We start from the raw sequence: 57671 nt of genomic DNA, 5'->3' as shown, positions 1-57671 counted from the left end.
GCCAGCTCGACCGCGCCGTGCAGGGTGGTGGCGGTCGGCTTCTCGGTGTAGATGTGCTTGCCCGCCGCGACGGCGAGTCCGATCGCCTTCTCCCGTTCGCTGGTGACCTGCGCGTCGAAGTAGATCGAGACGTCCGGTCGCGCCAGCGCGGCGTCCAGGTCGGTCGTCCAGTCGGTCAGCCCGTGCCGGTCCGCGACGTCGCGCAGCTTGGCCTCGTTCCGCCCGACCAGGACGGGTTCCGGCCAGAGCCGGCTCCCGTCGCGCAGTGGTAGGCCGCCCTGCTCGCGGATGGCCAGCAGCGACCGGACCAGGTGCTGCCGGTAGCCCATCCGCCCGGTCACGCCGTTCATCACGATGCCGATCGGGACACGTGCCGTCATCGTCCCACTCTCCCTAGGGGTCATCTCGGGCACCCGGGTCGCCCCGGGTGCCGCACACTGCCGGTCCCCGGCGGGGACGACGGTCCTGCCGTCGTCCCCGCCGGACCGGTTCAGGCCGGGGTTCCGGTCACCGTCAGGTGACGCAGCCGGCCGATGTTGTCGAACGAGCCGAAGCCGACCCGTCCGGAGCCGAACGTGGTGTCCTTCGCGGTCATCAGCGGGTCCTTCTTCCCGTCCACGTAGACCGCGATCTCGCCGGTGGCCGGCAGGTGCACGACGCGCACCTTGTGCCAGTCGGCGTCGACGATCGCCGGGTTCGCGCCCCGCGACCGGCCGTTCCACTGGTAGTCGATGCGCTGCCGGTCGGCGTTGTCGACCTTGAAGATGCCGTTGTGCGGCAGGATCGTGTTGTCGGTCGACAGGTGGGCGTAGTAGAACTCGGTGTCCGAGCGCCAGCCGAAGACGACGATCACGTCCCGGTTGCTCACCTCGACCGGCGTGTCGAGCCGGACGTCGGCCTCGATCTCCACGGACGACCACTGCGGCCCGTCGGTCACCACCGCGTACTCGAACGGACGGCGCGGGCCGGGCCGGCTGACGCCCGCCTCGGCGAGGATCACCTCGTCCCGGTCGAACTGCCACTTCGACGGGGTGACCGGCGTCCAGCTGTCCGGGCCCGAGGGCTTGTGCAGCTTGGTGCCGCCGACGTCGCCGTCCGCGAACTCCCGGGTGCCGGTCACCTTCCAGACCTTCCCGTTGGCCTTGGCGAGGAGGTAGAGCCCGCCGGCGGCGTCGGTGCCGAACCGCAGGTCGACCCGCTCCGGGTTGCCCGGGGCGCCGGGGCCGGAAAGGTCCTGCATGCGCACCGGCTGCCCGGCGGCGTTGAAGAGCGCGAGGCGGTGGATCGTGGCCAGGTCGTGGCCGCGCCGCATCTCGTTGGCCTCGGTGTAGAGGACCTGCCCGTCGACCAGGTCACCGAAGACGTACTTGCCCTTCAGCGCGGGCAGCTCGTTGCCGCGGTAGACGAACCCGCCGGCCACCGCGACACCGACGTCGCCGGTGCAGTTCCAGCCGGGCGGCGGGTTGTGGTCGTACGCCGCGACCGGGTACGTGTAGCCGTACCGGGCGTCGTCCGCCGGCAGCGGCAGGAGCTTGTCGCAGGCGCTCCCCGCCTTGTCGAAGACGAACGCGCCCTCCCGCTCGCTCCAGCCGAAGTTGTCACCGGCGCGCACCTCGTAGATCGCCTCGATGGCGTGCTCGCCGATGTGGCCGAGGAACATCCGGCCGGTGGCCGGGTCCCAGCTGAACCGGTGCGGGTCGCGGAACCCGAGCGCGTACACCTCGCCCAGGGCGCCGGCCTGGCCGACGAACGGGTTGTCCGCCGGGATGCCGTACTGCCCGTTGGCCGAGTCGGTGCCCTGCGGGTCGATGCGCAGCAGCTTGCCGTGCACCATGCCCAGGTTCTGCGGCTCGGTGTTGCGGACGCCGGTGCCGCCGTCGCCGACGGCCAGGTAGAGCATTCCGTAGTCGCGCTGGCCGGGCCGCGCGGTGGGGTTGAAGTTGATCTCCTGGATGCCGTGGACCTGGCCGCCGAAGCCGATCCGCAGCACTTCGCGCCGGCTGCCGGAGAACGTGTCGGCGGCCGGGTCGGTCGCCGTCCACTCGGTGATCACGCCGTGGTAGATGCTGTTGGCCTGGGCGTAGTCCGGCGTCTTGACGGCCAGCGACGCCTGCTCGGTGTGGATGGTGTAGAAGCGGCCGTTGGTGCCGAACTCGGGGTGGAACGCGACGTAGCCGAAGCCCTGCCCGAGCCCACGGCCGGAGAAGAAGCGCGGCGCGAACGTGTCGGCGACGTCCAGGTAGACGTACGGCGCCCCGTCCCTGACCAGGTAGAGGTGGCCGTTGAGGTCCGGCACGGCGCGCCGGCCGGAGCCGTCGGGCAGCTCCATGATGGTGTTGATGCGGGCGGTACGCATGAGCCGCTGGTCGGTCGGCGCCGGGATGGGGGACGACTGTGGGAAGCTGGCGTACTCGGTCAGGACCAGTCCGAGCCGAGACTGGACGGGCATCTCGACGATCGGGTCGTGGACGGCGTCGGCGGCCCCGGCGGGGCCGGCGACCAGGGTGGACAGGACGAGGGTGGCGGCGGTCAGACCGGCTGTCAACGCGGAGAGACGGATCCTGTGGATGCTGCGCACTCGGGTCTCCTTCCCGGTGAGGCGGTGCGGAGGGTGGTCAGCGAGCCATGTAGCGGTACTGCTTCTCGACGTCGGACGCCGAGACGACGGTGTCGAGGAACATCAGGGCGTCCATGCGGCAGTCGCACGGGTTACGTTCGACGGTGTCCTGCGGGAAGCTCCCGCCGATCTTGATGCCTCGCGGGTCCGAGGCGCTGGTGACGTGCGGGCCGGGGCCGGACACGAGCCACGGGTCGTCGGTGCGGGTGTAGAAGCCGTCCACCGGCTGGCCGTTGCGGTAGAGCGCCAGCGCGCCGGTGTTGAAGTCGAAGGTGGCCGTGAGGTGGACCCACTCCCCCTTCGGCAGCAGCGTCCGCCAGTCCTCGCTCGCGGCGAAGGTCTGCGAGTTGCCCCCGTCGAGGCGCCGGCCGAGCGCGACCAGCCGCAGTTCGCCGTTGACGTCGATGAGTTCCAGCAGCGCCCGGACGCCGTGGCCGTCCGAGTCGCCGGTCAGCACACCGGCCAGCCCGATCGCGTTGAACCGGTCGGCCGGGTTGACGGTGGTGGAGTTGGGTGCCGGGGCGTCCATCTCCATCTTGAACCAGCCCATCACGGTGGTGCCCTGGGTGCCGGCGAAGGGGCGCAGGGTGCGTACGCCGCTGGCCGACCAGATGCCCGCCTTCCAGTCGTCGTTGCCGGCCTGGGCGGGGTTCACCTGCCGGGTCTGCAACGCGTTGCCGCTGCCCGGGTAGGCGTGCTCGGCCACGCGCATGTCCGCGCCGCCGTTGACGAGTTCGATCTCGGTGCCGGAGCGGCCCAGGTCCCGCTCGAGCGCCGCGTCGCCCTCGACCGGGTGGTCGAAGTCGTAGAAGGCGACCAGGCTCGATCGCAGGTGGGGATGGACGTCACGCGGGTTGCTCCGGTCCGCCAGGGCCGGTGGTGCCCCGGCGCCGGCCAGCACACCGGTCGCCAGTACGGTGGCCGTGGCGATGGCGAACCGTCTCGTTCTGATCATCGCGATACACCTCGTTTCAGCTCTGGGTGGGCACGTAACCGCTTTCGGAAGCGCTTACGTGCCCGCGTTCCACCTCTTCTGTGCCGCTGCCCCGTCGGAGTCTGTTACCGCTTCGACGGTGCCGTCGGCTCGGCGGGCCGTCCGCCGAGGTACAGCTCGCCGAGCTGCGGGTCGGCCAACAGCTGCGAAGCCGGCCCGGAGATGTGCACGTGCCCGAGGTCGAGCACGCAGCCGAGGTCGGCCGTCTCCAGCGCCCGCCGGGCGTTCTGCTCCACGAGCAGCACCGCCGTACCGGCGTCGCGCATCCGCACGACCTGATCGAACACGGTGGTCGTCGCCCTCGGGTCGAGACCCATGGACGGCTCGTCGAGGAGCACGACCTTGGGGTCGACCATGAGCGAGCGGGCGAACTCCACCTGCTTCTGCTGCCCGCCGGAAAGCAGTCCGGCCAGCGAGTTCCAGCGCTGCGCGACGACCGGGAAGACCTCCTTGACGAAGGCCGTGCGCTTGGCGATCAGCGCCTTGTCCTTCAGCGTGTAGCCGCCCAGCAGGACGTTCTCCGCCACGGTCATCTCGCGGAAGACGCTGTGCCCCTGGAGGACGTGCGCGACACCGGAGGCGAGCATCCGCTGCGGCCCCTGGCCGGTCACGTCCACGCCACCGACGAGGATCCTCCCGGAGCGGGGTTTGAGCAGCCCGCTGGCGACCTTCAGGACGGTGGACTTCCCGGCGCCGTTCGGCCCGACCAGGCAGACGATCTGGCCCGCGGGCACCGAGACGGTCAGGCCGCGCAGCACCGGCGCGGCGCGCCCGTAGCCGGCCTGGATGTCGACGAGTTCGATTTCAGACGCCAAGGTAGGCCCCCAGGACGCGTTCGTCGGAACGGATGAGCGACGGCGGGCCCTCGGCGATCGGGCGGCCCCGGTCGAACACCACGATGTGGTCGCTGACGCTCATCACGAGGTCCATGTTGTGCTCCACGACCACGAACGTCCGCCCCTCGGCGTTGAGTTCGCGGACCAGGGTGCCGATCCGGTCCAGCAGGGCCGGGTTGACGCCGCCGGCCGGCTCGTCGAGCAGGACGGTCTCCGGGTCGCTCATCAGCACCCCGGCGAGTTCCAGCAGCTTCTGCTGGCCCCAGGACATGTTGCGCGCCTCCACGTCGGCCAGGTGCTCGATGCCGAGCCGGGTGAGCCAGCTCCGGGCCCGGTCCACCTCCGCGCGGGCGCGGGCGCCGCGCAGCAGGCCGGTCAGGCCGGCCGGACGTACGGCCGCGAGGACGTTGTCCAACGCGGTCATCCGGGGGAAGACGCGGCACAGCTGGAACGTACGGCCGACGCCGGCGTGGACGATGCGGTGCGGGGCCGCGCCGGTGATGTCCCGTCCGCTGTAGGTGACCTGCCCGCCGTCCGGCCGGATCATCCCGGTGACGCAGTTGAAGAAGGTGGTCTTGCCCGACCCGTTGGGCCCGATCAGCGCGTTGACCTTGCCGTGCTGGAACTCGACGGTCGCGCCGTCGAGCGCCACCACGCCACCGAACGCCTTGGTGAGCCCGGCGGTGGCCAGACCCCGTACCTCGCTCATGTCCGCTCCTCTCGCGACTGGGACCGCGCACCGGCGGTGCCGCCGGCAGCGGCGTCCACCGGCTCCCGGGCGGCCGGCGCGCCGGCGGCTGCGGCGCGCTGCTCGCGCAACTCGGCAGCGGTGACCTCGCGGATCGAGTTCTGCGCCGGCCGCATCCGGCCGAGCAGGGAACCGACCGCCGGCAGCACGCCGTCGGGCATGAAGAGCACGACCAGCGCGAGCAGCAGGCCCGTCGCGACCAGGTGCAACTGCGTGTCGCCGAACTCCACCTTGAAGTACTCCAGCCCGATGCCGACCACCAGCGCGCCGATCAGCGGGCCGAACAGGTTCCGGACACCGCCGAGCAGCGCCATCAGCACCAAGTACGAGCCGGTGAGGATGGAGAACTGGAACACCGGGTCGAGGTCGCCGAACCAGAGCGCGTAGAGCCCGCCGCCCAGGGCGGTGAACGCCGCCGAGACCACGAACACCACCAGCTTGTACGCGAAGGTCGGGGTGCCCAGCGCCTCCGCCTTGTCCTCGTCCTCCCGGATGGCCTTCAGCCCGAGGCCGAACCGGGAGCGGTCGACGACCCACCAGGCCAGCAGGGCCAGCGCGAGCAGGCCGGTGAAGAGGTAGTAGAACACCCGGTGGTGCTCCGGGCGGAGCAGGTCCGGGAACGGGCGCGGCACGACCAGACCGCGTGACCCGCCGGTGAGCGACGCCCAGCTCTGGAAGACCAGCAGCAGGATCAGCACCAACGCGATCGAGACGATGACGAACGACGCGCCACGGACCCGCAGCGCGGCGAAGCCGATCGGTACGGCGAGGACGGCCACCAGCAGGGCCGCCACCGCGAGGGCCACGAAGCTCGGCAGGCCGGCCTTCGTGACCAGCAGGGCGGTCCCGTAGCCGCCGAGCCCGGCGAGGGCGCCGTGGCCGAGGGAGATGTACCCGGTGAACCCGCCGACGAAGTTCCACGACGTCGAGAGCACCGCGTAGTTGAGCACCACGACGCCGGCCGAGAGGACGTACGGGTTGGGCGCCAGGGACGGGAAGGCCAGCACCGCCACGGCGAGCAGCACGATCGCCGCCACCTGGAGGATCCGGCCGAGGCCGCGCCGCGTCGTCACCGCCCCGGCCGGCGGGACGGCCACCGTCGTCGGTTCAGAAGCGCTGGGCAAGTCGACCTCCGAAGAAACCTTGTGGCCGGAACGCCAGCGTCGCGAACAGGGCCAGGTAGAAGATGGTCTGCGCCCAGGTCGTGCCGAGCGGGATCTGCAACAGGCTCTGCAACATGCCGAGCACCATCGCCGCCATCGCAGCGCCGGGCACGCTGCCCAGTCCACCCACCACGATGATGGCCATCAGCGGGCCGATCCAGTGCCAGTGCAGCGACGGGTAGATGGTGGTGTCCAGGGCCAGGGCCGTGCCGCCGACGGCCGCGGTGGCGAGGCCGAGACCGAAGCCGTACCCGGCCACCCGCTCGGTCTCGATGCCCACCAGCCGCGCCGCGTCGCGGTGCTGGATGGTGGCCCGCAGGGCCCAGCCGAAGGTGGTCTTCTTCATCAGCAGGTAGAGCGTGAGCAGGGCGACGGCGGCGAGCCCGAACGCGATCAGCTTGACCACCGCGACCCGGGCGCCGAAGATCCCGAAGCTCGCCGAGCTGTAGTCGAGCTGGATCCGCCGCTGGGTGCCGGTGAACAGGTAGCCGAGCAGACCCTCGACCACGACCGCGATCGAGAACGTCAGCAGCACCGACATCATGGTCAGCGTGGCCGGACGCAGCCGGGCCAGGAGCAGCCGCTGCAACAGGACGCCGCAGGCGAAGAAGAGCGGCACGGTCGCGATCATCGACAGCAGCGGGTCGATGCCGAGCCGGGTATGGGACCACCAGGCGAGGTACGCGGCGAGGATGAGGAACGCCGAGTGGGCGATCATCACGACCCGCATGATGCCGAAGTAGAGGGTGAGTCCCGCTGCCAGGAGGGCGTAGAGCCCTCCCAGCAGCAGACCCAGGATGATGCTCTGGAAGAGCAGGGCACCGGAGGGCATGTCGTCTCCTACCAGGCCGGCTTCGGGTAGACGAGGTCGGTCTCCTTGGCGTCGGCCGGCAGCACGATCTGGATCTTGCCGCCCACCCACTGCTGGATCATGTGGGCGCCCTTGGGCTTGCCCGTCTCGTCCCAGGAGAGCGGACCGACCACCGTCTCCACGGTGTTGCCGCGAATCCAGTCGACCAGCTTCTTCTGGCAGTCGCCCTGCTCGGCGCAGCCCACCGCGGTGACCGCCGCCGCGACGACCTGTCCGGTCGTGTACGCGTTGGCCTCGTCCTCCTCCGGCGGCGAGCCGAACTGCGCGGTGTACTTCTCGACGAACTCCTTGTTGCTCGGGTACGGCGCGTCCTGCGTGTACCCGGTCGGCGAGATGATCCCCTCGGTCTTGTTGCCGATCGCCTTGGCGAACTCGGGGTTCGTCGGGGCGGTGGAGAAGGCCGCCAGCTTCGGCTGGTACCGCAGCTGCTGGAGGGCGACGATCAGGTTCACCCCGTCCTGGTACTGGGAGCCGCCCACCACCAGGTCGGCCCGGGACGACGCGATCTTCGCGGCGATGCTGCCGAAGTCGGTGGTGTTCGGCGGGTAGACCTCGTCGACGACGGTGCGGACGCCGCCCGCTTCGAGCTTCTCCTTCAGCCCGTACGCCGTGCCCTGCGCGAACGGGTCGTCCATGGCCGCGTACGCCGCGGTCTTCGGCCGCTGGTCGGGCGGCAGTGCCAGGATGTACTCGGCCAGGTGGTTGTAGTGGTCGTTCGCCACCGCCGGGGCGGCGTAGAACATGTTCTTGAAGCCCTGCTCGAAGACCTCCTTCGCCGCGCCCGCCGGCTCGACGAAGAGCATGCCGTACTCCTCGGCGACACGGGCCGCAGGCACCACGAGGCGGGTCGAGAACGGGCCCACCACGAGGTCCACGTTGTCCTTGCCGATGAGCTGCTCGTAGTCGGCGACCACGCGATCCGCGTTGGACTGGTCGTCGAGGATCTTCAGCTCGATCTTGCGGCCCAGAAGACCGCCCTTGTCATTGGTGATCTTGGCCCAGGCCTCGTAGCCGCGCTGGACGCCCTTGCCCGGTTCGGAGAAGTCCCCGGTCAGGGGCAGGGAGATCCCCACCACGATCGGATCGTCGGCACCGGAACCCCCGCCGCCGCCGTCACCGCAGGCCGTGAGCGCGAGGGTGAGACTCGCGCCGAGTGCTGTCATCCACTGGATTCGCTTCAATCGGGTTGTCATCCCGAGACGCTCCTTTGCCGGGACGGAAGCGCTTACGAAAGCGCTTCCGTAGACTAGGCTGTGGTCTACGCCACTGGCAATAGTCAGATGACATTGATGTTTCCGGGGAGTTGCCGATGCCCAGACCAGGTCCGAGACTGCGTCTGATCGACGTGGCGGAGCGCGCGGGCGTCTCCCTGGCGACCGCGTCCCGCGCCCTCGCCGGCCGGGAGGGGGTCAGCGAGGAGGTCGCGGGGCGCGTCCGGCAGGTCGCCCGGGATCTGGGGTACGTCGCCAACCCGTACGCCCGCACCCTCGCCGGCGGCGCGAGCTCGACCGTCGGGCTGGTCGTGCACCAGGTCGACGACCCCTACTTCTCGGAGATCGCCGGCGGGGTCATCCAGGTGGCCGCCGAGGAGGGGCTGCTGGTGCAGATCTGCCACTCCGGCCGGGACCCGGACGCGGAGCTACGGCAGCTGCGCCACCTCATCGCCCAGCGGGTCGGGACCATCCTGATCGCCGGATCAGGCTACGACGACGCCCAGGTCGAGGCCGAGGCCCGCGCCGAACTCGCCGAGTTCCAGCGCCAGGGCGGCCGGGTCGCCGTCATCGGCCGGCACGCCCTCGGCGTCGACGCGGTCCTGCCCGAGAACGAGGCCGGCGGTCGCGCCCTCACGGATCACCTGCTGAACCTCGGGCACCGCCACATCGCCGTCGCCGCCGGCACCGCCGGGCTCACCACCGTCGCCGACCGGCTCGCCGGCGTGGCGACCGCACTGCGCCAGCGTGGGCTCTCCCTCGACGACCTTCCGGTCGTGCACTCCGACTTCACCCGCGACGGCGGCCGGGTCGCCGCCGAACGGATCCTGCGCGAGCGCCCCCAGACCACCGCGATCATCGCGCTCAACGACGCGATGGCCATCGGCGTGCTGTCGACGCTGCGGGCACACCGCATCCCCGTGCCCGAGCGGATGTCGGTCGTCGGGTTCGACGACGTCCCCGTCGCCGCCGACCTCGCTCCCAGCCTCACCACCATCCGGCTGCCGATGACCGACATGGGGCGGATGGTGCTGTCGCTCGCGCTCAAGCCCCGGGCGACCCGCCCCCGCCGCCGGACGATCGGCCACCTCCTGGTGGTCCGCGACTCGACCGGACCCGTCCCCACGGTGCTGCCGGCGAGCCGCGCCGAGGCCGGCGAGCGGAGGGGAGTCGTCAGGCCCGTCAGCTGAGGCGCCGGCAGGCGCCGGTGACGGACCGTCCGGGCGCCGCGACGGCCCTGGACGGAGGACCGGCGCCCCGGTGACGCCCACCTGGGTACGACGACGGATCGCCGACGTGCCCGGTTCCTCGCGGTGTCCCGGGGTTCGGTCCGGTGCGGCGGTCAGCGCTCTCCGGCCGTGGTCAGCCGGTGCGGACGCGGCCCGGCCGCTCGGCGTCCGCAGCGGGGCTGTCGCCGCTCGTCGTGTCACTGCTGGCTTGGTGCTTCCCGGACCCGTCCAGCCCGTGCGAGGACGATCTCCACGTCGTCGCCGGCCGTGGCGTCGTCCCCGGTCACGTCCCGGCCGGACTGACCGCGGAACGACCGACTCAGCAGCGGAAGGACACTGAGCGCGCCCAGTCCGGCACCGACCGCGAGTGCGGCGCGGGCACCCAGGATCTCGGCCAGGAGGCCGACCGCCGCGATGGCGATCGGGTGAACCAGTCGCGTGGTGGCCGCCCAACTGCCGACGACCGAGCTGATCCGGTCCGCCGGGGTGACCGTCATCCGCGTGGACGCGAAGGTCGGGTTGAACAGCCCTGTGGTGAAGAGCAGGCCGAACTGCAACGCCAGGACCGCCGCAAGCGCCGCGGGCCCCGCCGGTACGACGGCGAGGGGAAGCAGCCAGACGACGCGGACCAGTCCGGTGCCGCGCAGGACCCGATCCCTTCCCCACCGCCGGATCCACCGGTACGACAGCGAGCCCGCGACCATCCCGCCGAGGCACGGGACGCCGAGGGTCAGCCCGTACTCCCACGCGGACAGCCCCAGGTCACGCACGATGAACAGCGCCAGGATCGGGTTCGTGGCCATGAGGGCGGACCCGAAGAGCACAGCGTTGACGTAGAGAGCACGAAGTGTCGGCACCCGCCAGATGGTGCGGAGACCTTCGCCGACCCGGAGGCCGGTCGACGCCCGTTCGGCAGCGGGACCCGGTTCGGACATCCCGGCCAGCAGGACGGCGGACACCAGGAACGACGCGCTGTTGCCGGCGAGGGTCAGGGACGGGCCGACGGCCGAGGTCACCACGCCGCCGACAGGCGGACCGATCAGCTGGGCCGCCCAGAACACCGACTCCTGCCGTCCGAGCGCCCAGTCCAGGCGATCGCGGCCGATGTGTTTGAGCATCGACGTGCTCGCGGCGGCAAAGAGGATCGCCACCGACATCTCGGTAGCGGCCACCGCCGCCAGGTGCCCCACCGTCACCGTCCCGGCCCAGGCGGCGAGGCTGAGGCTGAGCAGGGCGACGCCCGCCAGCAGGTCCAGCGAGATCATCACCGACCGCTTGTGCCAGGTGTCGATCCTCGGCGCGACCAGCAGGGCGGTGGCACCCGCCGCGAGGGTCGCCACGCCACTCAACAGCCCCAGTTCGCCGCCGCCGACACCGACCTCCGTGATGGCGATCCACAGGACGACGCCGCTGCCGAGCAGCGTGCCGACGGTGCTGACCGTGTAGGCGAGGAGCATCCGCCGCAGATCCGGTGAGGCGGCCGGCACCGCGCCCTGCTTCACGCAACACCCTCTCGTGCGGGTCGGAGAAGGCCCATGCGCCGACGTTACCGGTCCGGGACCGCCTGGACCGGAAGCCGGTGCCGGCATCAGGAGGTGGCTCCGCAGTCAGCGTCACGACGGTTTGGCGGAAAGCACCAACGGCACGGAGTCGACGTGCAGGTCATCGCGGACTGCAAGGAACGCCTCATCTGGGCCTCGCCCGCCCGGCCTAGCACCGTGCACGACCTGACCGCCGCACGCACCCACGGCCTATCGACGCTCTGGGCGGCGCGAACGTCGTGGCCTTCGCCGACAAGGCATACCAAGGCACCGGCGGCAGCATCCGAACGCCCGTCAAGCGCCGCCGTCACCGACCGCGACTGTCCCGCCGGTAGAAGACCGTCAACCGGCACCACGCCAAGATCCGCGCGGTCGGCGAACGTCCCGTCGGTCCCATGCTCTGATCGGAGGCGAGACGGCGGGCAGAGCCACATCGATATCATGATCCGATGACGGACTGGGAGCACCAGCCAGCTCCTGGGCCAACTCCATGGCTGATCGGAGGCGTGGCCGCATGTTTCAGCGCCGCACTCCTCTTCTTCATACCCGATTTGGCAGATCTCGCGATCCTGGCTACCAGCCTCGCCATCCTCGGCGCGGCCTTCCTCCTCACGGGCCTCGCCATCGCGCTGCAGAAATAGGGAACGCCAATCCCGAGCGAGTCATTCGAAACCGTGACATACACATCTATAAGTGCGAAGGTAGGCCAGTGAAGCCCCGCCACAGCCTCGGAACACCTCGGAAGTCACTGACGGTTGCGCGATGACGGACGACGCACCGATCAGTCACATCGTGCACCTGGTCAGATCCTTCGGAGACGACGCGACCGCACCGATGAAGATCCAGTTCGGAAGACGGCTGCGCCCTTCCGCTCTCGTCATTCTCTGGGCCCTGCTGGTCGCCGGCACGCTCAGCACAAGCCTTCTGCTCGTCTTCCTCTGGACAAGCGACTCGCCGGGGTGGTGGTTCAATCTGATCTTCACCATCCTGCCGGCCTTCTTTCTGACCGGGTGTGGAATCGCATTGACGGAATCACGCCGGCTCTCACGCCGTGAGGCCCAACTCGCCGAGCGCTGGCACGCGACACGGAACCACGCGCAACCATCGGCGGGACACGTCATCGACCGCACGGTGAGCCTTACGGAGCACGGAAGCGTGTCATCCTTCACCCTCACCGTCGCCATCAGAGAGGCATCGCGCATCCGCGCACGCTGGCACCGCACCAACCCGGAAAATGCAGACGCGACTCTTCTCCAGCCTCAGATACCCGCAATCGGCTCCAAAGTTCGCGTATGGTCCGTCGGAGCACCAAACGACGACGAACCCCTGATCGTGGAAGCACTCGATGCCAGCACGGTGATCCCATGAGCGTGCTCTATCGACTTCTTCCCACCAACCTCGCTGGGGAATTCTCCATCACCATGCGCGCTGAAGGCGAATCCGGGACCAGATACTTCGTCCACAGTGAGCGCTTCTCATCGTGAGTTTCGGCTGGTCTTGGACCTCATGCAGGGCGAGACCGGAAATCCTCTCCGGACCGCTATTCGACGGCCGCAAGTAGCCGGGACGAGTGCGTTGCCCATCGCTCTGTTCGCGTAAGGCAACCGACCACTTTCGACCGTCACCACCCGCCGTCCGGCCGGCTGCAATCCTGGCGAAAATGAAGTCCGTGCAGATCATGGCGATGCCGTCGACTCGACGTGTCGAGCGCTTGGAAATCGCCGCGCCCGGCCATGGCTGGACCGGCGGGCAAAGCGCAAAGCCGCGATCCATCAGCGCAGTCCAGGCCACTCCCCCGTCCGCAGCCCGGCAGTCGCCCGACGCGCACTCCGTGAGAGAAGCGACCGCGCACCTGACCGATCAGCGAAGCTACGACCGGTCGGGTGCTCGGCACTCCCCCGGCGACCGCGATGCACCTATTGACCTTCGCCGAACCGCCGGGCCAGCCTGTCTTAGCCGAACGGGTCGAGGTCGTGCAGATTCCCGAGTACGACGACGGCCACGACATCCAGGTGGCGGTCATCCACGACCGAGCAGTGCTGCTCGCCCTGCCGACAGTCGGGCAACTGTCCGATGACGACGCCGCCTGCTCGCCCTAGCTGGAAGCTTCGCCACCGGTCATGACAGAACGTACGACATCACTCCGACCGGGAGAGTCACCCCGAGGTCTGCCAAATCCTGCCAGTACGGCCCGTCGCCACCGGGCCTGCCCAACGACGGCGTCGATGACACCGTCCGTTACGTCAAGGCCGCCTGTCAGCGATTTTCGGATGCAAGCCATCGGCTAAGCGGCACCCATTATCAGCCTTTGTCGGATCGCCCTGCGTCGCGTCACTAATATCCGAGATGAGCTGTTTGATCACGTGGCCGGATTGCGCTGGCCCACCCGGCTTACCTTTCCCTTTTCGCACCTTGACACGCGGAGACGATCCGGCCACTCTCATGGGCATCCTGTTCGTGCAATTAGGAGTGAGAGGAGAACGTTCATGGCTACCTACAAGTTCATCGGCGGCGTCGAGGACGTCGTGTCCTACCGCGGCGGTGTCGAGGACATCGTCGCCGGCTGAAACAACACGGCCGGCCGCTGGTCGTCGGCGGAAAGCACGCCGAAGCCGACATCACCATGACCAGTTCGGATCCGATCGTACTCCCGGCAGTTCCGAGCGCCAGTCCATCTCGACGGGCTGGCGCTCGGCTCCCGGGAAGGGTTCTTCGGTAGAGCCACCCAGACGTACGCCTACTGCGGTCCGCTGCGTCGGTGACGTTGAGTGCCGCTGTCGGTATGGGCACCGCCACCCCGCCCTGCGGCAGCGCTGCGCCGACCATCACGATGGCCGCCGTCGGTGGTGTCGCGGCCAGCCGGCTCCTGGTGCTGCCGACGCCAGCGGCCCCCGGAGCTTCCTGCTCCAGGGGCCGCCAGTCGCCAGGGATCGTCAGTCGTTCGTGGTGTCCCAGCCGTAGTCGGGCAGCTCGAAGAAGTCGTCCCCCTCGACCTGGTCGACGGTGCCGTCGGCCAGGCCGTCGATCAGCGACTGAATGCCGGTCTGCACGCTCTGCACGAACATGCCCTGCTGCTTCTGGCCCAGGTCGTCCTGCTGGCCGCGCACCTCGAACAGCACCGTGCCGGTGCCGTTGAGGGCGAACGCCGAGCGGCCCTGGCCCGCGTACTCCCGCTCGTCCGGGTGGAGGTACCGGCCGATGGCCGCGAGCTTCGACTGGTTGCCGTACTTCTCGATCATGCCGTTGGCGACGGTGAGGGCGTAGCGGCGGGACTTGTCCTGGTCCAGCGCCGGCCACTTCGCCTTGTACGCGGCGCCGTCCTGCACACCCAGCGGCGGGTAGTCGAGCGAGACGGAGATCAGCTTGCCGTCCTGCTCACCGCCGGTGACCCGGCTGCACGGTCCCATGTGGTGCAGGTCGATGTACGCGTCGACGGCGCCCTTCTCGTCCCGCAGGTCGACGTAGACGTCCCGGACGGCCCGCGACTCGGGGGCGAGGAAGAAGCCGGCGTCGGTCTGGCGACCCGGCAGGTCGGCGGCGCTCGGCACGTAGTCGAGGTCCGGGTTGAAGTCCCGGTTCAGGTCGAAGCCGGGCAGGTTGATGCCGTCGCCGTTGGGCCGGTGGTACCAGGCGGTCGGGGCGTCGGCCAGCTGCGGGAACTCCGCGACCGTGTCGCCCCAGGACTGCACGTTGATCCGCCGGTTGAGCTCGCCGCCGTCGGGGTTGGTCATCGGCATGGCGACGAAGGTGACCTCGTTGAGGATCTGCCGCGTCTGCGCGTCACCGGCGCTGCCCAGGTGCTTGAGGATGTTGAGCAGCGCCTCGGTGCCGGTCCGCTCGTTACCGTGGATCGCGCTGGTGACCAGCAGCACCTTGTCACCGGTGCCGACCCGGGCGGCATACAGCTCCCGGCCCTCCGACGAGCGCCCGACCACCTCGACGTCCACCCGGCCGCCGCTGGTGCGCTCGATCTGCGCCAGCCGCTCGCCGACCTGCTCGTGGTTGCTCCAGCCCGACCAGGACGGGTCCTCGGCAACCTTGCAGCTGCCCTCCCCCGGACCCTCGGGAGCGGCGGCGGAGACGCCCGGAGCGGTCAGGATCGAGCCGGCGAGCGCAGCCGTGACGGCGGCGGCCATGGCCCTGCGGGAGCGGAGGATCGTTGACGTTGTGTGTGGCTGCACGTTACTCCTCTCGTGGATCCGCCGACCGCGAGCTGGGCGCAGAAGAGCGCCGGTGACGCCCGGGAAGCGGACCACCTTTTGCTTAAGGGGATCTTGACCTGCGCAAACGGAGGGAGGCAATAGAGAGCCGGAAATTTTTCGAGTCAGATGCAGGGTGGGTCGACGCGACAAACCTGTTACGCAGCGTGGCTGGAGCGGGTGCCCACCCCTCGGCCGGACGACTCTCGCCGGGTGTCCTGTTTGTCGCTCCGAATCGGACGGTGCTCGTCTCCGCGCCGTCACCCGGACCCGGAAAGTGATCACCCGTACGGTGGACGCCGGGCCCTGGGCGGGGCGACGGCGCCCACTCGGAGTGGGACGCGGCTCAGCTCAGCCAGTCGATCAGCTTTCCGCCATGCTGCCAGATGGTAAGGACGGAGAACACCCCGAACAGCGCCACCGCCCACACCAGGGCCGCCACCCGGTAGCCACGCGGGCGGATCTGCTCCGGCAGCACCTTACGGTTGACCACCAGCAGCAGGATGGCGTAGATGAACATCATCAGCCCGCCGACGCAGGCCGAGATGACCAGCAGCAGCAGCGGCTGGGCGAAGCCAGCGAGCAGGATCGCGCAGCCCAGCCCGACCAGGCCCCAGACCAGGAAGAAGTAGATCCGGCTCTCCGAGGCCCGGCGCAGGTACGAGGTGGCGAGCACGTCGGCGGCGAGCCGGCTGGTGTAGTCCACGATGCCCATCGCGGCGGCGAACAGCGAGAACGCCCCGATCAGCCAGAACAGGATGCCGAACCAGCCGCCAACCAGTTCCTGGAGCCGTTGCCCCTCCACCGCCAGGAAGTCCACGCTGTTGGCCAGCCCCGGCTCTCCGTACACGGTGGAGTAGGCCAGCATCGACATCAACGTGATGGTGACGAAGGAGATCAGCACGAAGGTGACCAGTTGCTCCCGGTTGGCCAGCCGCCACCACCGGCGCCACCGGCGCAGGTTTTCCTCGGTCGGTTCGAACACGAAACCTGCCACGTCCGGCGCCGCCTCCTTGCGGCCGGTGACCGGGCTGACCAGGCGGGGGACGTACGCGCCCATGCCGAAGCCCTTTTCCCTGATCCAGTTGCTCTGCACCAGGTTCTGGCCACCGCCGGCCCCGGCGAAGACCAGCGCGGAGAGCATCAACGCGAACCCCAGCTCGACCGGGAAGTCCGGCGCGGTGACCGTACGGGGCAACTCGCCCCAGGCGTCGGCGGAGATGGCGAAGAACACCGCCACCACCACGAAGAACACGACCAGGCCGACCTTCAGGAACTCCACCCGCTCGAGCGCGGTGTAGACCACCGGGGCCAGGGTCAGGGTCAGCCCGATGGCGAGCAGCATGCCGACGGCGATCCAGGTGACGTTCCCGCCACCGAAGAGGTACGTGACCATGGTGGCCGAACTCGACGCCCAGCCGGGCCAGAGGTTGGCGAAGTACGTCATGACCGCGAAGACCAGGCCCCAGTGCCGCCAGAACCGGGAGAACCCGGTCAGCGCGGTCTCCCCGGTCGCCAGCGTGTACCGCTCGATCTCCATGTTCAGGAACCACTGGGTGACCAGCCCGACGGCGGCGGCCCAGAGGAACACCAACCCCACCTGCGAGGCGATGTACGGGTAGAGGATGAACTCACCCGACGCGAGGCCGACCCCGGCGGCGATCACCCCCGGGCCGATGACCTTCCAGGTCGACCGGGGCGGTGGGGGCAGGTCCCGGACGGTGGGTCCGGGCACGTGTCGGGTCGGGAAGCGGTCGGCGGCGGTCTGCGTCATCGGAGCCTCCAGGGTGGTGGGGGCCCGGTACCCACGCCGCCGCCGCACCGAAACCCGCCGAGCCGGACGGCGCGCGGCCCATGGAGCCCGTAGCCGACCGGCGGCTTCCCCCGGGATGGATCCGAGGCGCGGGAGACCTGCGGTGTCTGGTTCCCCTGACCTGCGGCAAGGTAACCGGAGCAGACCGGACCTACGCGGAGATTGCAATCACCATTGCCGATATCTGAACAGATCGCCGAAGTCGGTCCTACACCATCGGGGGCCGTCGGCGCTACGGCGCACCGTGCAGGTCCACTGTCGACTTTGTGGAGGCTCAAGATCCGGTCCGGTTTGTAGGGTGAGCCGCGCTGACCGTCCACCCCAGAGAGAGCCGCCATGCGTCTGCTCGCCGTACCCGTCCGAATCGACGCACTGTGGCTCCCGGCCCAGCGGACCGTCGCCGGCCCGGTCGCCGACTTCACCCGACTGCCGTACCGTGACCCGGTCACCGGGCGGGACGTCCACCCCGACCAGCCCTTCCTCAGCGATGGGATCCTCCCCGCCCCCTTCGAGGAGGAGCTCACCCTCCAGGCCGGCATCCACCTGCACTGGGCCCTGCCGGACGCACTGACCCGCCTGGTCCACCGCCCGCAGGAGGGCGTCCTCGGCCGGGGGCGGGAGGCGGCGGCGCAGCCACCCCGGGTGCCCGACCGGTGGCTGGTCACCCGCACCGACCCTGACGGCCGGCAGGCCCGGTGGGTGGTGGAGAGCGACGCCCTCACCGACGATTCGTCCGCCTCGGTGGCCTACCCCCTCTCCCCCGCCGACCCCCCGGGCCCCTCGGGTCGGCCCTGGCGCCGGCTCGGGCGGGTCCTGCCCCTGGGGGCCTGGCCGGGGCCGGAGACCGACCGGGTGGCCCGGCTGACCGCCCTCGGGTACGGGGAGCCCACCTTCGCCGCCTTCTACCCCAACTCGGCCAGCATCTTCGGGTTCTTCGACCCCCAGTCGGGCACCCGGCGACCGGCCGGTACCCGGTACGACCTGCTCGGCTGGTACTCCTCCCCCGCCCTGGACGAGCTGACCGCCACCCTGGCCCGGCCGGGCACCGGCACCTGGGCCCAGCGGGTGGCCGACGAGCTGGGTTGGGCGGCGGGGCCCGAGGGGGCGCCCCCGGAGCGGATGGTCTGCTTCGGCCGGCTGACCCTCGCCCCGGAGGGGGAGCTGTCCCTGTTCGAGACCCGGACCACCGAGACCGGGGTCTACCTCGCCGACAGCGCCACCGAGGCCCTCGCCGCCCATCTGGGGGCGGAGCTGCCCGGGGTGAGCGCCGACGAGATGGAGCAACTCCTGGAGGCGATCGACTTCGCCGACCGCCTGGAGACCGCCACCCTGGACCTGCCGGAGCGGCTCGCCGAGGCCCGGCACACCGCCGCCTTCACCCCGGTCGCCGCCGGAACCCGCTGGACGGTCCGGCCCCAGGACGCCGTCCCCGGCACCGACCCGGCGGCCCTGGTCGCCGCCGCCAACACCGCCAACACCGCCGGCCCCGCCAGCACCGCCGGCTCCGCCCGCCCCGCTCCGGTGGGGGCCGCCCCCGCCCGGGAGCTGGCCGACCTGCCGCCCGAGCTGGGTGACCTGCTGGTCGCCCTGAACGCGACCCAGGCCGCCCACGACGGGGCCCAGGCCCATGCCACCGGGCTGCGGCAGCGTCTCTTCGCCGACTGGCACCGGTACCTGACCTGCGCCTACCCGCCCCCGGAGAACCGGACGGACTACCCCGACCCGGACCTGGCGGCCGCCTACCTGCAACGGGAGATGGCGGCCCTGGACGCCCTGCTCGCCGAGACCGGGGAGTTCCCCCCGACCGGGCGGGGCGACACCCTGGCCCACCGGCTGGCGGCGACCCGGGAGGCGGTGGAGGCGGTGGTGGCCCGGGTCAACGCGCAGCTGCCGGCGGGGGCCGGCTACCGGCTCCAGCAACTCCCCGACGACTCGTACCAGGTGCCCAACGAGCCGGTGGTGCTGCTCACCGGCGCCGAGGCCACCGGGTCGGACCGGTACGGAAGCGACGACGAGCACCCCGAGGGCCTGCTGCCCTGTCTGATGGTGGAGGCCCCCGGGGCAGCCGGGGCGCTGACCGAAGCCGAGGGGGTCGCCGCCGCCGGTGACCTGCTGGACACGGTCCTCGCCGGGCTGACCGAACCCCACCCGGCGCTGCGCCGCTGGACCGGCCAGCCCTGGCACCCCCTGCTGCTGCACTGGGAGGTGGAGTTCCTGCCGGCCGCCCCCGGGACCAACCTCGACCCCACCGACCGGAACTACGACCCCGAGGTGGTCAGCCTCAACTACCGGCTCCCGCCCGGGGAGGTCGAGCTGGCGGCCCGCCCCGGGCACCGGCTCACCGAACGGGCGGCGGTCACCTACAGCGGCAGCACCGTGCTCTCCACCGCCACCCGCCCGCTGCTCTCGGCCCGGATCCTGCGGTACCTCACGGGCGGCCCCCTGGCCCGGTACAACGAGGAACGCACGGCCGCCGGGCTGGGGCCCCTCACCCCGGAGCAGATGACCGGGGACCCCGGGGCCCTGCTCGCCTGGTGTGCCGGTCAGTCCGCCGACCCCCGGCTCGGCACCCTCGCCGCCGCCTACGCCCACCTGGCCGAGCACGAGGGGAGCAACCTGGCCCAGAGCCTGGGCGGGTTCAACGACGCCCTGCTGATGCGCCGGCTGACCCGCCAGCTCCCCGTCCTCGACCCTCTCGGTTTCCCCTCCGGGCAGCTCCTCGCCGAGCAGGTGCGGGACCGGGTCGGGGAGCAGAACCGGCAGGCCCCGGTGCCCCTGGCCGACTTCAACCCGCTGCGGGCCGGCTGCCTGCGGCTGCTGCGGCTGCGGGTGGTGGACTCCTTCGGGGTCGGGCACGATCTCTCGGTGGACCAGCCCGCCGCCACCACCCGGCTGCGGGTACCGGACCGGCCGGGCTGGATCGCCCTGCCGCCCCGGGCAGCCCAGCCGGCCCGACTGCGGCTGCGGCTGCTCGACGCCGAACACCCGGGCCGGCCGGTCAGCGGCCTGGTGGAGTCCTCCCCGGTCTGCGGGTGGCTCCTGCCCGACCTGCTCGACGACGGGCTTCGGGTGCACGCCGGCGGCGGGGAGTGGCTGGGCAGCCTCCTTCCCGACCCGGACCCGGACCGCCCGGCGCTGGCCCGTTGGCTGGCCGCCCCCACCGGAGGCGTTCCCGCCGTGGAGCAGATCACCAACCCCGGGCTCCGGGCCGTCGTCGACCGGCTGCGGGGGTACGGGGCCGACCGGCTCGGGGAGCTGCTCGGCTCCCTGCTCGACGCCCTGGATGCGGTGGACGAGGAGGGGGAGGGCGGCCACCAGGTCCGGTCCCGGCTCACCGGCCGACCGATCGCGGTGCTGCGCCTGACCCTCGGGCTGGACCTGCTCGGCCCGCCCGCGATCCACCAGGACTGGAACGTGTTCCGGCAGGACCTGGGGCGTACCGGCCGGGAGACCAACGGCTTCCCGCTGGTGCGGTTCCCGGTCCGGCTGGGGGCGTACGGGCGGCTCACCGACGGGGTGCTGGGCTACTGGCGGCACGAACCCGACGGCAGCCTCGGCACCGAGTACCACGACGTGCCCACCATGGCCGCCGCCGGCACCGATCCCCCGGTACGGCTCGCGTTCGGTCTGCCCGAGGAGACCCTGACGGTGCTCCTGGAGCCGGCCGGGGGCCTGCACGCCACCACCGGCATCCTGCCCACCGTCTCGGTACGGCTGGACCCCGCCCACCACCACGACGCCCTGGCCCGCCTGGAGACCGGTTTCCTCGCCGCCCCGGTGCTGACCGACGCGGCCGGGGTCGGGCTGGTGCTGCCCGCCACCGAGCCGGGTCGCCGGTGGACCTGGCGGGAGCGGGCGGGTGCCGTCTGGACCGAGACCGAGGATCCTCCCGCCCCGAACCCGGGGTTCCCCACCGACCTGACCCTGCGGGAGGGCTGGCTCGCGCTGCCCACCCCGACCGCCCCCACCCGATGAGCCACCACCCCGGTCACGTGACCGGACCAAGGATGCGAGCGATGCCCCCGATCACCCTCTCCCTCACCCTCGACCAGACGAACACGATCCTGGAGGCCCTGGGTCAGATGCCCTACGTCCGTGTGTACGAACTGATCGAGGCCATCGGCCAGCAGGCCGGGGCCCAGCTCCACCCGGAGGGGACCCCGGCCGGCGCCCGACCGGCCGGCCCCGGCACCGCCGCCGCCACCGCCCCCGTCGTCCCGGGCTCCCCGGCATGAGCGCCGCCCTGCTGCTGCACTGGCAGCTCGACGACCTGGCCCCCGGCCCCCTGGTCACCGGCTCCCCCGCCGCCCCGGCCACCGGGGTGATCGAGGGTGCCCCGCAGGTCCGCGCCGACGACCGGTTCGGCAGTTGCCTCACCCTGGCCGGGGGCTCCGACGCGGTGGTCAGCACCTCGGGCGTGACCCGGCCGATCACCAGCATGGCCTGGGTGCGGGTGCCTCCGATGCCGTCGAACTCGATGGCCGTCGTCTTCGGCCAGTGGGGCCACTTCGTGCTCTGGCTGCACGACGACGGTCGGATCGGATACCAGGGCTCCACGGTCAACGGGCCCTTCCGGCAGGAGACCGCCCCGGGGACCTTCACTTTCGACCGGTGGCACCACCTGGCGGTGACCAGCCAGGACAGCACCGCCCGGATCCTGCTGGACGGGGTGGTGGTGGCCGAGGACGCGATGCCGGGACCCACCCAGCCGAGCGGGGAGAGGTTCACCCTGGGCCGCGACCCCAACGCCGTCAGCTCCCACCTCCCCCTCGCCGCGGCCCACCTGCGGGTGTACGACGCTCCCCGGTCGGTGGCCGAGATCCAGCGGGACATGGCCGGCGACGAGGCCCTGCTCGCCACCTTCGTCCGTACCCACCCGCTCTCCTTCGAGCTGGTCAACGTCGACGACCAGCCGGTGCTCTACATCGACGACGCCTCGGCGGGGCAGACCCTCACCCTGCGGGTCACCAACTCCTCCCGCCAGGACCTGGCCCTCTGGTCGACGCCCGGACCCGCCGGTCCCGAGAACCACCACCTCGCGGTGACCTTCCGCCCGGGGGTGCTGGCCACCGACTCCCGGCCGGCCCTGGAGGTGCCGGGGTGGGAGCTGTCCCTGACCGGGTCCACCGGCTGGCTGCGCGGACCGGAGGAGCTGACCCTGCCGGCCGGGCACTCCCTCGACCTGCCCCTGACCGGGCTGCGGGCCGACGGGGTGGGGGGCACCCGGGGCAGCCGGGTGGAGCTGGGCTACCGGCGCATGGGGTACAGCGGGGAGCCCACCGAACTGACCGGGGCCCGGCACCAGGTGCTGGAGATCGTCAACCACCGGGGTCGGCCCGACGTCCCTCTGCACCTGGGGTTCGTCGGCGGGGACCGGGTGCTCAGCGACGGACGGACCCCCTGTGACCTGCGGGTCCGGGTGGCCAACGTCTCCCGGGAGATTCCCGTGCCGCTGACCGGGGCGGACGGGACCGCCCCCACCGAGCTGGTCCTCTCCTTCGAGGTGCAGGGCGACCGGGAGACCCGGGACTGGGCCCTGACCACCGCCGGTACCGCCGGCACGGTCACCCTCCGGGTCGGGGGGTCGGTTCCCGAGGTCTGGCAGGTCCACCGGGAGATGCTGGCGGACCGGGCCCAGTGGACGCTGATCCCCCAGCAGGACACGACCCTGCCCCCCGGGGGATGCCTGGAGCTGACCCTGGAGGAGGTGCAGGGGCTGCCGGACCCCGGCCACGCCCCGGTGGTGCTGGCCTACCGCAACCTCCCCGGTTTCCAGGACGGTCAGCTCAGCGCCGCGGTGGAGCGGGCACCCCTGGTCTTCTCCGCCCGCAACGCCGGGCTGGGCACCGCCACCCCGCAGGCCCGGCTGCACATCGTGGACGACAACGGCGACGCCAACGGGGGCAGCGTCATCGTCGGCCCCACCCACCAGCCGAACCTGCGGCTGGGCTACGACACCGGGTACTCCTGGATCCAGTCCCACGGCTCCGCCCCGCTGGCAATCAACCCGGTGGGCAACATGGTCGGCATCGGCACCACCGCGCCCCAGTCCCCGCTCACCGTGCAGGCGGTCTCCGAGCACCTGCAGCTGCGGCGGGAGGCCCAGAGCGGGGGTGGCGTGGTGTTCCTGGAGCTGTTCCAGGACCAGACCCCGGCGGGGGTGGACGTCTTTCCCAGCATCCGATTCCACCACTCCCACAGGTTCTGGCACCGCATCGAGGGCCGCCCCGAGGGCTTCGTGTTCAAGGAGGGCAACTCCGACGAGCTGACCGACGTGACGACCGGTGCCCTGACCGCCAGCGCCGTGACGACCGGGGCTCTGGTGGCCGGCGCCGTGACGACCCCCCGGCTCCGGGCCGAGGAGGTAAGCGGTACCCGGATCGCCGCCGGCCAGTCGACGCTCACCGCCGGCTCCGACCACCTCCAGCTCCGCCGGGAGGCCCAGAGTGGGGGCGGGGTCCTGTTCCTGGAGCTGTACCAGGCCGAGACCCCGGACGGGGTGGACGTCCACCCCAGCATCCGCTTCCACCACTCCCACAAGTTCTGGCACCGCATCGAGGGCCGCCCCGAGGGCTTCGCCTTCAAGCAGGGCGCCTCCGACGAGCTCAGCGACGTCCGGGCCGCCCGGGGGACCTTCCAGTCCCTGACCGTGGACGGGGTCACCGTCGGCGCCCACGAGCTGCGGGCCCTGCTGCGGCTGGCCGCCGGGGAGCTGGAGTTCGACCTCTACAACGTGCTGCAGGGCGAGTTCGCCTACGCCGCCGACTTCAGTCCCTTCGACAACGACCGCCGGCACGTCTTCACCTGGCGGCGCAAGGGCGAACGGGTCAGCCAGGGCCGCTGGCGGATCGCCTTCCCGAGCTGAGGAGCGCACCATGACCGACCCGACCCCTCCGAAGCGGAAGCGGAGAACGGCCGACTACAGCATCATGACGCAAGACGGGGAGACGATTCTCGACAAGAACCGCAAGGAGTCCAAGCGGAAGCGGATCAAGTTGGAGGAGGACCACGCGGCGAAGCTCCGGGAGGAGGCCGCGGCCCTGTCCAAGCTCTGGGAGGACGAGATCAGCAAGCGTCCGCCGGCCACCCCCGGCACCCGGGGTGACCGGAAGTTCTACGCCCGCATGATCAAGATGGGGCAGGGGGACTGCATCGCCCTGAGCACCCCGGGGGGTCGACTGATCCTCGTGGACTGCGGCTCCACCTCGAAGGAGATGGAGGAGACCAAGGAGAAGCTCTACACCAAGCGGGTGCGGGACTGCCTGGCGGACCCGAAGTTCCTCGGCCCGGTGCAGGCCACCAACGAACGCGGCGAGCCCCTGAAGACCCCGAAGGCCCAACTCGTCGACATCCTGGTCTTCACCCACTCCGACGAGGACCACTACAACCAGCTCGCCACGGTGCTCGCCAACAAGCCGAACAGGGTCGAGGTGGGTCGGGTCTACCACAGCGGGGACTTCGCCGGCTACGGTGCCGCCAACCGCTGGGTGCAGTCCCACGCCAGGAACAAGGACCTGGTCCGCAAGGTGGTCCACAACGCGGTCGACCCCACCAAGGCCCTCAAGGACGGCGAGGTGGCCGGGGAGATCACCCTCGGGGGCATCGCCGTACCGGCGGCCGTGACCGCCACCGACATCGACTGCCTCGACGCCCAGGGGGGCATCCGGATCGTCGCCGAGACGGACCCGGCCTGCACGGTGACCATCCTGACCGCCGGGGTCGCCTACGACTACAAGAAGGACAAGGACGCGGCCCAGGGCAAGAACCGGGGCAGCGTGGTGCTCCTGGTGGAGGTCTTCGGCAAGAAGCTGCTGCTCTGCGGGGACGCCACCCGCAGCACCGAGCACTTTCTGATGACCCGGGGGAAGTACGCCGCCCAGAACCGGATCCGGCTGGCGGGTGTCGACATCGTCCACGTCGCCCACCACGGCAGCAACAACACCTCCTCCTCCGCGGAGTTCGTGAAACTGCTGGACCCCAAGGAGAAGGCCCTGATCAGCGCCGGGAAGGAGGGGGTGTCCAGCCACCACCTGCCCTCCAAGACGGTGGTCGAGCGGTATGTCAAACGGTTCGTCGACAGCGGCCGGGAGAAGAAGCCGCCCCACTCCGGCTGGGCCTGGGACTCCGAGAACTACGAGCCCGCCAAGTCTGTCCAGTTCCCCTTCAAGGCCCCGGTCTACATCACCGGTTCCCACGGTGACCTCGACATCACCTGGGAGCGGGCATGACCCCCGAGGCGCTGGAGACCCTGCTGGCCGGGGTGCCCACCGGCCGGCTCGACCTGCCGGTCGCCGCCCTGGACCCATCGACCGCCGCCTACCTGGGTCGGTTCCTGCCCACCGGCCGGCTGCTGCTGACCGGCTGCACCCGCTCCCCCGCCCCCGGCCCGGTCACCGTCGTCGGCACCGGCTCCGGGGCCCCCTTCGACCGAGCCGAGGTGACCCTCCGGTTCACCCTGACCGGCGACACCGTCAGCCGGGTGGAGGTGACCGTCCGTCCGGGCACCGACTGGTCCCTGGCCGAGGCCTTCCCGCCCCTGCGCGGGACCCTGCTGGACACCCTCCGGTTCGGCGGGACCGTCCTGCGACTGGACACCGACCTGATCGCGGAGAGCGGGGAGCCCCCTGTCCCGACCGCCACTCCGATGACCTTCGAGGGGAACCTGCTGATCCGGCCCGGGATGGAGCTGGTCGGGCTGCTCTTCCCCGGGGAGAGCCACCCCCTCTCCGGGGAGATCACCATGAACTCCCTCGCCCCGCCCGAGCTCACCCCGGCCACCCCCCTGGTGCCGAGCGTGGCCCTGTACGGACCGGCGGAGGCCAGCCTCGACCTGGGCCTGTTCACCCTCACCAACCTGCGGTACGGGCTGTTCGGTCTGCCCGACCTGAACTACAACACCCTCGACCACCAGGTCCGGGGGGCCCTGGTCATCGCGGCGGGCATCCCGGTGTCGGCGGGGAGCCTGACCGCGCTCACCGAGGACCACGAGATCACCATCGACGCCCGGCTCGCCTCCTGGAGCGAGGAGCTGGTCCTCACCGCCGACTTCCGCAAGCTGGGCCCGTTGACCCTGACCGACATCGCCGGCCTGGTCGGGCTGGCGACCCTGCCGGTGCCCTTCGGCATCGACCCGGGGGCCGGGATCACCCTGGGCGCGGTGACCCTCGCGGTGGACCCCACCGCCGCCAATCCGGTCGAGTACCTGACCATGACCCTGTACACCGAGGCGGAGTGGGAGGTGATCCCCGGGCTGCTCACCCTCCAGCAGATCGACCTGACCGTCCGGGTGACCGCCCCCGGCCCTGCCGCCCAGGTGTCGGTCCTGGTCAGCGGCCTGTTCGGGATCGGTGCGGACGGCACCCTGGAGCTGGTCGCCGACTCGGACACCCGGCGGATCGGCGGGGGGCTGCGCACCGACGACCCGCCCCTGCGCATCCGGGAGATCTACCGGCACTTCACCGGCGTCGAGCCCGACCACGTCCCGGACCTGACGGTCACCCGGTTCCAGGCCGGGGCGGTGGTGCCCTCGGCCACCGTGCCCGCCGCCTTCGACGGGGAGATCGTCCTCGACGGCGCCTGGCAGATCACCGAGCAGGTCACCGTCACCCAGGTCGGCTTCGACCTGCTGCACGACTCCACCGGCACCACCTTCCACGCCCGGGCGGGGCTGGTGCTGGGCGGGGTCGGGGTGGTGCTCCGGGCCGCCTACGACCCGGCCCCCGACCGGCACTGGGAGTTCGCCGGGGAGACCGCCCCCGGGCAGCAGATCCCCGTCGGGCACCTCTTCGCCGACCTGGCCGACCGGTTCGGGGGGCTCGCCCTGCCGGCCCCGTTGGCCGAGTCCACCGTGGACAACCTGGCCGCCGAGGTCTCCACCGGGGCCGGGCGGCTCTTCCTCACCGGGCGGGCCCGGTTCCCGGTCGACGGCACCGAGGTGGCCCTCACCCTGGCCGTGGACACCGCCCGACGCTCCGTTGCCGGGACCCTGGACCTGGTCGTACCGGTGCAGGGAGGAACCTTCCACCCCGCCCTGGAGCTGCACTTCGCCCAGGACCCGACCGCCCGCCGCTTCGCCGCCTCCTACCGGCACCTGCCCGAGGACCCGGTACCCGAGCTGAAGGCCCTGGTGGGGGCGATCTCCCCCAGCGCCGCCGCGTACGTGCCAGAGGGGATCCGGCTGGACCTGCGCCAGGCCCTGTTCGCCCTCACCGGCAACGGCACCCGCACCGGCTACCTCTTCGGGGTGGAGGTCGCCGCCACCCTGGACCTGGGCCGGCTCCCGGTGGTCGGGGACCACCTGCGGGGCACCACGATGGGGGTGGACCCCCTGCGGCTGCTCGCCGCCACCACCGCCCTGCCGGCGGCCGAGGCCACCGCCCTGGCCGCCCTGCTCCCGGCCGGCACCACCCTGCCCACCGGGGGCCTGGCCGCCGGGTTCACCGTGGACGCCACCCTGCTGCTCGGGCCCTTCACCCAGGCCCTGGCGGTACCGGTCGGCGGCCCGCCGGGGGTGACCCCGGCGCCGGCCAGCGGCGGCCCCGCGCCGGTCCGGACCGGCGACGACGCCACCTGGCTCACCGTCCAACGTTCCTTCGGGCCCCTGCACATCTCCCGGGTCGGCCTGGCCTTCCGGCAGTCCCCCGGCCGGGAGTCCCGGGTCGCCCTGCTGCTGGACGCCTCGGTGACCGTGGCCGGGCTGACCCTCTCCCTGAGCGGCCTGGCCATCGGGGTCTCCACCACCGACCCCCTCTCGATGCCCACCTTCGACCTGGCCGGGATCGGGCTGGCCTACGACACCGTCCCGCTACGCATCGACGGGGCGCTGCGCAAGGACACCATCGAGTACGAGGGGGCCAGCTACACCGCGTACAGCGGGGGGCTGAGCGTCCGGACCCCGTCCTTCTCCATCGGCGCCCTCGGCGCCTACGTCCAGCTCCCCGCCGGGCCCTCCCTGTTCGCCTACGCCTACCTCAACGGCCTGCACGCCGGTCCGCCCGCCCTGTCGCTACGGGGGCTGGCGGGCGGGTTCGGGTACAACCGGCGGTTCGTGGCCCCCGCCATCGACCAGGTGGCGACCTTCCCCCTGGTGGCCGACGCGGTCACCGGGCCGCCCCCGGGCACCACCCTCGCCGACGAGCTGCGGATCCTCGCCGACTACCTGCCGCCCTCGGTCGGGGACTATTTCCTCGCCGTGGGACTGCGGGTCAACTCCTTCGAGATGGTGGACGCCTTCCTTCTGGTCGCCGCCGCCTTCGGGCACCGGTTCGAGCTGGACGTGCTGGGGCTGGCCACGGTGGTGCTGCCCGCACCGGACGCGGGGGCGGGGCCGGTCAAACCGGTCGCCCAGATCCAGCTCGCCATCAAGGCCACCCTGGTCCCCGAGGACGGGTACCTGGCGGTGGAGGCCCAGCTCACCCGGGCCTCGTACCTGCTCTCCCCGGACTGCCACCTGACCGGAGGGTTCGCCTTCGCCACCTGGTTCACCGGGGAGCACACCGGGGACTTCGCCCTCACCGCCGGGGGCTACCACCCCCAGTTCCCGGTGCCCGCCCACTACCCGACGGTGCCCCGGCTCGGCTTCGCCTGGCAGATCACGAAGCAGTTCAGCATCGCCGGGGCCGGGTACTTCGCGCTGACCCCCACCGCGCTGATGGCCGGGGGCCGGCTCACCGCCCTGTGGCAGGACGACTCCCTGCGGGCGGGGTTCGACGCCTCGATGGACTTCCTCATCTCCTGGCAGCCGTACCACTACGAGGCGTCCCTGCACGTCAGCATCGGGGTGTCGTACACCTTCAGCCTCTTCGGCACCCACACCCTCAACGTGCAGGTCGGCGCGGACGTCCAGTTGTGGGGCCCGGACTTCGGCGGTACCGCCGCCATCGACCTGGACATCGTCACGGTGCGCATCTCCTTCGGCTCGAACGGCGGGGCGAAGCCGGAACCGGTGAGCTGGGACCGGTTCCGGGACACCCTGCTGCCGCCCCGGGACCGGATCCTCGGCCTGTCCGTACGGGCCGAGACCCACCGCACCGCCCCCGGGGCCGCCCCCGAGGAGCTGGGGGTCGCCGACCCGGCCACCCTGGTCGTGTCGACCACCAGCGCCATCCCGGCCAGCGGGGCGGTCCGGGGCACCCCGGAGCGGGAGGTGGCCCTGCCCACCGGCGGGGGCCGGACCGCGTTCGGGATCGGCCCGGTCGACCTGGCCCCCGGCGCCGTCACCGCCGTCCACCGGATCGTGGTCACCCACGAGGGGATGCCGGTCGAGGACCGGTTCGACTACACCCCGGTTTGCCGGGGGCTGCCCTTCGCCCTGTGGGGTGGCCGGCTCACCCCCCAGGTCACCGACCCGGCCCTGGTGGAGGACCTGGTCACCGGGTACGAGCTGCGCCCCCGCCCGCCCGCCCCGGCCCGGGCGGTCTGGGTGGACCGGTCCGCCCTCCAGGCCGACACCCCCCTGTACACCCGGGAGGTGATCACGCTGGCCCCTCCGCCCCGGCGGTCGGTCGTACCGGACGGGCCGGCGGCGCGGGCGACCACGATCCGGACGGCGATGGCCGACCCGGGGGTCGCCGCCACCCGCAGCGCGGTCGCCGCCGCCCTGCTCCCCTCGGCGGTCGTCGACCCCGCCGGCTTCGACACCACCCAGTTCCACGCGATCCCCCAGGTGGCAGCCCATGTCTGAGTCCCAGGTGACCTTCCGCCACGAGCACCGCCCGGTGCTGGCCGCCGGCGACTACCAGGTCACCCTCTCCCAGCGGGTCAGTCTGGAACCGGTGGACTTCACCACGACCCGCCGGTTCACCGTCGCCGGGGACCGGTTCGGCCTGGCCCCCTCCCTCGTCCGGTCGGTCTTCCCGCCCGAGGGGAGCGTCGGGGACCACGCCACCGTGCTGCCGCACATCGTGCTGGAGCGCGCCACCCTGCCCTGGGAACGCAGCCCGGGGGGAGCCGGGCCGCAGACCCCGCCCTGGCTGGCCCTGCTGCTCTTCACCGAGCAGGAGGCGCCTCCCGTCGCGACGGTGCCCCTGGGACAGGTGGCGGCGGGGCCCTGGCTGCCCCCGGCCGCCGTCGCCGCCGAGTCCCACGAGTCGGCGCAGGATCCGGTCACCGTCATCGACGTCCCGGCCGCTCTCCTCGCCGACCTGCTGCCCGGCTACGCCGACCTGCCCCTGCTGGCCCACGTCCGGGCCGAGGGGGACGACCCGGCCGACGCGGCGGTGGTGGTCGGCACCCGGCTGCCGCCGGCCGGGATGACCAGCGTGGTGCACCTGGTCTCCCTGGAGCACCGGTTCACCCCGGCCACCGACGGGTCCTGGGTGCTCGACCGGGGACCCGCCCCGGTCGGGGACACCGTCCGGCTGGTCAGCCTGACGAGCTGGCAGTTCGCCTCGGTGAGCGCCGACCACACCTTCGCCACCCTGGTCCGGGACCTCGCCGAGGAAGGGGCCACCCTCCGGCTTCCCCCTAGCGGGCAGCCCGCCGCCGACCGGTACCTCGATCAGGGGTTCGTGCCGGCCCGGCACCGGCTCCGGCAGGGCGGGAGCAGCATCGGCTGGTACCGGGGGCCCCTGGTGCCCGGCCCGACGGATGCGGGGCCGGTGGCCCCGGTACGGACCGGGGACGCCCTGCTGCGGTTCGACGCGGAGCTGGGCATGTTCGACCTGGGGTACGCCGCCGCCTGGCAGCTCGGCCGGCTGCTGGCCCTGGGCAGTGGGGACACCGCCACCGGCCTGTACGGGTGGCGTCGCCGCCGGGACCAGCAGGCCACCCGGGTCCAGCGCGCCGCCCGCAGCAGGTCCAGCCGGTCGCACTCGCGCTCGGTCAGCGGCAACCTCGACGCCGGGTACCCCCTGGCGGTGGCCCCGATCGACGACTCCCTCCCGGCGGGGTTGCGGGACTGGCTGACCGGGCTGACCCGGTTCGAGGGGGTGCCCTTCGGCTACCTGGTGCCGGACGAGGGACTGCTGCCGGCCGAGTCGATCCGGTTCCTCGGGGTGGACCAGGGCTGGGTCCGGCACCTGGTCGACGGGGCGGCCAGCGTGGGTCGGCTGGGCCCCGCCGACGAGGCTCGGGACGCCGCCTCCCCCCTGCCGGTGGAGTTCCCCACCCTCACCGGGGCCCTGATCCGGTCCCAGGTGGTGTCGGGCTACCCGGGGCTGCTCGTCGACGGGTACGCCGACCGGGCCGGCACCGGGCATCTGACCCCCTGGGTGACCCGCCGGCTGAGCCCGGAGGTGCTGCTCTGCCTCTTCGAGGGAGAGTTGGCCCGGCTGGACCTGCACCAGCCCCCGGAGGCCCAGCACCTGGCGGTGGAGCTGGGTTCCCCCGGCAGCTTCGGTAAGACCCTGCGGGCCCCGGGGGGCTCGGAGCGGGTTCCCGACCCGGTCGGGCCCCTGCCCCTGGGGCCCCGGGGGACGGTCTCCCCGACCGGGTTGGCCGCCGCGATCGCCGGGTCCCTGGGGGTGCCGGCGGCCGAGGTGGACTCGGGGGACCTGGCCCTCCAGCTCACCGAGACCGCCGAACGGGTCACCTTCCTGCGACCCTGACCGACGACCGGGGGCCTCGCTGCGGGGGTAGGGCGGTGTCCCCGCAGCGGGGTGGTGGTCCTACGGCAGTGCCGGTCAGGGGCGCCGGGTTCCGGGCCGATCCCCCGCCCACGTACCGCGGGGCCCGGCCGGGGCGACGAACACGACAGTCAGGTGCGAAGGTGCTCCATCAGGGCGTCGTAGCTGTCGCCGACGGAGCCCGTCGACCGGCCGTAACCGCATGAGCCATCTGGTCGAGCAGGTTCCGCCAGGGGCCGTCGGGGAACCGTTCACGCACGGAGATGCGATTGCCGGCCAGTCTCAGCCGGACAGCAGGGTCTGCCCGCCGGCCGGCCGCGAGGTAGTCCGCGAATTCGGCAGCACTCGCGGCGGGCGCCCGCGGATCCACCCGGATTTGCACGAAGTCGCTTCCGTAGACCTCGTCGCGGGCGTCGTACGTGGTGGACGCGCACGGCACGTCCACCAGGGCGGCCAGGGCCGGGCCGAGACCGACGCTCTCCACGTCGGGACGGTTCGGGGTGAAGAACACCCCGCCCTGACTGTCGGCACACACCCGCAGCAGGTCCGCCTCGTCCAGCAGCCACCGCCCGTCCTGGCCGCGCCCGCTCGTCAGCGGAACACCGTCGAGGAACCGGACGTCGTCGCCGACCCCTTCCGCCGCAACTGCGGCCATCACCTCCTCGGTGTACTCGGGGTCCTCGCCCAGGCTGCCGAAGACCAACAGGTACGGGACGGGTTCGTCGCGTCCGACGCAGACGTCCCGCACGGCGGCCAGCAGCCGTACCGCGACCTCCACCCCCTTGACCCGGAACATCCGCACCGGGCACAGCACCACCGGACGGCCGTCGGCCAGTCCGTGCTGGGCCAGAAACTCGCGATGCCGAGTGCTCGTCTCGGCCGGCACCATGGGTAGTACGTTCGGCACCAGTTCCGGACGCAGGCCGGTCGGATAACCAGCGCCCTCCTCGACCAGGGCCGGCGACACGACAGCCCACCGGTGCAGGCGCGGGTCGTTCGGTACCGGAGTGAACTCGTTCGGCACCCGCGGATAGACCCGGGAAGAGCCCTCGTGAACGGCGTAACTGGCGAAGAGGTCATGGTCCCAGAACAGGACTCCGCCCGGCCGTCCCGTCCCCCACCTGCGCTCGGCGGCCCGGTGGAGGGCCAGGGTGACCGGTACCGCGTCGGACAGGGTCATGTTGACCGCGCATACCCAGTCCACGTCGTGCCGCTCCCACCAGTCCAGGAAGTGCCGCTCGTAAGGGCCGGCGAGGACGTCGATCCGGTCCCGCAGCCGTGCGCGCTCGGCGGTCGAGAGCTGCTCAGGGGCAGCCACCGCGACGCGGATGGCGGTCAGTTCCTCGGCCACCCCGGCGCCGTCGCCGAGCGGGGTGGCGTCCGTGACGTCCAGCCAGGGCGGGCTGGCCGTGGAGGCTGCGCCACGTGGATAGAACGCCGGCTTGTCCGGCCGCCAGGAGTAGCCGAGGTCGGCCGGGATCGGCGTGGACAAGAGTCCGGCCGCGCCGGCCAGGTCGACCACGTTACGGAAGACCGTCAACAAGCCGCTGACCGGCAACCCGTCGCCACACACCAGGGCCATCCTCATCGCGGCCCTCCCGACGCCAGGTACTGGTTGTTGAAGGCCGGGTTGCCGAGACGGAGGTGGTGGCGTTCGCTGATGTGCTCGACGAAGAGCCGGGCGCTGCCGCACCAGGCCGGGGCGACACAGAGGTGACTGAGCCGGACATGTCGGCGTGCCAGTGCGTATAGGGCATTCACCGGAGTCTCGGTACCCCACTTCACCGACAAGTACGCAGTGCGCGCGATCCATTGTGGCCTGCGAAGCCTGCCCATCCCACCAACACGCCCCTCCGGAACGTCACCGACACGTGGCGGACGCCTTCGGCGTCGACGGAAGAGTGTCGGTGGTCAGACTTAGAGTTCAGGCATGAGCGCCTGGCCCCCGGCCGGTCCCACCCCGGTCGCCTCGCGGCCGACCAGCGGCCGGATCGATCTGCCTGACGATCTGGTGCCGTTGCTGACCGGATCGCCGCACCTCAACGTGTTCGGGCCGACCAGACCATGGGTGCCGCCCAAGGGGTGGCTCGAGGACACCCGCGCACGACTGATGGCCATCGCCTCGCGCGAAGGACTCACCGACCTCCCCGCCCGGGCCGCACGACTCAAACCCGGCACGTCGATGGCGGTCGAGGAGGTGAAGTGGCTGGCGCAGGGCACGCTCGGCGCGTCCACGAGTGCGTCGGGCTCGCTGTGGCGGCTCGGTGACCTCCTGGTTGCCGAGCACCTGCAGGCGCCACTCACTCCGACGACGGACCCGGAGGCGACCTGGCAGACCCAGGTCGTTCCGTCCCCGCCCGGACGCCTCTTCGCGGACTCCGACAGCCCGGAGCGCCGGGACCGCATCATCCGCTACTACCGCGACTGCCTCGAGGTTCTCGTCGAGGCGCCACCGTTCGCGGAGCGCGGGCACGCACTGGCCGCGCTGTACGCCCGGATAGCGGAGGATCCCGCGCTGCTTGAACAGCACCGGACGGGGTCGAGGCAGCACCTCGCCGGCCAGTGGCGATCAGCCCTACTCGGTGACGCGGAGCGCGCCGCCCTGCCCGACTACGCCGGGCCGGCCGACTACCTTTCCTGGACCCTGACCGGCCTCCACGCCACCCACCAGCGGTTGGTGGACACCGTGGGCGCCGAGGCCGGCAGCTTCGACGAGCTGGTCGCCGCCATGCTGCTGAAGCTCGGCAAGCCGGTGCCCGCGGTCATCGCCACGACCGGGCTGGGCCAGGACGGTTACCACGCCATCCTCCGCGCGTTCCAGATGCTCAAGCCCAGCTTCGACTACGAGGCCTGGTACAAGGGCGTATTCGCGTGGCTGGACCGCGCGATCATCGCGGGCGAGGCGGAGACCGCGCGCATCTGGGTGGGACTGGAGTGGAGCTGCGCCACCGCGCTGAACGGCTGGCCGGACCCGCACAAGGACGTGACGAGCGGGCTCTTCTTCTCCCTGAGATTCCTGCGTGGCCTGCGAACGCTCGGCCAGCCACGGCCCGCCGTCATCAACCCGCTCGTGTCCGCCCTCGCCGATGCTCCGCGACCAGCGCGGCCCGCCCCCGCCCTACCCCGGCCGGCCCGGCCCGGCGGTGCCCCGAGCGATCACGCGGAGCAGGTTGCCGTACGCCTCCTCGATGACATGGTCGGGTTGTCCCCCGTCAAGCAACGCGTCGTCCGGCTGAGCGCCGAGGCCAGGGTCGAGGCGTTACGCCGCGAGTCCGGGCTGCCGCCAGCCCGCAACCGGCGGCACATGGTGTTCGCGGGAAACCCGGGCACCGGCAAGACCACCATCGCCACGATCATCGGCCAGATCTATGCCACGTACGGCGTACTGGCCTCCGGCCACCTGGTCGAGGTGGCCCGGGCGGAGCTGCTCAACGGCGCCAAGGTGACCGCTGCCGTACTCAACGCACTCGGTGGCATCTTGATGATCAACGTCGGCCGGCCGGTGCAGGAGAGCTCTGCCTCGCGCGAGGCTGTCGCCACGCTGACCAGGTTGATCGAGGAGCACCGCGAGGATCTGGTGGTCATCATCGCCGGTCATCCCAAGGATGTCGCGGAATTCCTGTCCAGCGAGGCCGGCCTGGCGGCGCGGTTCCCGAACACCTTCAACTTCGTCGACTTCACGAACGACGAGTTGGTGCGGCTCTTCGAGCTGGAGGCCAACGCGTCAGGGTTCACGCCCGCCGACGGCGTGCTCGACCGGGTCCGGAACCTGGTCACGCGCATGCCACGCGCCGCCGGCTTCGACAATGCCTGGGTGATCCGCAACCTCGTCGACGAGTCGGCGTCGCACCAGGCGCTGCGGATCAGCCAGTCGGCCACACCCACGGTCGAGCAGCTGGCCGAGCTGTTGGTGGAGGACATCACGGCACCGGCGTCCATCGTGCTCGCCCCCGCCCGCAAAGGCGACCCGATGGCGGAACTGGACGCGCTCATCGGGCTACCCGACGTCAAGGCGCAGGTGCGACTGCTGGTCGCGGAGGCTCGGGCGGAGAGCCTGCGGACCCGGGCCGGGCTCGTGGTGGGCGGAGGATCCCGGCACATGGTGTTCGTCGGCAACCCGGGCACCGCGAAGACCACGGTGGCTCGGATGATCGCCCGGATCTACGCCGACCTCGGGCTGCTTGGCTCCGGTCATCTGGTCGAGGTCACCAGGGCAGACCTGATCGGCCAGTACATCGGGCAGACCGGTCCGCGCGTCCAGGCGGCGTTCGAGCGGGCACTCGGCGGCGTGCTCTTCATCGACGAGGCGTACTCGTTGTCGATGTCCGACTCGCCGAGGGACTACGGTCACGAGGCGATCGCCACGCTGCTCAAGCTGATGGAGGACCATCGCGACGACCTGGTGGTGATCGCGGCCGGCTACGACCGTGAGATGCGGCGGTTCCTCGACGCGAACAGCGGTCTGGCCTCCCGTTTTCCGAAGATCCTCGAATTTCCCGACTACGACCTCGACGAACTGGTGCAGATCTTCACCGTCCTCGCCGACGACGCCGGCTACCAACTCGCTGACAACGTACGGGACCGGGTGCGCACGACACTGGTCCGCCTCTCCCGAGGGCCGTCGTTCGGCAACGGCCGTACGGTGCGCAACCTGCTGGAGGCGACCATCGCCAAACAGGCAGCACGGATCATCGAGCTGACCGACGCGCCAGCGGAGGTCGTTCGAAAGCTGCTGGCGGAGGATCTGCCGACCGAGTTCGGCGACCAGGACAAGCCGCCCGCGATCGGCCAGTATCTGTGATCGCCAGGACTCCGGTGCGACTGCGCGGACCGCAGGACATGGGCGTGACTGATCATTGAGCGGTGACGAACCCCGCCGCGCTGCCGGCCACCTCTGGCGCGTTCTCGTTGGCCGTCCCGCCGCTGTTCGCCGCGCTGGCCCAGGCGCGGAGCATCCTCATCGCCGGAGCAGGCGGAGGATTCGACGTGTACGCCGGCCTGCCCTTGGCGTTCGCCCTGTGGCGCGGCGGCGCACAGGTGCACCTGGCCAGTCTGTCCTTCTCCGAACTCGAGTTGATCGACCGGGACGCGTGGGCGGCGGAGCACGTCGCGGTGGTACAGCCGGACACCACCAGCCCGGACTGGTACTTTCCCGAACGGACGCTCGCGCGGTGGCTGGCAGCTCAGGAACTGCCGTCGACCGTGTACGCCTTCCCGCCGCTCGGTGTCCAGCCATTACGGGCGGCGTACCGGCACCTGGTCGAACACCTCGACATCGACGCGGTGGTGCTGGTCGACGGCGGCACCGATGTCCTGCTGCGCGGCGACGAGAGCAATCTCGGCACCCCGGTGGAGGACATCACCAGCCTGGCCGCCGTGGCCGCCCTGGACGTACCGGTCAAGCTGGTGACCAGCCTCGGCTTCGGCATCGACGCCTACGACGGCGTCAACCACGCCCAGGTGCTGGAGAACCTCGCCGCACTTGACCGCGACGGCGGCTACCTCGGCGCCCTGTCCATCCCCGGTTCCAGCCGGGAGGCCGCGCTGTACCGCGATGCCGTCGCCCACGCCCAGGCCGCCACCCCGGGACCGGCCGAGCATCGTCCAGGGACAGATCGCCGCCGCCACCAGCGGCGCGTTCGGAGACATCCGGTTCACCCAACGCACCGGCAGCGGCGACCTGTTCGTCAACCCGCTGATGGCGATCTACTTCACCGTCGACCTCGACAAACTCGCCGCCCGATGCCTGTACCTCGACCGCATCGAGAACACCATCGGCAGACGACAGGTCATCACGCGCATCCAAACGTTCCGCGACGAACTCCGCAACGCCCGCATCCCCCGCGCGTTTCCCCACTGAACACCGGACGACGGCACGAGTACGCACCCGACCAAGCTGTCCCTGACCGACACCACACCCAGTCGGCGGCACCGCGTGCTCGACCGTCGGCCGCCGTGTCGGGCGGGGCCCGTCACCATCCGTCGGGAGTGCCGCCCGACCCGCGGGAAGAGCCCGAGCCGGTGTCCGGGTAGTCGCCGAACCGCTCGTTGTGCAGGTGGGCGAAGTAGTAGCACATCCCGTCGTACTCCGCGTCCATCACCGCCGTCGCGGCATCACCAAGGACCGCTCGCGCCGCCGTTCCGCGGACGGCGGCCGGGCCCCTGGCGCGCGCTCGGCGGCATGAGAGTGCGCGGTGCCGGGCTCCCGGCTCGTTGTAGCGAAGCATTGGGGTGCCGGGCAGCACCCCGCGAGGGAGCGAGGACTCAGCGAGCGGGGATCCGGATCGGACGACGGCCGGCTCCCCGTCGACGGGACGAGGGACATCATGAAGTTCCCGGCGCCGCATCGCCGACCCGGCGTGTGGCACAGGGCGCTGGTGCTGGCCACGGACTGACCGCCGCACCACGCGATGGGCCGCCCAGCCCCCCCTGTCGGGGTGGGGACGGGCGGCCCTGTCGCGCTGGCCGGTCCGGCATCGGCATGACCTCCGGCCTGGACCCTGTCCGGCAGGGGTTCCACGCTGGTCCAGGGATGCCGCCCTCGCGGAACGCCGGGCCGCTCGCCGGAAGCACCCCCGTCACTGGGGTGCCGTCCGGCATCAGCGGGTGTAGAGGATCTTGGTGCCTCCCGCGTTGACGGCGGAGACGGAGTTGACCCCGGACAGGTTGGGCACCTGCAGGTTCCGCCAGCCCGCGTTGCTCGCCGCCTCGTGCACGCGGCCGTTGTTGACCGTGTAGACGATTCTCGTGCCGTCCGCCATCGAGATGGCGGAGAGACCGCTCCCGTAGATGGGGCTGCCGTTGTACCCCACGGCATACGGCGTCCAGTTGCCGCTTCCGGCCTCCCACACCGCGCCGGCGCGGATCGTGTACAGCACCGTGCCGCCGTTGTAGGGGATGGCCGACAGCGCCGACACACCACTCAACGTGGGCACTCGGAGGTTTCGCCAGTCGGCGTTGCTACCGGCCTCGTACACGTAGCCGTCCCGCATCGTGTAGACGATCCGCGTGCCGTCGGCCCGCAGCACCGCGCTGACCGCATCCGCGTAGATCGGGCTTCCGTTGTATCCCACCGCGTACGGCCGCCAGTCGACGCTGGACGACTCCCACACCGCGCCCGCGCGGATCGTGTAGAGAACGGTCCCGCCGTTGAAGGCAATCGCCGACACGGCTGAGACGTTGTCGAGGTTCGGCACCCGCAGGTTTCGCCACCCGGCGTTGCTCGCCGCCTCGTACACGTACCCGTCACGCACCGAGTAGATGATCTTCGTACCGTCCGCGCGCAGGACCGCGCTCACCTTCGACGCCACGATCGAGGCCACCGGAAGCGGCTGCCAGCCGGAGTTGTCCGCTGTCTCGTACACCTGCGTGTTCGACGCGGGCGGGGTCGTGCCCGCGTACTGGTTGTAGTAGTTCGTCGCGTAGCTGATCCGCGTTGACTCGTGACAGGTTCCGCAGCGCTCGTAGAGGTCCTGGAACGCGACGGTCGCGTCGGCAATCGTGCTCGACGCCCGCAACTGCGCCAGCCCGTAGCCCGAGATGTTCGTCAGCTCCCACCAGATGAAGCCGAGCTGCGCGTCCAGGCTCCACACGTTCTGGCCGGTCACCGCCGCGTACCAGGTCGCGTTGGCGCTTGCGGTCGTGTCCCAGCGGCCGCCGGTGCTCCACTGCGCGATCCCGCGGCCAGGACCGCCGGGCTCCTGCGCCAGCGGGTTGATGTTGGACTCCTGCGCTAGGTTGCCCAGAACGCCTGCGGTCTGTTCCGCGGTGAGTCCCTTGCCCACGAAGAAGTCCCACGCCCTCCTGGAGTTGTCGGCGGCGCGTGCCTCACCGGGGAAGCCGATCCCGGATACGACGATGAGCCCTGCTACGGCCAGCAGACCAACGCGCCGCAGCAGCGTGTTCGGCAAACGATTCATGGTGTGTCCCACTCGTCTCGGTGTCACCGGGTGTAGAGGATCTCCGTGCCGCTGGCGTAGATGGCGGAGACGGCACCGACTCCGCCCAGGTTGGGCACCCGCAGGTTCCGCCATCCCGCGTTGCTTGCCGCCTCGAACACCGCGCCGTCGCGCACCGTGTAGACGATCCGCGTGCCGTCGGGCCGGTGGAGCGCGCTGACCGCATTCGCGTAGATGGGACTTCCGTTGTACCCCACGGCGTACGGCCGCCAGTCGACGCTGGAGGTCTCCCACAGGGCGCCCGCCCGGATCGTGTAGAGCGTCGTGATTCCGTTGCGGGAGATGGCCGACACGACTGCCACGCTGTCCAGGTTGGGCACCCGCAGGTTCCGCCATCCCGCGTTGCTTGCCGCCTCGAACACCGCGCCGTCGCGCACGGTATAGACGATCCGCGTGCCGTCGGACCGCAGCACCGCGCTGACCGCGTCCGCGTAGATCGGACTTCCGTTGTACCCAACGCAGAACGGAACCCAGTCGCCGCTCGCACATTCCCACAACGCGCCCGACCGGATCGTGTAGAGCACGACCCCGCTGCCGACCGCGATCGCCGAAATCGCCGACACGCCGGCCAGGTTGGGCACGCGCAGGTTGCGCCAACCCGCGTTACTCGCCGCCTCGTACACGTACCCGTCACGCACCGAGTAGATGATCTTCGTGCCGTCCGCGCGCAGGACCGCGCTCACCTTCGACGCCACGATCGAGGCCACCGGAAGCGGCTGCCAGCCGGAGTTGTGCGCCGTCTCGAACACCTGCGTGTCCCCCGCGGGCGCGTCACCGCCAAGGAACGCCAACGGGTTGATGCGCGTGCCGGAGGGGTCGTTCATGTGCCAGTGCAGGTGCGGGCCGGTGGAGGAGCCCGAGCCCGGCGCGCCCGGGTAGCCGCCGGACAACCCCACGATGTCGCCCATCGCGACCCGGGTGCCGTTCGCCACGACGAACCCGGACAGGTGCAGGTACTGGGTTTTGTAGCCGTTGTCGTGGTGGATGACCGCCGTGTAGCCGCCGGTGCCGTTGTCGGGGTCGTTGTAGACCACACCGCCGCCCGCCGCGGGCAGCCGGGTGCCGACGGGCATGCCGTAGTCGATCCCGCCGAGGGAGCCGCGGGCCAGGTGCCCCTCCCACGTCTCGGTGATCGGGTAGCCCGTGAAGGGGTTGTAGAACCCGGGCACGGCCGCGGCCGCCGCCCCCGTGCCCACGGTCACGCCTGTGACGGCGACCGCGCCCGCTGTCGCCGTCACACGCAAGAAAGTCCGCCTGTCGATCCCGTCCATGCCCACCACCTGGGTCTCATTGCGTTCACGGAATATCCGGGACCGAGCCTAGGAAGCGACAGTCGGCGACACATCAGTCAATCGACCGATGGCGATCGATGCAACGACGGGTGCGCCATCCGGGACCTGCCTGGTCCGCGACACCCCCTGCGGGGCCCGCTTCGATACAGGGCGGAGTCAACTGGTCGTCGCAACACCTTGTCGGAGAGGTGGAGCGATGGGCAGTGGGGGCCGGGACAGAAGCGGGGCTCGGCAGTATCGGGGTCACCCATGCCGGGGAACCCCTCTTCGCCCCCGGCAGTGACGGCGTAGCCACCGGGGTGCAGAACGTCAGGACTGGTAGGCGGGCGTCCAGCCACGGTCCTCGGGCCGCTGTCGCACCGCCGGGCGCGAACTGCGGTTCTCGTGCAGCGCGAGCAGGACCACCGAGGTCAGTACCAGCACCAGGCCGGTCCACTGGCTCGTGTCGAGTTGCCCGTCGAGCAGGGTGAGTCCGACCACGGCTGCTGTCAGCGGGAAGGCCAGTTCGGCCAGGGCCGCGCTCGACGCGGGCGTGTGCCGGAGGGCGTGGTAGTACAGCGACAGGGCGAGCAGGCCCGGTACGGCCGCGAGCAACACCAGCCGCGGGACCAGCTCCAGCGGAACCGTGACCGGCGTGCGGGTCGCCGCGGCGAAGGTGGCGAGGGTGACCAGTCCGACGGTGAACCGAAGCGTCGTGACATGCAGGAAGGACAGTTCGGCGCTGACCATCCGGCCGAGGACGGTGCCGGCTGCCCAGAGCGCCGCGGCCCCGGTGGCCAGCCCGGCCGCAGCGAGGCTGCGGGGGTGCATCCCCAGCGGGTCGGGGAACGCCAACAGCCAGGCGCCGACGACCGCAGGCACCGCGAAGAGGGGGAACCGCCGGTTCACCCGTTCCCCGAGCAGCGCGGCGGCCAGGACGATCGCCAGCGCTGGTTGCAGCTTCTGCAACACCTGCGGGGTGATCGGGTCGCCCAGCCGGAACGCGGCGGTGAACAGCGTCGTGGCCAGCGCCGAGGAGCCGGCTCCGATCACCAGCACGGCCAGCTTCGTCCGCACGGAGCAGCGGGCGAGGGTTCGTACGGCCGGGATCAGCCAGGGCGACACCAGGAGCACGAGGACGACGTGTTCGGCCAGGACCACGCTCAGCGCCGGAAGCTGCTGGGAGAGCGGTTCCCGCAGCAGGCCGGCGAAGCCCCAGAGGCTGGCCGCGACGGCGACCAGCCAGGTGCGGTCGCCGGCGGCGCGGCTGGCGATCGGGATCATCGTGTCCTTTCCGGGGCGGTGGGGCACCGCCCTGTGGGCCGTTGTCGCTTTGATCAGTGTCGGGCGGCGGACGGGGTCGGCCGGTCGGCGGACGGTGACCCGACCCACGAGCGGGTCGCCCCGCCGAGGCGGTCGGTCCCGAGCGAGAGCAGGTGGGCGACGGTGTCCACGTCCCGCCGCAGCCCGGGAGCGGTAACCGGGAGATCGTGATAGCCGTCGGCGAGGAACCGGCGGCGGGAGTCGGGGCCGAGGAAGGGCCGGAACTCGCCGGGATCGGTGAGTGTCACCATGGTGGTCCCGGTGCCGTCGGCGTCCGAGACGATGGACCGTGGATGGGATCCGGCCGCCGTCAGCGCCGCGTCGAAGTCCGGGGGCTGTGCGCCGGCGAGATCGGCCATGGCGACGGCCAACCGCGCGTCGGGGAGCGCCTCCCGGGCGACGATGAGCGCGGCGAGGACCTCCCGGTTCAGGTCTGGCCCGCAGGTGGTGCCGGCAACGACGGCGCCGGCGGCCAACGCCGCGCCGACCACCTCCGGGTCGGTCGCGGCGACGACGACGGCACGCACCCGACGGGCCCGCGTCAGCCTGCCGACGACGTCGAGCAGCATCGCCCGGGCCAGTGCGCTCCGTTCGGAGACGTCGAGACCGACGCATCTGGTCTTGGCCGCCGCGAAGGGCTTTGCCGGTACGACCACCACCCACGAGCCGTCCCTCATGCGTCGGGTTCCATCCTGGTCAGCCGGCCGTACAGCTCGGGTCGCCGGTCGCGGAGGAAGGGGCGTCGACGGCGGGAGAAGTCGACGAGGCTCAGGTCCACCTCGGCCACCGCCACGTCGTCGCGGTCGTCGGCGGTCTGGGCGAGCACGTCACCGTTGGGGCCGTACACCGCGCTGAGTCCGAAGTAGTCCTTCACGCCCTCGGTGCCGACCCGGTTGGCGCAGATCACGAAGAGCCCGTTGAACACGGCGTGAGCGCGCAGCTCCAGCTGGAACACCTCACGCATCGGGGCGCTCGCCGAGGCGACCGGGACGCAGAGCACCGACCCGCCGCGTAAGGCGACGATGCGGCTCAGCTCGGGGAAGTGCCGCTCGTAGCAGATGATGGTGCCGACTCCGGTCTCACCGGTCTGGACCACTTCCGGCTCGGCGCCGCCCGGTTGGAAGTAGAACTTCTCGGGGAAGCCGTTGGAGAACGGCAGGTGCGACTTGCGGTACACCGACCTGAGTTCGCCGTCGACGTAGGTGCAGGCGGTGTTGTGGTACACCCCCGGCACCTGCCCCGCCTCGAAGATCGACGAGACGATGGTCATCCGGTGCCGCTTCGACCGCTCGGCCGCCATCCGGTTGGACGGGCCGTCGAGTTCCTCGGCGTACTGGAAGTAGTCGAGGTCTGGCTCCGGCTGGACGAACGGCACCGCGAACAGCTCTGGCAGGAGCAGGATCCGAGCGCCCTGGGCGGCCGCGTCGTCGATCAGGTCGGCGGCCCGGCCGATCGTCTCGGCACGGTCGTCGGTGGCACGAAGTTGCAGAGCGGCGAGTCTCACGCGGGGACCTTTCCGACAGCCGGGGCCAGGCCGGTCAGAGCCAGCCCGGAACGGGTCTTGTACCGCTTGTTCACGCTGATCAGTACTGCGGTCAGCGGTTCCAGTTGCCGGGCCAGGCGCAGCCGGCCGACGTCGAGGGCGCGGCCGCCCGTCACGTCGGCCGCGAGGGCCATCACCCGTTCCTTGGCGGCGATGTCGTCACCGCAGACCAGGACGTCCTCGTGGCTCAGGTCCGCCTCCGGGTTGAGCAGGAGGGGGGCGGCCAGGTGGTGGAACGCCCCGACCACGGTGGCCGAGGGGACGATTTCGGCGGCCTCCTCGGCAGCGCTTCCGGCCGGGACGATGCGACCGTACGGCCCGAAGCGGTCGAAGCCCAGCGGGTTGACGCAGCTGATGACGGTCTTGCCGGCCATCGCACGCGCCAGGCTGGTCACCAGTTGGGCGTGTCCGTCGTACGGCACGGCGAGCAGCACGATGCCGGCGCTCTCCGCAGCCGCCAGGTTCGCCGCACCGGTGATCCGGGCAACGCCGGCCTGCCGGGTCAGCTCCTCGGCGGCGGCCGTGGCCCGCCCGGCGTCACGTGATCCGAGGACGACCTCGTGTCCGGCGAGCGCCAGGCGGTAGCCCAGCCCCCGGCCTTGTGGGCCGGTGCCACCGACCACGGCGATGCGGGTGGGAAGGTTTTCTGTCATCGGGTCATCCCTTCGCGGCCTGGGCGAGCCGGGTGAGGGTCTGTTCCTTGTCACCCAGCGTGGAGATGATCGGGCAGCGCACTCCGGCCTCGTGGTACGACTGCAGCTTCTGGAAGGCGTCGTCGGTGGAGCCGCAGGCGGTGACGTTCTGCACCAGGCTGTTGGGGACCAACTGCATCGCCCGCTTGATGTCCTCCGGCGTGGCGGGCCAGCCGGCGATCTCCTGCAACCGGTCGACGAGTTCGCGCTCCACCCCGCAGTGCTCGGCGATGTGCGGCTGCTGGCAGAGGTAGAGGGTGAGGAAGGCCTTGCACGCGTCGATGGCCTCCTGCGGGTCGTCGTCGTTGACGCTGCACGCCACGATCTGGGTCAGGTCGATGCCGTCGCGGCCGTCGGTCCGTTTGGCCACCCCCCGCTCGATCGCCTCCTGGGCGCCGACCATGTACGACGGGGGAAGCAGGAAGTCCATGTGTACGCCGTCGCTGATCTCGCCGGCGAGTTCGAGCATCCGCGGGCCTACCGCACCGATGTAGATCGGGATGTCGACCGGCTTGTTCTCGCGGTACATGCTGTCGAATCGCACGTCCTTCATCTGCACGAACTCGCCGTCGAACGAGACGAGTTCGTTGCGGAAGAAGGCCTGCAGAACGGTGATGTACTCGCGCATCGACTTGATCGGCTTGACCAGCGGCTGGCCGACCTTCGTCGCCAGCGGCTCCCACCAGGCGCCGATGCCCAGGATCGCCCGGCCCGGCGCCACCTCGTCCAGGGTCTTGAAGGTGACCGCCATCAGGGCCGCGTTGCGGCTCTTGTTGTTGACCACACCGGTGCCGATCTTCACGTTCTTCGTCTTGCTCGCGATGATCGCCGCCGGGACGATGCCATCGCGCGCGAGTCGTCCCTCGGCGACCCACACGGACTCGAACCCGTTCTGGTCGGCGAACTCGGCCTGCCAGTAGGTCTGCTCCAGGCTGAGTCGCTCGCCGACATGGATACCCAGGGGAAGTTTCATCACTGTGTCAGCTCCGCTCGGTACGTGGTGGAGGGTGGGAATCGGTAGGTCAGGAGAGGCGCGGCGCGGTGCGGGTCAGGAAGGTTCCCCGGCCGGGGGTGTCGTGCCGGAGGCCGGCCGCGTCGACCAGGTGCTCACCCCGGGAGAACACGTGTACCGGCTTGCCGGTCACCCGCATGCCCTCGTAGATGTTGTAGTCGGTGCGCATGTGCGAACCCGCCGCCGTGATCACGTGATCGGCCGCCGGATCCCAGACCACCAGGTCGGCGTCCGCCCCGACGGCGACGATCCCCTTGGTGGGGAAGAGGCCGAACAGCTTGGCCGGCCGGGTGGCGACCAGGTCCACGAAGCGGCACGGGTCGATCAGCCCGCCGGCCACCCCGGCCTGCCAGAGGACCATCAGCCGGTCCTCGATGCCCGGGACGCCGTTGGGCACCTTCGGGAAGTAGCCGGGGCTGCGCATCTTCTGCGGCGGCAGGTCGTCGGGCTGGTGCAGGCAGAAGCCGGCGTGGTCGGTGGCGACGGTGGACAGGGCGCCGGTGGCGAGCATCCGCCACAGGCCGTCCTGGTTGCTGCGTTCCCGGATCGGCGGCGAGCAGACGTACGCGGCGGCGCGCTCCCCGAGGTCCGCGTAGTCCTCGTAGGCGACGACCAGGTACTGCGGGCAGGTCTCGCCCCACACCCGCGACCCGGCCGCCCGGGCCCGGCTGATCTCGTCGCCCGCCGCCGCGCTGGAGACGTGCACCACGTACAGCGGTGTACCGATGGTGTCGGCGAGCACGACCGCCCGGTGCACCGCCTCGGCCTCGGACTCGTGCCCGTGTGCCCGCAGGTGGAAGCTCTCGGCGGTCTGGCCGCTGTCCACCAGGCGTCGAACCTCCCGGGCCACCATGTGTCCGTTCTCGGCGTGCACCATCGGCAGTACGCCGAGCTCGCGCGCCAGCTCGAAGCCGTCGAGCAGCTCGTTGTCCTCGACCATCTGGCCCGGGTAGGCCATGAAGAACTTCCAGCTGGTGGCGCCCTCCGTGACCAGCCGACGCAGGTCGTCGAGGACGTCCGGCTGGGCGGCGCGGGGCGGGACGATGGCGTGCAGGCCGACGTCGATCACCGCCTTGGCCGCCGCCGCGTCCCGTCGGCGCAGGTAGGTGTCGTACAGCGACCGGTCCGGTTCCTTCTTGACGAAGTCGAGGACGGTGGTCGTGCCGCCGCACGCCGCCGCGACGGTCCCGGTGTGGAAGTCGTCGGCGGTGTGGGTACTGAACCCGTCGACCGGGTACTCCAGGTGTGTGTGCGCGTCGATGCCACCGGGCATGACCAGCTTCCCGGTCGCGTCGACGACGTGGTCGGCGGTCCAGTCCGGCCCGGCGCCGAGGGCGACGATCCGGCCGTCACGCACCAGCACGTCGGCGCGGACCGCCGCATCGGCGTTGACGACCGTGCCGTTGGCGATCAACGTCGTTGGCATCTCGTACCTCTCCTCCCCGGCGGGCTCCCACCCGTCGTGCCGTTCGTCAGCCCTGGTAGTGCTCGTCGGCGAGGGACAGGACCTCGTCGAGGACGCCGAGCGCGAGATCGATCTCCTCGGCGTTGATCACCAGCGGCGGGGTCAGCCGCAGGACGTTGAAGTTGGCGGTCAGGTAGACGCCCTGCTGCATCGCGGCCTTGAGCAGGCGGCTGACCGGGGCCGCCGCCGGGCCCTTGGCGTTGAATGGGACGAGCGGCTCCCGGGTGTCGCGGTCGCGCACCAGCTCCACGCCGTAGAACAGACCCCGGCCGCGGATGTCGCCGATGCTCGGGTGGCTCTCCGCCAGCTTGGCCAGGCCGGCCCCGAGCCGCGCCCCCATTGCCCGCGCGTTCTCCACCACGCCCTCGTCCTGCATGATCCGCAGGGAGGCCACGCCGGAGGCGCAGGCGAGCGGGTGCCCGGCGTAGGTCAGACCGCCCCAGAACATGTGGTCGCGCAGCCAGTCGGAGATCCGGGCGGAGACCGTCATGGCCCCGAGGGGTACGTAGCCGGAGTTCAGCCCCTTGGCGGTGGTGAGGATGTCGGGCACGACATCCCAGTGGTCGCAGGCGAACCACTCACCGGTACGGCCGAAGCCCGCCATCACCTCGTCGAAGATGAGCAGGATGCCGTGCCGGTCGCAGACCTCCCGCAGCGACCGCAGGTATCCGTCCGGCGGGTAGAGCAGGCCGTTCGTGCCGGTGACCGGTTCGATGATCACTGCGGCGACCGTCTCCGGGTTCTCGTACTGGAGGATCTCCTCCAGGTGCGGCCCCCCGGAGCAGACCGGGCACGGGTCGGGGTGCCCGGCCGGGCACCGGTAGGTGTAGGGGTCGAGCATGCGCACCACACCGGTCATCCCCGGCTCGGCCGCCCATCGGCGCGGGTCGCCGGTCAGCGACATCGCGCCCGCCGTGGCGCCGTGGTACGAGCGGTAGCGGGCGATGACCTTCTGCCGGCCGGTGACGTGCCGGGCCAGTCGGATGGCGTTCTCGTTGGCTGCCGCTCCGCCGGTGGTGAAGAAGCTCATCTTCAGGTCGCCGGGGGTCAGTTCGGCCAGCAGCTCGGCCAGCTCCGCCCGGGAGCGCTCGGCGAAGCCGGGTCCGATGTAGCAGAGTTGCTCGGCCTGGGCGCGGATGGCCTCGACCAGTCGGGGGTGCTGGTGACCCAGGTTCAGGTTGACCAGTTGTGACTGGAAGTCGAGGTAGCGGCGGCCGTCGTAGTCCCAGAACCACGATCCGGATCCGCCGGCCACGGGGATGGGGTCGAGCGCGCCCTGCACCGACCAGGAGTGGATGACGTACTCCCTGTCGATTTCTTTGACCCGCTGGCTGGTCCAGGTGTCGGTGTCGGTGATCGTCATCGGCTGGCCTCCGTCCCGTCCGGCTGGGTCAGTTGCTCTTCAGCTCGGCGCCGAAGGCGGCGAGCCGGGCCAGCGGGCGTCCGGCGTTCGACGCGGCGCAGACCACGAGGATCTCCCGGGGCCGTGGCACGTCGGCTACCTGAAGGGTCACCGTCTGGTGGTGCGAGCGGGTCTTGGCATCCAGCTTGTGCTTGAGCGGAATGTCGATGGGGCTGCCGGGCAGGCCGACCTTCTCGGCGGCGGGCAGCAGCTCGGTGCCACCGGCCACGCTGCGGAAGACGTTGCCGAAGCGGAGGTTGTGAATCAGCGCCGAGCCGTGCTCGACCTCGCCGTCGATGCCGACGAGCGCCGCCTTGCCGAACGCCTCGACCTCCTCGCCGAGCAGTTCCACGCAGGCGGGGCCGACCAGGTTGCCGATCTCCTCACCGATCTCGTCGGCGAGGGTGACCAGGTCCTGGACGTACTCGCTGGGGTAGGGATTCTCGATGACCACGCCGGCGAAGGCGATCCGGTGCACCGGCTGCACCGCCCTGCCGTTCTCCAGTCGCGTCTCTTCGAGGTGACGGATCAGCTTGCGAACACGGATGCCCACGATCACTCCTTAGTGGTTCATTGGATGAACCGTCGGTTCATATATTGGTTCTGCGGGGAGAGCGAAGTCAATAGCCTTCAAGGACAGATCCCGGTGCCCGGAGTGCCCGCGCGTCGCCCGATCCCCGCAGGTCACGAAGGACGCCGCCCCTACCAGCGAGACGGGCCCCGGCTCAGCTCACGGCCGGTCCGTCAATGGACGTAGAGGTCAGTCCGCCGGTCGGCCACCGGCTGGTTGAACGGGTTGTGCAACCGTTCGGCACGCGAGCCGATCAGGTCCACCTCCGCCAGCACGAGTTCCTCCCGGTCGGGGCTCGCCGGGCCGGCGAGCGGCCAACCGTCGGGTCCCACGAGGACGGACCGGCCGACGAACGTCTGCCCCCGCTCGACTCCGATCCGGCTGACCCCGGCGACGTAGCACTGGTTGGAGTGCGCCCCGGTCATGCACATGAGGTTCGCCATCGCTGGGGCGGCCTCGGGCTGCCCGGGCACCGGCACCCAGTTCGACGGCAACACCACCAGGTCGGCACCCTGCAACGCCGCGCTGCGGAACGTCTCGGGGAACCAGGCGTCGTAGCAGATCCCGATCCCGATCCGACCCAGCGGCGTGTCGAAGACCGGGAAGCCGTCGACGTTACGGTCGTAGATCTCCTTCTCGTCGTTCCACAGATGGGCCTTGCGGAAGGTTCCGACATGGCCGGTAGGGCCAAGCAGCACTGCCGCGTTGAAGACCCGGTCCCCGTCCCGCTCGGTGACCCCACCCACGATCCACACGTCCAGCTCGGCGGCGAGCCGCGCCCAGGCGGCGACCGTTGGGCCGTCCGGCACCGACTGGGCATGGTGCGCGGCCTCCGCACGGTGGGCGAAGACGTATCCCGCCGAGGCCGCCTCGGGCAACACCACGAGCCGGGCCCCACGGCCCGCCGCCTCCCGGATCCAGTACGAGGTCTTGGCGATGTTCGCCGGGATGTCACCGAAGACCGGCTCCAGTTGGACCCCGGCGAGCAGGAACCTGGTCACCATGACGCCCGTACCGCCGCATACTTGATGTTCAGGTACTCGTCGATGCCGGCCTTGCCGCCCTCGCGCCCGAGACCGGACTGCTTGACCCCGCCGAACGGTGCCGCCGGGTTCGAGATGATGCCCTGGTTGAGCCCCACCATCCCGCTCTCGAGGCGCTCGGTCACCCGCAGGCCACGGCCGAGGTTCTCCGTGAAGACATACGCGGCGAGGCCGTACTCCGAGGCGTTGGCCCTGCCGACCGCCTCGTCCTCGTCGTCGAAGACCACGACCGGGGCGACCGGGCCGAAGATTTCCTCCCGGACGCACCGGGCGCCGTCGGGCACTCCGGACAGGACAGTCGGCGCGAAGAAGTGGCCCTCCCCGGCGATCGGTCCGCCGCCGGTGACGACGCTCGCCCCCGCCTGCGTCGCATCGGTGACCAACTGCGCAACCGACGCCACCGCGGCCTGGTCGATGAGCGGCCCCACCTCGGTCGAGGGGTCCAGCCCGTGACCGACGCGCAGCCCATGCAGCCGCTCGGCCAGCGCGCCGACGAACCGCTGCGCCACCGACCGCTGCACGTAGAACCGGTTCGCGGCGGTGCACGCCTCACCCACGTTGCGCATCTTCGCCTGCACGGCCCCCTCGACCGCCAGCTCCAGGTCGGCGTCGTCGAACACGATGAACGGCGCGTTCCCGCCCAGCTCCATCGACGTGCGCAGCACCCGCTGCGCGGACTGGGCGAGCAGCGTCCGACCGACCGGGGTCGAGCCGGTGAACGACAGCTTGCGCAACCGGTCGTCGGCGAGCAGCGCCGAGGTGACCCGGCCGGACTGCGAGGTGGTGAGCACGTTGACCACGCCACGCGGCAGGCCGGCCCGCTCCAGGATCTCCACCAGCGCCAGCATCGACAGCGGGGTCTGCTTGGCCGGCTTGACCACGACGGTGCAGCCGGCCGCCAGGGCCGGACCGATCTTGCGGGTGCCCATCGCCATCGGGAAGTTCCACGGGGTCACCAGTAGACAGGGGCCGACCGGCTGCCGCAGGACGACGACGCGCGAGTTCCCGGCCGGTGCCGTGAGGTAGCCCCCGTCGATCCGGACCGCCTCCTCGGCGAACCAGCGGAGAAACTCCGCGGCGTAGGTAACCTCGGCCTGGGACTCCGCGAACGCCTTGCCCATCTCCAGGGTCATCATCCGGGCCAGGTCGTCCCGGCGTTCGATGATCAGGTCGAACGCCCGGCGCAGCACCTCTCCCCGTTCTCGGGGCGGGGTGGCGGCCCAACCGGACTGGGCACGGGTGGCGGCGGCCAGGGCGTCCAACCCGTCGGCGACCGAGGCGTCCGCCACCTCGGCGATCGTCGACCCCGTCGCCGGGTCCTCCACGGCCAGGACGGCACCGTCCCGGCCCGCGCGCCACTCGCCGTCGACGTACAGGCCCTTGGGGGTCTTGTCGACCACGGTCATCGCCGCCGCCAACGCCTCGGCTGGTACGGCCATTGCTTCCTCCTTCACCGCAGGCCTCGCCACGGGCGAGCCGGTACGGTCGGCGGGTGCCCTAGCGTCTGGCAAAGGCACTCGGGATATCGATGTCAGCGTTGCTGAGCAGGTCGGTGAGCTGTCGTGCGGCCTTGATCACCGACTCCGCCATGTTGTCGATGCGGTCGCGGGTGATCCGGTAGGTGGGCCCGCCGATCCAGACCGCGTACGGCGTCGTCCCTCGCAGGCGCACCGGTGCGGCGACCGACGCCGCCCCGATCTCCAGTTCGTCGTACGCGAAGGCGAACCCCCGGTTCCGAACCGCCTCCAGCGAGCCCATGAAGGACTCCAGGTCCCCCACCTCCGGCGGGGCGTGCTCGGCGAACTCCTCGGTGAAGTCGGCCCGCACCGAATCCGGGTTCAGCGCCGCCAGCAGCACCTTCCCCGTGGAGGTCGCCCACACTGGCTGGGTACGGGGTACCGGCTTGAGCGTCTGCCCGATCAGCGACGGCCCCGGCACCTGGGCGACGACCATCACCTTCGGTGGAAGCAGCACGTCGAAGCCCGCGGTCTCCCTGGTCTCCTCGGCCAGGTTCCGCAGCACCTCCCGCATGTGCCCGTACGCGCCGCCGCCGTCGAGCAGACCGCCCACGATGGAGAGCAGTCCGAGCGACACCCGGTAGCGACGGGTCACCGGATCGAGGGTGAGCCAGCTCTCCCGCTCCAGCACGGTGAGCACCCGGTAGCAGGTGGCCTTGGGGATACCCGCCTCCCGGGCCACCTCGCTGAGTCCGACACCCTCGGGGTGAGCCGCCACGGCCCGCAGGAGCCAGATCGTACGTCGCACCAGCCCCGCCTCACTGGGCGCCATTGCTACCTCCATCAATTGCCATCGGCCAAGGGATACGGCCCATATCTTGGCAGGCGTCACTGGCTGCGGACGTGTGCCGAACGGCGGCGCCGCCCGGCACACGCCGCTCGCCTACTTCCCGCCTTCCGTGATCGTCACGGTCTGCGGTGTGTAGGAGGTCCCGCTGACGTCGAAGCCGTCGGCCTTGAGTTCGTCGTTCGCGCGCTGCGACAGGTCGGTGCGGAACGCGTCCTTGTCCGGAACGTTCTTCAGCACTCCCCCACCGATCGCGATCTTGATCGTCTGGTCCCAGGCCGCCTGGTCCATCATTCCCACGCCCTTGGTCGCGGGCCAGATCAGCTTGTTGATCTCGTTGAGCATCCAGGTCTGGTGCCCCTGCCCCAGCGCACTGCCGTTGTCGAGCACGATGTCGACGCAGCCGGCCAGGTCGTCGCGACAGTAGCCCCAGCCGCGGTAGGACGCCTTCAGGAACTTCACCGCCGTGTCCTGGTTGACCTGCTCCCCCAGCCAGTCACCACGGGCGTAGATGCCGTCCTCCAGGCTGGTGTAGCCGGCGTCCTGGAGACTGATCACCGAGAAGTCCGACGGCTGGTAGAGCTTGCCCGTCTTCGGGTTCTTGGTTTCCAGCAGCTGGGCGTACTCGTTGTAGGTCTTGGCCTGACCGGCGTCGATCTCCCGACGGAGCAGCAGCGACATGTCGAACGGCTGCTGGATGATCTCCGTGTCGCGGCTCGGGTCGACGCCGGCGTCCTTCATCGCCGCGAACAGCACGAGCTCGTTGCCGTAGCCCCAGCTCCCGACCTTCTTACCCTTCAGGTCGGTCAACGCCTTGATGCCGGAGTCGGCCCAGGCGACCTGGAGATAGGCGCCACGCTGGAACACCTGGCCGATGTTCACCAGATTCGCGCCCTGCTCCCGGGTCACCATCGTCTTGGTGACGTGGCTGACCGCGAACTCGGCGTTGCCAGCGGAGAGCACCTGCTGAGGAACGATGTTGACGCCGCCCTCCTGGATGGTGACGTCGAGACACTCCTCGGCGTAGTAACCCTTCTCCTTGGCCGCGTAGTAGCCGGCGAACTGGGCCTGGGCGACCCACTGGAGCACCACCCGGACCTTGGTGGTCGACTCGCAGTTCTTGGCGGCCTCAGCCGCGGACTCGCTCGGGGTGTCGGACATGCCACCGCAGGCCGAGGCGGCGAGCAGGACGGCGGTGAGGGCGGTGGCGATTGTGGCGGGGCGACCCTTTCGCGGGGTCCGCCATAGTTGCAGGGCCATTCTGACTCCAACAGATCGTGGTGGCCCGTGGCTCACGAGTCGCTGTCGTGCAGGGACTCGTGCCAGGGCATCAGGAGGCGTTCCAACAGAGACGTGACACCGAACAGCAGCAGACCGAGCGCGCTGGCCACGGCGATCCCCGCCCAGGCGAACTCGAAGCGGGGCAGGGCCGCCTGGTAGGCGATGTACACCCCGAGAGCGTTGCTCGGTCCCCCGAAGTACTCGGTCACGATCACGCCGATCACGGCGAGCGTGCTGCCGAGCTTGAGCGCGTTGAACAGGTACGGCAACGCGTTGGGCAACCGCAGCATGAGCGCCACCTGTCGTGGCTGCGCCGCGAGCGATTGCATGATCTCCAGGTGCAGGGGCGAGACCTGGAGAAGTCCCCTGGTGGTGTTGACCAGCACCGGGAAGAAGACCATCACCGCGGCCACGCCGGCCTTCGACATCGGGTTGGTGACCCCGAACCAGTTGTTGAAGATCGGCGCGAGGGCCACGATCGGGGCGCAGTTGATGACGACGGCCGCGGTCAGCACCGGCGCGGACACTCCCGGGAACCGGCTGAGCGCCAACGCCACCATGACCCCCGCTACCGCGCCGAGGACCAAGCCGAGGAGCACCTCCTGCACGGTGACCACCGACGCCGACATGATCGTGCCGAACTCGGCCCGGAACGCCGACGAGATGTCGGCCGGCGCCGGGACGATGAACGACGGAACGTCGAAGACCATCACCAGCACCTGCCACGAGCCAATGATCACCAGCGCGGTGAGGACGACCGGGAGGAACCGGCCGACCGCCGACCGGGCACCGGCGCCGGGCGACGTGTCCCGCGCCAGCCGCGCCGTACTCATCGGGCCGCCTGCTCGGCCGGGACGCCGTGCAGCACCGTACGCACCTCGGTGACCTTGGCGAAGAACGCCTCGGTGGTCCGGGTCGCCGCCGTGCGCGGGTATGGCAGGTCGACGTCGATGCTGGCGGCGATCCGTCCGGGACGCGCGGACATCACGACGATCCGCGACGACAGGAACACCGCCTCGGAGATGCTGTGCGTGACGAACACGACGGTGGTCTGGGTGTCCGACCAGATCCGCAGCAGCTCGCCCTGCAACCGCTCGCGGTTCATCTCGTCGAGCGCGCCGAGCGGCTCGTCCATGAACAGAATCTCCGGGTCCGCCGACAGCGCGCGGGCGATCGCCACCCGCTGCTGCATGCCGCCGGAGAGCTGCCAGGGAAAGTGCCGGGAGAAGTCGGAGAGGCGGACCAGTTCCAGCATCTCGTGGGCCTTGGCCCGCCGGGTCTGCTTGTCCACCCCAGCCACCTGCAACGGCAGCTCGACGTTGCGCTGCACGGTACGCCACTCGAAGAGGCCGGCCTGCTGGAAGACCATGCCGTAGTCCCGGTCCGTCCGTGCCGCGCCCGGCGTCTTGCCGTTCAGCGACACCGTGCCGCTGGTCGGCTCGGTCAGGTCGGCCAGGACCCGCAGCAGAGTGCTCTTGCCGCAGCCGCTCGGGCCCAGCAGGGACACGAACTCGCCCCGCTTGATCGACAGGTCGATGTCCTCAAGTGCCGTCACCGTACGGTTTCCGCCGGTGAACTGCTTGTTGACTCCTCGCACGGAAATGATCGCGGCCTCAGACATCAGCATCTCTCCAGGTGTTGTTGAGGCGGAAGGAATGTTCACCGGGTGTGCCGGTGCCGGAGCGCCACGCGCTCGATGAGTGCCAGGGACTGCACGAACACGATGCCGGCCGCCGCCGCGACCAGGACGGCCGCGTACAACTTCTCCGGCCCGTTCGAGTAGTAGTAGGCGAAGGTGAGGATCGCCCGGCCGATGCCCCGGCCGGTGCCCGCGGAAAGCTCGCCCACGATCGCGCCCACCACGCTCGCGGTGGCGGCCAGCCGGAGCCCGGCGAACACGAAGGGCAGTGCTGCCGGGATCCGCAGCCACCCCAGCACCTGCCAGCGGCCCGCGCCTACGCTGCGCATGAACTCCAACTGGACCTTCGGCGGTGACTTCAGGCCCCGTAGGGCGTTGAGGGTGACCGGGAAGAACGCGAGGTAGGCGGCGATACCGGTCACCGCCACCCAGGGCGGCGCGCCGGCCTTCCCGCCCCAGATCACGATCATCGGTGCGATCGCCACCAGGGGAACCGTCTGTGACGCGACCAGCCAGGGCATCAGTCCCTTGCTGAGCGGCACCACGTGCAGGAAGACGACCGCCAGCACCAGGCCCAGCGACGAGCCCGCCAGCAGACCGTAGAACGCCTCGCGGAGCGTCACACTGGTCTCGCCGAGGAGATAGCTGCCCAGCACCATCGAGTCGCCCCGCCGGGCCGGCTCGACCAGGGCGCCGAGAATCGACCAGACGTGCGGCATCGAAAGATCGTCGGTGGCGACCGGGAAGGCGATTCCGGTGCCGGGCACGACGTCGTCGACGGCGCGCCCCAGCGCCTTGTAGCACTCCCAGAGGCCGGCGAGCGCCGCCACGACCAATACGGCCCCGACGGCGTTGAGCACGCGTTTCCTCGCGGCGGACAGGCGCCCGGATCGGCGCAGTATCACTCGTTCCACCTGCCCGGCCGGTCCAGCCTCGGCAGTCCGTGTAGTGGCGGTTCTTGTCGTCATGCAGGCACTCTCCGAATCCCTCGGAAGCGTCGTCTGGCGTGAGATCCGTCGGTCGGCCCCGCCGGGTCGGATCACTGAGTGAACTGGTGGTTCACCTTAGAAGCGTGACTCAGGCCACGTCAACGGTTTGGCCAGGACATCGGATCACCATCTGGAGGCCGCTCCCGACCCGCGCCACCTGCCGGATACCGCAATCCGGGTCAAGCTGCCGTCTCCGCAGCCAACACCAACGGAAGGTCGCGTCCACGGGAGTGGTGTAACGACTTGCCCGTGATGGGCGTGTTGCGTAGATGAGAGACGGCCATCGCGTCGATCCCTCAAGACGACCAGGTCAGAGAAGGAAGAGAGAACGCGATGGCCGCGTCTGATCACCTCGGGGTTGCCGCGGTAGGCGCCGTCGGCCATGACCGGGCGTCCGGCCAGCTTCTGGGGCGATGCCGCTGGTGCGGTAGACGATGGTGTCGTTGCGGTCGCCACCGGCGCCCCGTCGACGACACGACCAACGTGCTTGCACCGGGATGGGCCCCGGACTGTCAACCGGGGCTCGACTGCTGCCGAACCCCTTACCAGCATGCCTATAGCAGCCGATGTGAGCCGCGCGCTCTCGGCTGCCGGCGACTGCAGTCAGGCCGACGCCGTCGTGAACCCCTACGCAACAAGCGCGAACCACGTCGACGAGCCGGGAGAGCTTCGCCATGGCGAAGTACGACCCGCTGACCGACCTCCTGAAGCGGCACGAACGAGGCGAGATCCGGATGCCGGTCCAGCGGCTTGAGGAAGTTCTGGGCGCGCGCTTGCCGGCGAACGCCCGATCCGACCGGACGTGGTGGGGCAACACCTCCCACCGGACACGCGTCCTCGCCGGGCGGTCCGCAGGTCAGTGCCCGTCGCGGACGGCAGCGACGGCCTCGACCTCGACGAGCTGGTCGTCGTACCCGAGCACGGCCACCCCGAGCAGCGTGCTGGGCGGCTCGTGGTCACCGAACGCGTCCCGGACGACCTCCCAGACGGCCACCAGGTCAGACCGGCGGGGCGACGCCACGTAGACGGTGGTCTTGACGACGTCGGTGAGCAGGGCGCCGGCCGCCGCTAGGGCGGTCTCCAGGTTGGCCATCACCTGCCGGGCCTGGCCAGCCGGGTCGCCCGGCGCGACGGTCCGCCCCTCCGCGTCCAGCGGGCAGGAACCGGCGGTGAAGACGAGCCGGGCCGGCGGCTCGACCGTGGCCGCGTACGCGTACTCGGCGACGTCGGAAAGGGCGGGCTCGCGAATCAGTCGGGCCGGTGAGGTCACGGCGGCGACGCTACCGCCGGCCCCCGAGCGGCTCAACGAATATTCGCCGACCGGTCACGGTTGGCGTTCGCCCAGCGCAAGGCAATCGCGCTCGGCGCCTACGACCGCATCGTCGGCCTGTC

At 70.9% G+C, this 57671-nt stretch carries 43 protein-coding genes and 2 pseudogenes (1 of these 45 only partly in view); 14 read left to right on the top strand and 31 right to left on the bottom strand.

The window, feature by feature from the left end; translation table 11 throughout:
* From GA0070618_RS22450 to GA0070618_RS22415, 8 genes are all read right to left on the bottom strand, one after another.
* A protein-coding gene (locus GA0070618_RS22450; RefSeq protein WP_088983387.1) for a Gfo/Idh/MocA family protein crosses the window boundary here: on the bottom strand, positions 1–380 show its 5' portion. 775 nt of this gene lie to the left of the window's left edge; only the first 380 of its 1155 coding nucleotides appear in the window; its start codon is at positions 378–380; its stop codon lies off the left edge, out of view.
* A gap of 110 nt (positions 381–490) precedes the next feature.
* Positions 491–2578: a PQQ-dependent sugar dehydrogenase gene (locus GA0070618_RS22445; RefSeq protein WP_172900317.1), complete on the bottom strand. Its 2088-nt coding sequence runs from the start codon at positions 2576–2578 to the stop codon at positions 491–493.
* Between the two features lie 37 nt (positions 2579–2615).
* On the bottom strand, positions 2616–3572 hold the full coding sequence (locus GA0070618_RS22440) for a LamG-like jellyroll fold domain-containing protein (RefSeq protein ID WP_088983386.1): 957 nt from the start codon (positions 3570–3572) through the stop codon (positions 2616–2618).
* A gap of 104 nt (positions 3573–3676) precedes the next feature.
* Positions 3677–4426 (bottom strand): ABC transporter ATP-binding protein, encoded by a 750-nt coding sequence (locus tag GA0070618_RS22435; protein WP_088983385.1) that lies wholly within the window; start codon positions 4424–4426, stop codon positions 3677–3679.
* Complete coding sequence (locus GA0070618_RS22430; RefSeq protein ID WP_088983384.1) at positions 4416–5156, bottom strand: ABC transporter ATP-binding protein; 741 nt, start codon at positions 5154–5156, stop codon at positions 4416–4418. The genes GA0070618_RS22435 and GA0070618_RS22430 overlap by 11 nt, the downstream gene beginning before the upstream one ends.
* Positions 5153–6319: a branched-chain amino acid ABC transporter permease gene (locus GA0070618_RS22425; RefSeq protein ID WP_231931406.1), complete on the bottom strand. Its 1167-nt coding sequence runs from the start codon at positions 6317–6319 to the stop codon at positions 5153–5155. Before GA0070618_RS22425 ends, GA0070618_RS22430 begins: the two co-directional genes overlap by 4 nt.
* Positions 6303–7190: a branched-chain amino acid ABC transporter permease gene (locus tag GA0070618_RS22420; protein ID WP_088983383.1), complete on the bottom strand. Its 888-nt coding sequence runs from the start codon at positions 7188–7190 to the stop codon at positions 6303–6305. The genes GA0070618_RS22425 and GA0070618_RS22420 overlap by 17 nt, the downstream gene beginning before the upstream one ends.
* Before the next feature lie 8 nt (positions 7191–7198).
* Complete coding sequence (locus GA0070618_RS22415) at positions 7199–8392, bottom strand: amino acid ABC transporter substrate-binding protein (protein WP_088983382.1); 1194 nt, start codon at positions 8390–8392, stop codon at positions 7199–7201.
* A 146-nt stretch (positions 8393–8538) separates the two neighbouring features.
* Between GA0070618_RS22415 and GA0070618_RS22410 the strand changes: the two genes are divergently transcribed.
* Positions 8539–9630, top strand: coding sequence for a LacI family DNA-binding transcriptional regulator (locus tag GA0070618_RS22410; protein ID WP_088983381.1), 1092 nt, complete (start codon positions 8539–8541; stop codon positions 9628–9630).
* A 236-nt stretch (positions 9631–9866) separates the two neighbouring features.
* Here the strand turns inward: GA0070618_RS22410 and GA0070618_RS22405 are convergent, their stop codons facing one another.
* Positions 9867–11171, bottom strand: coding sequence for an MFS transporter (locus GA0070618_RS22405; protein WP_157748984.1), 1305 nt, complete (start codon positions 11169–11171; stop codon positions 9867–9869).
* 120 nt (positions 11172–11291) lie between these two features.
* On the opposite strand from GA0070618_RS22405, the pseudogene GA0070618_RS34835 reads away from it, so the two are divergent.
* The 4 genes and pseudogenes from GA0070618_RS34835 to GA0070618_RS22395 all read left to right on the top strand — a co-directional run.
* Positions 11292–11608, top strand: a pseudogene (locus GA0070618_RS34835) (transposase family protein); the annotation flags it as partial.
* Between the two features lie 51 nt (positions 11609–11659).
* Positions 11660–11851, top strand: a complete 192-nt coding sequence (locus tag GA0070618_RS33615; RefSeq protein WP_143740412.1) for a hypothetical protein — start codon at positions 11660–11662, stop codon at positions 11849–11851.
* Between the two features lie 121 nt (positions 11852–11972).
* The gene (locus GA0070618_RS22400) at positions 11973–12578 is read left to right on the top strand and encodes a hypothetical protein (protein WP_088983379.1); all 606 of its coding nucleotides are present in this window, start codon (positions 11973–11975) and stop codon (positions 12576–12578) included.
* A 515-nt stretch (positions 12579–13093) separates the two neighbouring features.
* Positions 13094–13309, top strand: coding sequence for a hypothetical protein (locus GA0070618_RS22395; protein WP_088983378.1), 216 nt, complete (start codon positions 13094–13096; stop codon positions 13307–13309).
* An 834-nt stretch (positions 13310–14143) separates the two neighbouring features.
* Here the strand turns inward: GA0070618_RS22395 and GA0070618_RS22390 are convergent.
* Positions 14144–15346: a M14 family zinc carboxypeptidase gene (locus tag GA0070618_RS22390; protein ID WP_088983377.1), complete on the bottom strand. Its 1203-nt coding sequence runs from the start codon at positions 15344–15346 to the stop codon at positions 14144–14146.
* 409 nt (positions 15347–15755) lie between these two features.
* Positions 15756–17183: an Nramp family divalent metal transporter gene (locus GA0070618_RS22385; RefSeq protein WP_088985739.1), complete on the bottom strand. Its 1428-nt coding sequence runs from the start codon at positions 17181–17183 to the stop codon at positions 15756–15758.
* A gap of 375 nt (positions 17184–17558) precedes the next feature.
* On the opposite strand from GA0070618_RS22385, the gene GA0070618_RS22380 reads away from it, so the two are divergent.
* From GA0070618_RS22380 to GA0070618_RS22355, 6 genes are read left to right on the top strand one after another with little or no spacing between them, the layout of a single operon-like run.
* The gene (locus GA0070618_RS22380) at positions 17559–21197 is read left to right on the top strand and encodes a hypothetical protein (protein ID WP_157748983.1); all 3639 of its coding nucleotides are present in this window, start codon (positions 17559–17561) and stop codon (positions 21195–21197) included.
* A gap of 41 nt (positions 21198–21238) precedes the next feature.
* On the top strand, positions 21239–21457 hold the full coding sequence (locus GA0070618_RS22375) for a hypothetical protein (protein WP_088983375.1): 219 nt from the start codon (positions 21239–21241) through the stop codon (positions 21455–21457).
* Positions 21454–24087: a LamG domain-containing protein gene (locus GA0070618_RS22370; protein WP_088983374.1), complete on the top strand. Its 2634-nt coding sequence runs from the start codon at positions 21454–21456 to the stop codon at positions 24085–24087. The genes GA0070618_RS22375 and GA0070618_RS22370 overlap by 4 nt, the downstream gene beginning before the upstream one ends.
* A gap of 10 nt (positions 24088–24097) precedes the next feature.
* Positions 24098–25450 (top strand): ComEC/Rec2 family competence protein, encoded by a 1353-nt coding sequence (locus GA0070618_RS22365; RefSeq protein WP_088983373.1) that lies wholly within the window; start codon positions 24098–24100, stop codon positions 25448–25450.
* Positions 25447–29904 (top strand): DUF6603 domain-containing protein, encoded by a 4458-nt coding sequence (locus GA0070618_RS35230; protein ID WP_088983372.1) that lies wholly within the window; start codon positions 25447–25449, stop codon positions 29902–29904. The genes GA0070618_RS22365 and GA0070618_RS35230 overlap by 4 nt, the downstream gene beginning before the upstream one ends.
* Entirely contained in the window at positions 29897–31768 is a 1872-nt protein-coding gene (locus GA0070618_RS22355) for a hypothetical protein (RefSeq protein ID WP_157748982.1), read from the top strand. Before GA0070618_RS35230 ends, GA0070618_RS22355 begins: the two co-directional genes overlap by 8 nt.
* A 169-nt stretch (positions 31769–31937) precedes the next feature.
* On the opposite strand, the gene GA0070618_RS22350 is transcribed toward GA0070618_RS22355, so the two are convergent.
* Both GA0070618_RS22350 and GA0070618_RS22345 read right to left on the bottom strand, forming a co-directional pair.
* Complete coding sequence (locus GA0070618_RS22350) at positions 31938–33374, bottom strand: glycosyltransferase family protein (RefSeq protein WP_143740411.1); 1437 nt, start codon at positions 33372–33374, stop codon at positions 31938–31940.
* Complete coding sequence (locus tag GA0070618_RS22345) at positions 33371–33547, bottom strand: hypothetical protein (protein WP_157748981.1); 177 nt, start codon at positions 33545–33547, stop codon at positions 33371–33373. Before GA0070618_RS22345 ends, GA0070618_RS22350 begins: the two co-directional genes overlap by 4 nt.
* 169 nt (positions 33548–33716) lie before the next feature.
* Between GA0070618_RS22345 and GA0070618_RS22340 the strand changes: the two genes are divergently transcribed.
* Both GA0070618_RS22340 and GA0070618_RS22335 read left to right on the top strand, forming a co-directional pair.
* A complete protein-coding gene (locus tag GA0070618_RS22340; RefSeq protein WP_088983368.1) occupies positions 33717–36587 on the top strand; it encodes an AAA family ATPase in 2871 nt (956 codons plus the stop codon).
* A 185-nt stretch (positions 36588–36772) separates the two neighbouring features.
* Entirely contained in the window at positions 36773–37819 is a 1047-nt protein-coding gene (locus GA0070618_RS22335) for a DUF1152 domain-containing protein (protein ID WP_231931405.1), read from the top strand.
* A gap of 566 nt (positions 37820–38385) precedes the next feature.
* Here GA0070618_RS22335 and GA0070618_RS22330 read toward each other — a convergent pair.
* The 17 genes from GA0070618_RS22330 to GA0070618_RS22250 form a co-directional block, all read right to left on the bottom strand.
* Positions 38386–39705: a phage tail tip lysozyme gene (locus tag GA0070618_RS22330; protein ID WP_157748980.1), complete on the bottom strand. Its 1320-nt coding sequence runs from the start codon at positions 39703–39705 to the stop codon at positions 38386–38388.
* Positions 39706–39728: 23 nt separating this feature from the next.
* Positions 39729–40946 (bottom strand): M23 family metallopeptidase, encoded by a 1218-nt coding sequence (locus GA0070618_RS22325; protein WP_197701592.1) that lies wholly within the window; start codon positions 40944–40946, stop codon positions 39729–39731.
* A gap of 399 nt (positions 40947–41345) precedes the next feature.
* Complete coding sequence (locus tag GA0070618_RS22320) at positions 41346–42299, bottom strand: DMT family transporter (RefSeq protein WP_088985737.1); 954 nt, start codon at positions 42297–42299, stop codon at positions 41346–41348.
* Between the two features lie 53 nt (positions 42300–42352).
* Positions 42353–43015, bottom strand: a complete 663-nt coding sequence (gene cofC, locus GA0070618_RS22315) for a 2-phospho-L-lactate guanylyltransferase (protein ID WP_088983366.1) — start codon at positions 43013–43015, stop codon at positions 42353–42355.
* A complete protein-coding gene (locus GA0070618_RS22310) occupies positions 43012–43842 on the bottom strand; it encodes a carbon-nitrogen hydrolase family protein (RefSeq protein ID WP_088983365.1) in 831 nt (276 codons plus the stop codon). The genes cofC and GA0070618_RS22310 overlap by 4 nt, the downstream gene beginning before the upstream one ends.
* Positions 43839–44534 carry an NADPH-dependent F420 reductase gene (gene npdG, locus GA0070618_RS22305; RefSeq protein WP_088983364.1) on the bottom strand — a complete coding sequence of 232 codons (696 nt, stop codon included), beginning with the start codon at positions 44532–44534 and terminating at the stop codon, positions 43839–43841. The genes GA0070618_RS22310 and npdG overlap by 4 nt, the downstream gene beginning before the upstream one ends.
* Positions 44535–44538: 4 nt before the next feature.
* Positions 44539–45546, bottom strand: coding sequence for an LLM class flavin-dependent oxidoreductase (locus GA0070618_RS22300; RefSeq protein ID WP_088983363.1), 1008 nt, complete (start codon positions 45544–45546; stop codon positions 44539–44541).
* Positions 45547–45595: 49 nt separating this feature from the next.
* Positions 45596–47011, bottom strand: coding sequence for a dihydropyrimidinase (hydA, locus tag GA0070618_RS22295; RefSeq protein WP_088983362.1), 1416 nt, complete (start codon positions 47009–47011; stop codon positions 45596–45598).
* A gap of 46 nt (positions 47012–47057) precedes the next feature.
* Positions 47058–48413 (bottom strand): aminotransferase class III-fold pyridoxal phosphate-dependent enzyme, encoded by a 1356-nt coding sequence (locus GA0070618_RS22290; RefSeq protein WP_088983361.1) that lies wholly within the window; start codon positions 48411–48413, stop codon positions 47058–47060.
* Positions 48414–48441: 28 nt separating this feature from the next.
* Positions 48442–49005, bottom strand: a complete 564-nt coding sequence (locus GA0070618_RS22285; RefSeq protein WP_197701591.1) for an amino acid synthesis family protein — start codon at positions 49003–49005, stop codon at positions 48442–48444.
* Positions 49006–49196: 191 nt separating this feature from the next.
* On the bottom strand, positions 49197–50027 hold the full coding sequence (locus tag GA0070618_RS22280) for a nitrilase family protein (RefSeq protein WP_088983360.1): 831 nt from the start codon (positions 50025–50027) through the stop codon (positions 49197–49199).
* Entirely contained in the window at positions 50021–51505 is a 1485-nt protein-coding gene (locus tag GA0070618_RS22275) for an NAD-dependent succinate-semialdehyde dehydrogenase (protein ID WP_170107904.1), read from the bottom strand. Before GA0070618_RS22275 ends, GA0070618_RS22280 begins: the two co-directional genes overlap by 7 nt.
* A 58-nt stretch (positions 51506–51563) precedes the next feature.
* On the bottom strand, positions 51564–52331 hold the full coding sequence (locus GA0070618_RS22270) for an IclR family transcriptional regulator (protein ID WP_170107903.1): 768 nt from the start codon (positions 52329–52331) through the stop codon (positions 51564–51566).
* A gap of 135 nt (positions 52332–52466) precedes the next feature.
* Entirely contained in the window at positions 52467–53630 is a 1164-nt protein-coding gene (locus tag GA0070618_RS22265; protein WP_088983358.1) for an ABC transporter substrate-binding protein, read from the bottom strand.
* A gap of 32 nt (positions 53631–53662) precedes the next feature.
* Complete coding sequence (locus tag GA0070618_RS22260; protein WP_088983357.1) at positions 53663–54484, bottom strand: ABC transporter permease; 822 nt, start codon at positions 54482–54484, stop codon at positions 53663–53665.
* A complete protein-coding gene (locus tag GA0070618_RS22255; RefSeq protein WP_197701590.1) occupies positions 54481–55272 on the bottom strand; it encodes an ABC transporter ATP-binding protein in 792 nt (263 codons plus the stop codon). Before GA0070618_RS22255 ends, GA0070618_RS22260 begins: the two co-directional genes overlap by 4 nt.
* A gap of 38 nt (positions 55273–55310) precedes the next feature.
* Entirely contained in the window at positions 55311–56150 is an 840-nt protein-coding gene (locus GA0070618_RS22250) for an ABC transporter permease (protein ID WP_157748979.1), read from the bottom strand.
* 803 nt (positions 56151–56953) lie between these two features.
* Between GA0070618_RS22250 and GA0070618_RS35650 the strand changes: the two are divergent.
* Positions 56954–57100: pseudogene (locus tag GA0070618_RS35650) on the top strand (DUF7662 domain-containing protein); the annotation flags it as partial.
* Between the two features lie 35 nt (positions 57101–57135).
* Here GA0070618_RS35650 and GA0070618_RS22245 read toward each other — a convergent pair.
* Positions 57136–57531, bottom strand: a complete 396-nt coding sequence (locus tag GA0070618_RS22245) for a RidA family protein (protein WP_088985734.1) — start codon at positions 57529–57531, stop codon at positions 57136–57138.
* Positions 57532–57671 lie beyond the last annotated feature (140 nt).

Source organism: Micromonospora echinospora, from assembly GCF_900091495.1.
GTDB lineage: Bacteria > Actinomycetota > Actinomycetes > Mycobacteriales > Micromonosporaceae > Micromonospora > Micromonospora echinospora.
Note: the sequence above shows the minus strand (reverse complement) of the source record. Positions and strands in the feature narration are given on the sequence as shown.

Excerpts from the sequence above, each read along its gene's own strand:
- GA0070618_RS22440 (WP_088983386.1), bottom strand. The coding sequence starts at position 3,572 with ATGATCAGAACGAGACGGTTCGCCATCGCCACGGCCACCGTACTGGCG.
- GA0070618_RS22430 (WP_088983384.1), bottom strand. The coding sequence starts at position 5,156 with ATGAGCGAGGTACGGGGTCTGGCCACCGCCGGGCTCACCAAGGCGTTC.
- GA0070618_RS22420 (WP_088983383.1), bottom strand. The coding sequence starts at position 7,190 with ATGCCCTCCGGTGCCCTGCTCTTCCAGAGCATCATCCTGGGTCTGCTG.
- GA0070618_RS22415 (WP_088983382.1), bottom strand. The coding sequence starts at position 8,392 with ATGACAGCACTCGGCGCGAGTCTCACCCTCGCGCTCACGGCCTGCGGT.
- GA0070618_RS22410 (WP_088983381.1), top strand. The coding sequence starts at position 8,539 with ATGCCCAGACCAGGTCCGAGACTGCGTCTGATCGACGTGGCGGAGCGC.
- GA0070618_RS33615 (WP_143740412.1), top strand. The coding sequence starts at position 11,660 with ATGACGGACTGGGAGCACCAGCCAGCTCCTGGGCCAACTCCATGGCTG.
- GA0070618_RS22400 (WP_088983379.1), top strand. The coding sequence starts at position 11,973 with ATGACGGACGACGCACCGATCAGTCACATCGTGCACCTGGTCAGATCC.
- GA0070618_RS22390 (WP_088983377.1), bottom strand. The coding sequence starts at position 15,346 with ATGGCCGCCGCCGTCACGGCTGCGCTCGCCGGCTCGATCCTGACCGCT.
- GA0070618_RS22385 (WP_088985739.1), bottom strand. The coding sequence starts at position 17,183 with ATGACGCAGACCGCCGCCGACCGCTTCCCGACCCGACACGTGCCCGGA.
- GA0070618_RS22380 (WP_157748983.1), top strand. The coding sequence starts at position 17,559 with ATGCGTCTGCTCGCCGTACCCGTCCGAATCGACGCACTGTGGCTCCCG.
- GA0070618_RS22375 (WP_088983375.1), top strand. The coding sequence starts at position 21,239 with ATGCCCCCGATCACCCTCTCCCTCACCCTCGACCAGACGAACACGATC.
- GA0070618_RS22370 (WP_088983374.1), top strand. The coding sequence starts at position 21,454 with ATGAGCGCCGCCCTGCTGCTGCACTGGCAGCTCGACGACCTGGCCCCC.
- GA0070618_RS22365 (WP_088983373.1), top strand. The coding sequence starts at position 24,098 with ATGACCGACCCGACCCCTCCGAAGCGGAAGCGGAGAACGGCCGACTAC.
- GA0070618_RS35230 (WP_088983372.1), top strand. The coding sequence starts at position 25,447 with ATGACCCCCGAGGCGCTGGAGACCCTGCTGGCCGGGGTGCCCACCGGC.
- GA0070618_RS22355 (WP_157748982.1), top strand. The coding sequence starts at position 29,897 with ATGTCTGAGTCCCAGGTGACCTTCCGCCACGAGCACCGCCCGGTGCTG.
- GA0070618_RS22350 (WP_143740411.1), bottom strand. The coding sequence starts at position 33,374 with ATGAGGATGGCCCTGGTGTGTGGCGACGGGTTGCCGGTCAGCGGCTTG.
- GA0070618_RS22340 (WP_088983368.1), top strand. The coding sequence starts at position 33,717 with ATGAGCGCCTGGCCCCCGGCCGGTCCCACCCCGGTCGCCTCGCGGCCG.
- GA0070618_RS22330 (WP_157748980.1), bottom strand. The coding sequence starts at position 39,705 with ATGAATCGTTTGCCGAACACGCTGCTGCGGCGCGTTGGTCTGCTGGCC.
- GA0070618_RS22320 (WP_088985737.1), bottom strand. The coding sequence starts at position 42,299 with ATGATCCCGATCGCCAGCCGCGCCGCCGGCGACCGCACCTGGCTGGTC.
- cofC (WP_088983366.1), bottom strand. The coding sequence starts at position 43,015 with ATGAGGGACGGCTCGTGGGTGGTGGTCGTACCGGCAAAGCCCTTCGCG.
- npdG (WP_088983364.1), bottom strand. The coding sequence starts at position 44,534 with ATGACAGAAAACCTTCCCACCCGCATCGCCGTGGTCGGTGGCACCGGC.
- GA0070618_RS22300 (WP_088983363.1), bottom strand. The coding sequence starts at position 45,546 with ATGAAACTTCCCCTGGGTATCCATGTCGGCGAGCGACTCAGCCTGGAG.
- hydA (WP_088983362.1), bottom strand. The coding sequence starts at position 47,011 with ATGCCAACGACGTTGATCGCCAACGGCACGGTCGTCAACGCCGATGCG.
- GA0070618_RS22290 (WP_088983361.1), bottom strand. The coding sequence starts at position 48,413 with ATGACGATCACCGACACCGACACCTGGACCAGCCAGCGGGTCAAAGAA.
- GA0070618_RS22280 (WP_088983360.1), bottom strand. The coding sequence starts at position 50,027 with ATGGTGACCAGGTTCCTGCTCGCCGGGGTCCAACTGGAGCCGGTCTTC.
- GA0070618_RS22275 (WP_170107904.1), bottom strand. The coding sequence starts at position 51,505 with ATGGCCGTACCAGCCGAGGCGTTGGCGGCGGCGATGACCGTGGTCGAC.
- GA0070618_RS22265 (WP_088983358.1), bottom strand. The coding sequence starts at position 53,630 with ATGGCCCTGCAACTATGGCGGACCCCGCGAAAGGGTCGCCCCGCCACA.
- GA0070618_RS22260 (WP_088983357.1), bottom strand. The coding sequence starts at position 54,484 with ATGAGTACGGCGCGGCTGGCGCGGGACACGTCGCCCGGCGCCGGTGCC.
- GA0070618_RS22255 (WP_197701590.1), bottom strand. The coding sequence starts at position 55,272 with ATGTCTGAGGCCGCGATCATTTCCGTGCGAGGAGTCAACAAGCAGTTC.